Annotated in this window: 51 protein-coding genes (1 of these 51 only partly in view); 27 read left to right on the top strand and 24 right to left on the bottom strand. The window is 61.7% G+C overall.

Annotated elements, in window-relative coordinates; translation table 11 throughout:
* Positions 1–529: 529 nt before the first annotated feature.
* Complete coding sequence (htpG, locus tag EQW76_RS14860) at positions 530–2,452, top strand: molecular chaperone HtpG (protein ID WP_224128017.1); 1,923 nt, start codon at positions 530–532, stop codon at positions 2,450–2,452.
* A 69-nt stretch (positions 2,453–2,521) separates the two neighbouring features.
* Positions 2,522–3,520, top strand: a complete 999-nt coding sequence (locus EQW76_RS14855; protein ID WP_244615325.1) for a YihY/virulence factor BrkB family protein — start codon at positions 2,522–2,524, stop codon at positions 3,518–3,520.
* A 7-nt stretch (positions 3,521–3,527) separates the two neighbouring features.
* On the opposite strand, the gene EQW76_RS14850 is transcribed toward EQW76_RS14855, so the two are convergent.
* Positions 3,528–4,499, bottom strand: coding sequence for a DMT family transporter (locus EQW76_RS14850; RefSeq protein WP_142829309.1), 972 nt, complete (start codon positions 4,497–4,499; stop codon positions 3,528–3,530).
* Positions 4,500–4,836: 337 nt separating this feature from the next.
* Between EQW76_RS14850 and EQW76_RS14845 the strand changes: the two genes are divergently transcribed.
* From EQW76_RS14845 to EQW76_RS14835, 3 genes are all read left to right on the top strand, one after another.
* Positions 4,837–5,409 (top strand): protein-tyrosine phosphatase family protein, encoded by a 573-nt coding sequence (locus EQW76_RS14845; RefSeq protein WP_142829311.1) that lies wholly within the window; start codon positions 4,837–4,839, stop codon positions 5,407–5,409.
* A 107-nt stretch (positions 5,410–5,516) separates the two neighbouring features.
* Positions 5,517–5,726 (top strand): hypothetical protein, encoded by a 210-nt coding sequence (locus tag EQW76_RS29385; protein ID WP_142829313.1) that lies wholly within the window; start codon positions 5,517–5,519, stop codon positions 5,724–5,726.
* The gene (locus tag EQW76_RS14835; protein WP_142829315.1) at positions 5,723–6,484 is read left to right on the top strand and encodes a cell wall hydrolase; all 762 of its coding nucleotides are present in this window, start codon (positions 5,723–5,725) and stop codon (positions 6,482–6,484) included. Before EQW76_RS29385 ends, EQW76_RS14835 begins: the two co-directional genes overlap by 4 nt.
* 37 nt (positions 6,485–6,521) lie before the next feature.
* On the opposite strand, the gene EQW76_RS14830 is transcribed toward EQW76_RS14835, so the two are convergent.
* Together EQW76_RS14830 and EQW76_RS14825 are read right to left on the bottom strand one after the other, a co-directional pair.
* Positions 6,522–6,737: a hypothetical protein gene (locus EQW76_RS14830; RefSeq protein WP_142829317.1), complete on the bottom strand. Its 216-nt coding sequence runs from the start codon at positions 6,735–6,737 to the stop codon at positions 6,522–6,524.
* Between the two features lie 96 nt (positions 6,738–6,833).
* The gene (locus EQW76_RS14825) at positions 6,834–7,550 is read right to left on the bottom strand and encodes an SDR family oxidoreductase (RefSeq protein WP_202617153.1); all 717 of its coding nucleotides are present in this window, start codon (positions 7,548–7,550) and stop codon (positions 6,834–6,836) included.
* Between the two features lie 300 nt (positions 7,551–7,850).
* Between EQW76_RS14825 and minC the strand changes: the two genes are divergently transcribed.
* The 4 genes from minC (at position 7,851) to EQW76_RS14805 (ending at position 10,142) form a co-directional block, all read left to right on the top strand.
* Complete coding sequence (gene minC, locus EQW76_RS14820) at positions 7,851–8,573, top strand: septum site-determining protein MinC (protein ID WP_142829321.1); 723 nt, start codon at positions 7,851–7,853, stop codon at positions 8,571–8,573.
* 33 nt (positions 8,574–8,606) lie between these two features.
* On the top strand, positions 8,607–9,422 hold the full coding sequence (gene minD / locus EQW76_RS14815) for a septum site-determining protein MinD (protein WP_111221088.1): 816 nt from the start codon (positions 8,607–8,609) through the stop codon (positions 9,420–9,422).
* A complete protein-coding gene (minE, locus tag EQW76_RS14810; RefSeq protein WP_111221087.1) occupies positions 9,419–9,676 on the top strand; it encodes a cell division topological specificity factor MinE in 258 nt (85 codons plus the stop codon). The genes minD and minE overlap by 4 nt, the downstream gene beginning before the upstream one ends.
* 76 nt (positions 9,677–9,752) lie before the next feature.
* Complete coding sequence (locus EQW76_RS14805) at positions 9,753–10,142, top strand: RidA family protein (RefSeq protein WP_142829322.1); 390 nt, start codon at positions 9,753–9,755, stop codon at positions 10,140–10,142.
* A 15-nt stretch (positions 10,143–10,157) separates the two neighbouring features.
* Here EQW76_RS14805 and EQW76_RS14800 read toward each other — a convergent pair whose 3' ends face one another.
* The 6 genes from EQW76_RS14800 to EQW76_RS14775 all read right to left on the bottom strand — a co-directional run bounded on the left by EQW76_RS14800 (position 10,158) and on the right by EQW76_RS14775 (position 16,220).
* Entirely contained in the window at positions 10,158–10,739 is a 582-nt protein-coding gene (locus tag EQW76_RS14800; protein WP_142829324.1) for an NAD(P)H-dependent oxidoreductase, read from the bottom strand.
* The gene (locus tag EQW76_RS14795; protein WP_142829326.1) at positions 10,739–12,145 is read right to left on the bottom strand and encodes an FAD-binding oxidoreductase; all 1,407 of its coding nucleotides are present in this window, start codon (positions 12,143–12,145) and stop codon (positions 10,739–10,741) included. The genes EQW76_RS14800 and EQW76_RS14795 overlap by 1 nt, the downstream gene beginning before the upstream one ends.
* A gap of 1 nt (position 12,146) precedes the next feature.
* Complete coding sequence (locus EQW76_RS14790; RefSeq protein WP_142829328.1) at positions 12,147–13,460, bottom strand: cytosine deaminase; 1,314 nt, start codon at positions 13,458–13,460, stop codon at positions 12,147–12,149.
* On the bottom strand, positions 13,460–14,305 hold the full coding sequence (locus tag EQW76_RS14785; RefSeq protein WP_142829330.1) for an ABC transporter permease: 846 nt from the start codon (positions 14,303–14,305) through the stop codon (positions 13,460–13,462). Before EQW76_RS14785 ends, EQW76_RS14790 begins: the two co-directional genes overlap by 1 nt.
* On the bottom strand, positions 14,305–15,129 hold the full coding sequence (locus EQW76_RS14780; protein WP_142829332.1) for an ABC transporter ATP-binding protein: 825 nt from the start codon (positions 15,127–15,129) through the stop codon (positions 14,305–14,307). Before EQW76_RS14780 ends, EQW76_RS14785 begins: the two co-directional genes overlap by 1 nt.
* 68 nt (positions 15,130–15,197) lie before the next feature.
* A complete protein-coding gene (locus EQW76_RS14775; RefSeq protein WP_142829334.1) occupies positions 15,198–16,220 on the bottom strand; it encodes an ABC transporter substrate-binding protein in 1,023 nt (340 codons plus the stop codon).
* Positions 16,221–16,406: 186 nt separating this feature from the next.
* Between EQW76_RS14775 and EQW76_RS14770 the strand changes: the two genes are divergently transcribed.
* On the top strand, positions 16,407–17,357 hold the full coding sequence (locus EQW76_RS14770) for a LysR family transcriptional regulator (protein ID WP_142829336.1): 951 nt from the start codon (positions 16,407–16,409) through the stop codon (positions 17,355–17,357).
* Positions 17,358–17,360: 3 nt separating this feature from the next.
* On the opposite strand, the gene EQW76_RS14765 is transcribed toward EQW76_RS14770, so the two are convergent.
* Positions 17,361–18,158, bottom strand: a complete 798-nt coding sequence (locus EQW76_RS14765; protein WP_142829338.1) for a creatininase family protein — start codon at positions 18,156–18,158, stop codon at positions 17,361–17,363.
* 262 nt (positions 18,159–18,420) lie between these two features.
* On the opposite strand from EQW76_RS14765, the gene EQW76_RS14760 reads away from it, so the two are divergent.
* Entirely contained in the window at positions 18,421–19,398 is a 978-nt protein-coding gene (locus EQW76_RS14760; RefSeq protein ID WP_224128013.1) for a magnesium transporter CorA family protein, read from the top strand.
* A 41-nt stretch (positions 19,399–19,439) separates the two neighbouring features.
* On the opposite strand, the gene EQW76_RS14755 is transcribed toward EQW76_RS14760, so the two are convergent.
* Positions 19,440–20,510 carry a LacI family DNA-binding transcriptional regulator gene (locus tag EQW76_RS14755; protein WP_142829339.1) on the bottom strand — a complete coding sequence of 357 codons (1,071 nt, stop codon included), beginning with the start codon at positions 20,508–20,510 and terminating at the stop codon, positions 19,440–19,442.
* Between the two features lie 215 nt (positions 20,511–20,725).
* Between EQW76_RS14755 and EQW76_RS14750 the strand changes: the two genes are divergently transcribed.
* The 8 genes from EQW76_RS14750 (at position 20,726) to EQW76_RS14715 (ending at position 31,271) form a co-directional block, all read left to right on the top strand.
* Positions 20,726–21,565, top strand: coding sequence for an ABC transporter substrate-binding protein (locus EQW76_RS14750; RefSeq protein ID WP_224128011.1), 840 nt, complete (start codon positions 20,726–20,728; stop codon positions 21,563–21,565).
* Positions 21,566–21,631: 66 nt separating this feature from the next.
* Positions 21,632–23,164, top strand: coding sequence for an amino acid ABC transporter permease/ATP-binding protein (locus EQW76_RS30155; protein WP_142829341.1), 1,533 nt, complete (start codon positions 21,632–21,634; stop codon positions 23,162–23,164).
* A 64-nt stretch (positions 23,165–23,228) separates the two neighbouring features.
* Entirely contained in the window at positions 23,229–24,350 is a 1,122-nt protein-coding gene (locus tag EQW76_RS14740; protein ID WP_142829343.1) for an FAD-binding oxidoreductase, read from the top strand.
* 140 nt (positions 24,351–24,490) lie between these two features.
* Entirely contained in the window at positions 24,491–25,198 is a 708-nt protein-coding gene (locus EQW76_RS14735) for a 3-oxoacid CoA-transferase subunit A (RefSeq protein ID WP_143122942.1), read from the top strand.
* Positions 25,195–25,884: a CoA transferase subunit B gene (locus EQW76_RS14730; RefSeq protein WP_142829347.1), complete on the top strand. Its 690-nt coding sequence runs from the start codon at positions 25,195–25,197 to the stop codon at positions 25,882–25,884. The genes EQW76_RS14735 and EQW76_RS14730 overlap by 4 nt, the downstream gene beginning before the upstream one ends.
* A gap of 10 nt (positions 25,885–25,894) precedes the next feature.
* Positions 25,895–27,100: a 3-oxoadipyl-CoA thiolase gene (gene pcaF / locus EQW76_RS14725; RefSeq protein WP_142829349.1), complete on the top strand. Its 1,206-nt coding sequence runs from the start codon at positions 25,895–25,897 to the stop codon at positions 27,098–27,100.
* A gap of 134 nt (positions 27,101–27,234) precedes the next feature.
* On the top strand, positions 27,235–30,402 hold the full coding sequence (locus EQW76_RS14720; protein ID WP_142829351.1) for a PAS domain-containing protein: 3,168 nt from the start codon (positions 27,235–27,237) through the stop codon (positions 30,400–30,402).
* Between the two features lie 101 nt (positions 30,403–30,503).
* Positions 30,504–31,271, top strand: a complete 768-nt coding sequence (locus EQW76_RS14715; protein ID WP_142829353.1) for an EAL domain-containing protein — start codon at positions 30,504–30,506, stop codon at positions 31,269–31,271.
* Between the two features lie 17 nt (positions 31,272–31,288).
* Here EQW76_RS14715 and EQW76_RS14710 read toward each other — a convergent pair whose 3' ends face one another.
* From EQW76_RS14710 to EQW76_RS14680, 6 genes are all read right to left on the bottom strand, one after another.
* Positions 31,289–31,894: an SCO family protein gene (locus EQW76_RS14710; RefSeq protein WP_142829354.1), complete on the bottom strand. Its 606-nt coding sequence runs from the start codon at positions 31,892–31,894 to the stop codon at positions 31,289–31,291.
* Positions 31,891–32,826, bottom strand: a complete 936-nt coding sequence (locus EQW76_RS29705) for a copper uptake system-associated protein (RefSeq protein ID WP_244615328.1) — start codon at positions 32,824–32,826, stop codon at positions 31,891–31,893. Before EQW76_RS29705 ends, EQW76_RS14710 begins: the two co-directional genes overlap by 4 nt.
* Entirely contained in the window at positions 32,823–34,211 is a 1,389-nt protein-coding gene (locus EQW76_RS14695) for a PepSY domain-containing protein (RefSeq protein WP_142829356.1), read from the bottom strand. The genes EQW76_RS29705 and EQW76_RS14695 overlap by 4 nt, the downstream gene beginning before the upstream one ends.
* A gap of 227 nt (positions 34,212–34,438) precedes the next feature.
* Entirely contained in the window at positions 34,439–34,843 is a 405-nt protein-coding gene (locus EQW76_RS14690) for a hypothetical protein (protein WP_142829358.1), read from the bottom strand.
* Positions 34,844–34,991: 148 nt separating this feature from the next.
* Positions 34,992–35,414: a hypothetical protein gene (locus tag EQW76_RS14685; RefSeq protein ID WP_142829360.1), complete on the bottom strand. Its 423-nt coding sequence runs from the start codon at positions 35,412–35,414 to the stop codon at positions 34,992–34,994.
* A 53-nt stretch (positions 35,415–35,467) separates the two neighbouring features.
* Entirely contained in the window at positions 35,468–35,959 is a 492-nt protein-coding gene (locus EQW76_RS14680) for a hypothetical protein (protein ID WP_142829362.1), read from the bottom strand.
* A gap of 134 nt (positions 35,960–36,093) precedes the next feature.
* On the opposite strand from EQW76_RS14680, the gene EQW76_RS14675 reads away from it, so the two are divergent.
* Both EQW76_RS14675 and EQW76_RS14670 read left to right on the top strand, forming a co-directional pair.
* Positions 36,094–36,762: a response regulator transcription factor gene (locus EQW76_RS14675; RefSeq protein ID WP_142829364.1), complete on the top strand. Its 669-nt coding sequence runs from the start codon at positions 36,094–36,096 to the stop codon at positions 36,760–36,762.
* Positions 36,759–38,126 (top strand): HAMP domain-containing sensor histidine kinase, encoded by a 1,368-nt coding sequence (locus EQW76_RS14670; RefSeq protein ID WP_143122941.1) that lies wholly within the window; start codon positions 36,759–36,761, stop codon positions 38,124–38,126. Before EQW76_RS14675 ends, EQW76_RS14670 begins: the two co-directional genes overlap by 4 nt.
* A 29-nt stretch (positions 38,127–38,155) precedes the next feature.
* Here the strand turns inward: EQW76_RS14670 and EQW76_RS14665 are convergent, their stop codons facing one another.
* The 5 genes from EQW76_RS14665 to folE form a co-directional block, all read right to left on the bottom strand.
* Positions 38,156–38,794, bottom strand: a complete 639-nt coding sequence (locus EQW76_RS14665; RefSeq protein ID WP_142829368.1) for a glutathione S-transferase family protein — start codon at positions 38,792–38,794, stop codon at positions 38,156–38,158.
* Positions 38,795–38,875: 81 nt separating this feature from the next.
* The gene (locus tag EQW76_RS14660; protein ID WP_142829370.1) at positions 38,876–39,460 is read right to left on the bottom strand and encodes a response regulator; all 585 of its coding nucleotides are present in this window, start codon (positions 39,458–39,460) and stop codon (positions 38,876–38,878) included.
* 97 nt (positions 39,461–39,557) lie between these two features.
* Positions 39,558–39,923, bottom strand: a complete 366-nt coding sequence (locus EQW76_RS14655; RefSeq protein WP_142829372.1) for a DUF393 domain-containing protein — start codon at positions 39,921–39,923, stop codon at positions 39,558–39,560.
* A 59-nt stretch (positions 39,924–39,982) separates the two neighbouring features.
* On the bottom strand, positions 39,983–40,690 hold the full coding sequence (locus EQW76_RS14650; RefSeq protein WP_224128006.1) for an SDR family NAD(P)-dependent oxidoreductase: 708 nt from the start codon (positions 40,688–40,690) through the stop codon (positions 39,983–39,985).
* A 28-nt stretch (positions 40,691–40,718) separates the two neighbouring features.
* A complete protein-coding gene (gene folE, locus EQW76_RS14645) occupies positions 40,719–41,324 on the bottom strand; it encodes a GTP cyclohydrolase I FolE (RefSeq protein ID WP_142829374.1) in 606 nt (201 codons plus the stop codon).
* Between folE and EQW76_RS14640 the strand changes: the two genes are divergently transcribed.
* The 6 genes from EQW76_RS14640 (at position 41,314) to EQW76_RS14615 (ending at position 46,543) form a co-directional block, all read left to right on the top strand.
* Positions 41,314–42,105, top strand: coding sequence for a Urease operon accessory protein (locus EQW76_RS14640; protein WP_341799016.1), 792 nt, complete (start codon positions 41,314–41,316; stop codon positions 42,103–42,105). The genes folE and EQW76_RS14640 overlap by 11 nt on opposite strands.
* 77 nt (positions 42,106–42,182) lie before the next feature.
* Complete coding sequence (locus tag EQW76_RS14635) at positions 42,183–43,184, top strand: FAD-dependent oxidoreductase (protein ID WP_142829376.1); 1,002 nt, start codon at positions 42,183–42,185, stop codon at positions 43,182–43,184.
* Positions 43,181–43,621 carry a DUF3429 domain-containing protein gene (locus EQW76_RS14630; protein WP_161990949.1) on the top strand — a complete coding sequence of 147 codons (441 nt, stop codon included), beginning with the start codon at positions 43,181–43,183 and terminating at the stop codon, positions 43,619–43,621. The genes EQW76_RS14635 and EQW76_RS14630 overlap by 4 nt, the downstream gene beginning before the upstream one ends.
* A gap of 164 nt (positions 43,622–43,785) precedes the next feature.
* Positions 43,786–44,352 carry a sigma-70 family RNA polymerase sigma factor gene (locus EQW76_RS14625; protein WP_224128004.1) on the top strand — a complete coding sequence of 189 codons (567 nt, stop codon included), beginning with the start codon at positions 43,786–43,788 and terminating at the stop codon, positions 44,350–44,352.
* Positions 44,316–44,993 (top strand): ChrR family anti-sigma-E factor, encoded by a 678-nt coding sequence (locus tag EQW76_RS14620; RefSeq protein ID WP_224128002.1) that lies wholly within the window; start codon positions 44,316–44,318, stop codon positions 44,991–44,993. Before EQW76_RS14625 ends, EQW76_RS14620 begins: the two co-directional genes overlap by 37 nt.
* A 233-nt stretch (positions 44,994–45,226) precedes the next feature.
* Positions 45,227–46,543, top strand: coding sequence for an alpha/beta hydrolase (locus EQW76_RS14615; protein ID WP_142829462.1), 1,317 nt, complete (start codon positions 45,227–45,229; stop codon positions 46,541–46,543).
* A 39-nt stretch (positions 46,544–46,582) separates the two neighbouring features.
* On the opposite strand, the gene EQW76_RS14610 is transcribed toward EQW76_RS14615, so the two are convergent.
* The gene (locus EQW76_RS14610; RefSeq protein ID WP_279309159.1) at positions 46,583–47,467 is read right to left on the bottom strand and encodes an XdhC family protein; all 885 of its coding nucleotides are present in this window, start codon (positions 47,465–47,467) and stop codon (positions 46,583–46,585) included.
* 355 nt (positions 47,468–47,822) lie between these two features.
* Positions 47,823–48,727, bottom strand: partial view of a Zn-dependent hydrolase gene (locus EQW76_RS14605; protein WP_142829382.1) — the 3' portion only. 352 nt of this gene lie beyond the right edge of the window; 905 of the gene's 1,257 nt are visible here — the last part of the coding sequence; its start codon lies beyond the right edge, outside the window — the gene reads right to left on this strand; the stop codon is at positions 47,823–47,825.

Here is a 48,727-nt window from a genome sequence, read left to right as displayed (position 1 = left end):
ACCTCATGGGGATAAACCGTTGGGATTTCCGTTTGGAAACAATGCCGGCATCATAGTTTCATCCCCGCTTTTGCGGGTTGATCTATAATCACCCCGTTCCGCCATCGGATACACCGGTCCGCGTTGCCGGCGAGGTGGGGCCGGGTCTTGGAGGGGTTGCCGTCTACGCAGGCGACTTCTTCGAGGGTCCGCAGAAAGTGGATCCCTTCGAGCCCCTTAGGCTCGGCATGCCTGTGTGGCGTAACTCCGGCAGCTTTTCCCCTCAACGGGATCTGGGTCGGAAACAGAGGATCCGGAGTTGCGGATAAAAACTGTCGAACGGGGCACATCGCGTGTCACTTCACTAAAAAATCATCAGGCACTCGGTGTGCCCCGGCCATCAGAATTGTCATGACACGGACCGAACAGGTCGCGTGAACGGATGGTGCGGATGCTGGGCCGGAGGAGGCGGGCGTGCGGGGATATCTTCGCTTGCGGGTTGTCCTCCCCCTTGAATTCGAGAGCTGTCTTTGCCAAGTCAGAGGCCCCAATGACATCGACAACGCCTGAAGAGATTGCCATGACGACTGCTGCCGAGACCCCCGTGGAAAATCACGCCTTCGAAGCCGATGTATCCAGGCTTCTTCACCTGATGGTTCACTCGATCTACTCGGACAAGGACGTATTCCTGCGCGAGTTGATTTCGAACGCTGCCGACGCCTGCGAGAAGCTGCGGTACGAGGCCATAGCAGCGCCCGAACTGCTGGCCGGCGACCCTGCCTCGAGGATCAGGCTGACGCTCGACGAGGAGAACCTCGGCTTCGTGCTCGAGGATAACGGCATCGGCATGAGCCGCGACGACTTGATCGAGGCGCTCGGCACCATCGCCCGCTCCGGTACCCGCGCCTTCATGGAGATGGTCGAGGCGGCCAAGGGCAAGGACGGCGCCCAGCTGATCGGCCAGTTCGGCATCGGCTTCTATTCCGCCTTCATGGTTGCCGATCGCGTCGACGTCATCTCGCGGCGCGCCGGATCGGATGAAGCCTGGATGTGGTCGTCCGACGGCAAGGGCACCTATACTATTACCGCCGTTCCCCTCGAGCAGGCACCGGCGCGCGGCACGCGGATCACGCTGGCGCTGATGGAAGATGCCCAGTCCTACGCCTCGCGCTGGACTGTCGAGCGCATCGTCAAGGAACAGTCCGGCCATGTGCCGGTGCCGATCGAGATCGTCGAGAAGCCCGGCGAGGAGCCGAAGCAGATCGCCGACGGCTCAGCGCTCTGGACCAAGCAGAAGAGCGACATCAGCAAGGAGGAATACACCGATTTCTATCGCGGCCTCTCCGGCCAGTTCGACGAGCCGGCCGTCACCGTGCATTTCCGCGCCGAGGGTCGCCACGAATATACCGGGCTTGCCTTCGTGCCGAACTCGCCTCCCTTCGATCTCTTCGATCCCGACCGCAAGGGCCGCATCAAGCTTTACGTCAAGCGCGTCTTCATCACCGACGACGCCGACCTTTTGCCGCGCTACCTGCGCTTCGTGCGCGGCCTGATCGATACGTCGGACCTGCCGCTCAATGTGTCGCGCGAGATGATCCAGCAGAGCCCGATCCTTGCCGCCATCCGCAAGGGCCTGACCAGCCGCATCCTCACCAGCCTCGAGAAGCTGGCCGAAAGCGACAACGACACCTTCATCAAGGTCTGGGAAGCCTTCGGCACCGTGCTGAAGGAAGGCATCTACGAGGATTACGAGCGCCGCGCCCAGCTGATGGCTCTGGCCCGCTTCAAGAGCACGGCGTCCGGCGACGGATACCGGTCGCTTGCCGACTACGTCAAGGACATGAAGGAAGGCCAGACGGCGATCTACTATCTCGCCGGCGGCAATACGGCCCAGCTGGCAGCTTCCCCGCATATCGAAGGTTTCCGCGCCCGGGGCGTCGAAGTGCTGCTGCTCACCGATCCCGTCGACAGCTTCTGGGTGACCAATGCACCCGATTTCGATGGAAAGAGCTTCAAGTCGGTATCGCAGGGATCAGCCGATCTCGCCGACATAAAAAAAGCCGATGGCGAAGCCCAGCCGAAGGCCGAGACGACGCAGCTGGTCAGCGACTTTATCGCCTTTGCCAAGACGACGCTCGGAGATGCACTCTCAGATGTCAGGGCCTCCGACCGGCTGACCGAAAGCGCCGTATGCCTCGTTGCCCCCGAGCATGGCCCGGACCGGCAGCTCGAAAAAATCCTGCAGGGTGCCGGCCGCCTCGACGCCGCCGCCAAGCCGGTGCTGGAAATCAACCCGGACCACGCGCTGATTACCGCGCTTGCCGGCACTGCCGGACAGGACGCGGCGTTCCAGACGGATGCCGTGCAGTTGCTGCTCGACCAGGCGCGCATCCTCGACGGCGACAAGCCCGAGGACCCGCGGGCGTTTTCTGATCGCCTGTCGCGGGTGCTGGAGCGCGCCCTGAAGTCGTAACATCCGGGACGACTCGACGAATGCCGCAAGAGCCCTAGTTCGACGGGATAACAGGGGAGATCGACGGGCGTGGGCGAACAGGATGGGACGGCGGCTTTGACCGAGGGACCGGCGTTGGGCGAGGCTGGACGCGGGCGAGACGCCGAGACGCCGAGCCAGATCCCGATGAAGGGCCTGAAGGACGTCCTCTGGCGGGTCGTCTCGGAAGTGATGGAGGACCGGGTGACGCTGATTGCGGCGGGCGTCACCTACTATCTGCTGCTTGCGATGTTTCCGGCGCTGGGCGCGCTGGTCTCGATCTACGGTTTCGTGTCCGATCCGACGACCATCGCCACCCATATCGGTTTCCTGTCGCAGATCTTCCCGCGCGGCTCCTTCGATCTCATCCTGTCGCAGCTGACGGCTCTGACCCAGCAGAAGCCGGGGACGCTGAGCATTGGCTTCGTCACCGGCCTGCTGATCGCGCTGTGGAGCGCCAATAACGGCGTCAAGGCACTCTGCGACGCCATGAACGTCGCTTACGGCGAGGAAGAAAAGCGGGGAATCGTCGAGTTCAACCTTCTGTCGCTCGCCTTCACCTTCGGGCTGCTGATCTTCGCCGTCGTACTGATCTTTGCCATCGGCGTCATTCCGGCGATCCTCTCGTTCATCTGGCTCGGCGAATGGACCGATCTGCTGACGAGGCTGGCGCGCTGGCCGATCATCCTTGGCCTGGTGATGTCGGGCATCATGCTGCTTTATAACTACGGCCCGAGCCGACAGCCGGCCAAGGTCGTCTGGCTCAGCTGGGGTGCTGTCTTCAGCACGCTGCTATGGCTGCTGTCGTCCTTCGTGTTTTCCTATTACCTCGACCATTTTGCCGACTACAACGCCACCTACGGCACGCTCGGCGCGCTGATCGGCTTCATGGTGTGGATATGGATCTCGGTCATCATCATCATCGTCGGAGCCGAGATCAACGCCGAACTCGAACACCAGACGCGCGAGGATTCGACCACCGGCCCGCCGCGCCCGATGGGCGAACGCGGCGCCTATGTCGCCGATACGCTCGGCAAGACTGCAGACTAGGGCAGTCTCAGCGGTTTTCGGCGCGGACTTCCTTTGCGGCCGGATCGCCGGGGTCTTCGAGCGTCACCAGCGCGGCCTGGCTGTCGGCGGAGGCCACCGCCGTCGGCAGCGACGTCTTGCGCTTGCGTTCGCGCAGCAGCGTTAGCAGGCCCGAGAAGATGATCAGCACGATGCCGACAGCCATCGGCGCATCGATGTGATCTTCGAAAATCAGGTAGCCGAACAGGATCGCCCAGATCATCTGGCTATATTGCGGCGGCGCCACAAGGCTTGCCGGCGCCATCTTGGCGGCATTCATCAGCAGCACGTTACCGGCAGCGCCGAGAAGGCCGTAGCTGGCGAGAAACACCCACTGCCGCGGCGTCGGCAAGGCGAGATCGGTGAGCATCAGCAAGCCGCTGATCACCAGCACGCCGAACAACGCCGCGCCGTAAAGCGAGAGGCGCTTCTCGCTCGGGCCCATGGCCCTGAAGATGACGATCGAGATGGCGGCGGTGAGACCACCGGCAGCCGCGCAGAAATGGCCGATCGTCAGTTCGCGGAAGCCGGGCCGCAGCACGATGAGGACACCGACAAAGCCGATGGTAACAGCCGTCCAGCGCTGCCAGCGGACGTCCTCCTTCAGGAAGATTACCGACAGGATGGTCACGAACGACGGCAGCAGGAACAGCAGCGCGAAGGCTTCGGCCATCGGTAGCTTGGTGAAGGCAACAACCGAGCAGATGGAGCCGATCGCCCCACAGACGAAGCGCAGCATCCAGAGCGGCCGGTTCGACGTCTTGACGATATCCGACCACGTATCGTTCTTGGTCTTCAGGAAGGGCAGGGCGGCTATCCCGAACAGCGCGCCGATGAAGGTCACCTGATAGGAGGGCAGGGCGCCGTGCAGGATCTTGATCGACGCATCGCTGAACGCGAAAACGGCATAGGCGGCGAAAGCGACAAGCACGCCGCGGAGGGGAGAATAGGGTGCCGTCATGATTCCATATCTGTGATTGACATCAGCAGGACCGGACTTGGCCGGACAACGAAAAGCAATGGCTAGCGACGAACGGCAATCGGCTCGACCGCATTTCCGGATGATTTGCTTACAGAATCAATGCCAGATTTTCTTTGGTGCGTCGCCCCCTTTTCGCCCGATGCCGCAGATTGTGGCTTCGTAACAGCGTTCCAGGGCGGGATTTGAAGGGTGTCGCAGCAATTCTTCAATTTCTGATATTTGGGGGGTCGGCGACGACGCGAAAGTGTCTTAAGTTTATCGCGTTGACAGATGAAACCCGTCCGGAATGTCGCCCTCGACAACAAAGGAACTGCGCATGAAAACCTTGAATCTGCCCAAGCGGTATATCTGCGGCATCGACGAGCTGGCAGCGCGGTCCGGGCATGGCATTACCCATGTCCTGTCGCTGGTGGATCCGGAGCTTCCGGAGATGGAGCATTTCGAAGCCTATGGCAGCACCCGCCGCCTCGTCTTGAAGATGCACGATATCATCGAGCCCAAGCCCGGCATGATCCTGCCGGAAAAATCGCACATGAAATCCATTCTCGAATTCGGCCATCTGGTCGAGACCGAAAGCAACTCCTTCGGCTCGCTGCTGGTCCATTGCCATATGGGCGTATCGCGCTCGACCGCTGCGATGGTAGCGATCATGGCGCAGGCCCATCCGGAAGAGGCGGAAGATCACGTCTTCGAAACGCTCCGCCGCATCCGCCCGCAAGCCTGGCCGAACTCGCTGATGATCCGCTACGCCGACGAACAGCTCGACCGCGAGGGCAAGCTCACCGCCGCGCTGCGCCGCCACTACGCCGTGCAGCTGGCAACGACCCCCGACGTCGGCACCTGGATGAGCTCGCTCGGACGCCAACGCGAAGTCGACATGGCAGAATGACGCATCCGTGGCCGGCGAACACCTCAATGGTCGCCGGTCACACCGTACTGCATCAGACACTTGCAAGCCCAGCGGCGGAATGACGGCGAATCACCACGGCGTCAATTATGGAAGCTGCCGGCTCGTTTAAGCCAAAAAGTAGCCAACGCAGCGATCGCGAAAATCCCGGAGAACCAGAAGAAAAATTCAAAAAACGACATCTCGGAAAAAATGAATTTGGAATACGTAAAGTTTTTGTTAAGACGTTGCGTCGATACAAGTATGGGCCATACCAAACAGGAGGCACCTGCCGTTGCGGACGCATAGTGATTGGATGAAATCCTTCGTGGGGATTTTTGTTGTCGGACTGACTATGGCAGGGTGCACGACCATGCCGAAGCCCGAGACCAAGCCAGTTACCCGCACGAAGACCGCCAACGGCGCTGTCAAAGTGACCTACAATTACACCCGCGAAGACCGCGAATGCCTGAAGCGGGCGATGTACGCGGAATCGCTGGCCTCCGACCCCGATGGCTATCTGGCGGTCGGCACCGTCGTTGCCAATCGCCTGACCTCGCCGGCTTACCCGAAAACCATTTGTGGCGTCGTGGGCCAGGAAAAGCAGTTTGCCCCCGGCGTCATGAAAGTCGTCATCAAGGACCAGGCCGAGCCGACCCTCGATGCGGCCGCCGATGCCATCCTGCATGGCGAGCGGCATCCGGCGCTGGAAAGCGCGATGTTCTTCCATACGCAGGGACTGAAATATCCGTATGGCAACATGCACTACGTCGCCGTTGCCGGCGGCAACGCATTTTACGAGAAGCGTGCCAAGGACGGTACGCTCGAGACGCCGCCGCCGCTGCCGGCCTATGAAGTCGCTATGAACTACGTCGGCAACCAGCAGGCTTCCGAGCAGATCACATCGCCGCAATTCGATCACCTGCTGCCAGCCACAGGCCCGGTCCCGGCCTTTACCGCCGCAACTGCCTTTGCCCCGACAGCAATGAAGCCGATCGATACCGCATTCACGGTGCCGCAGAAGGTCGTTGTCCCGATAGAGCGTCCGGATTACGCGATCTCCGGGCCACTTAACTAAAAGCGACACGTCAGCGGGTTTGCGACTTGCGAGCCCGCTACCAGTTTCCTGGATCGGCTGTATGGTCGATCTCGGCAAATTCCTCCGCCACCTTGCGGTCGAGAACGATTTCCCCGGACACCTGCGCGCCTTCCATCAGGGTATATATCAGGGGTGCCGCCGCCTTGCTGAGTTCCTGATACATCAGCAAAGCCGCTTCATCGGCACTGTCGGCTTCGATCTCGCGGATCACGGCGATCTTGAATTTCTGCATGGATTTTTCCTTTCAGGGCGCCGACGCCATCCCGACCGGACGGCGCCGTTCTGTCGTCCTTGCCATGTAAGCCCGTGCCGCGAAAAGGCCAGCGTCTCAGACGTGCTGCCCGCCGCTGATGTGGATTTCAGCACCGTTAATGTACGAGGATGCAGCGGTGCAGAGGAAGTGGATCGTCTCTGCAACCTCCATCGGCGACCCCAGTCGCCCCATCGGCACATCGCGTCTGACGATGTCGTCTGTCCCCGGGGACAGCATCGACGTGGCGATTTCTCCGGGGGCGATAGCGTTGGCGCGAATACCCATCGGTGCAAATTCATGGGCCAGCTCGCGGGTCAACGACGCCAGCCCGGCTTTCGATGCAGCATAGGCAACGCCCGCAAACGGGTGGACGCGAGAGCCGGCGATGGAGGTGACGTTGACGATCGATCCCTTGGCCTTTTCCAGTTCCGGACGAAGTTCGCGCGCCAGTAGGGCTATCGAGATGAGATTGACGTTCATCACCTTCGTCCACGTCTGGGCATCGGTCGCGCTGACGCCGAGTCGGGTCTGATCCGGCCCCTTCGGCGATATGCCGGCATTGTTAACCAGCGCATGCAACGCACCCTCCGGCAACCTCTCGCGCACCGTGGCGGCAAGCCGTTCGATCTGGTCAAGCTCCGACAGATCGGCCTGGATATGGCTTTCCCGCGCGGCCGGCCAGGGGCAGTCCTCGGACGACTGTCGCGATACCGTCAGGATCTGCCAGCCTTTTTCCGTGAAGAATTTGACCGTCGCGTGCCCGATCCCACGGCTTGCGCCGGTCAACAACATGATATTTCTGGTCATTTCTTTCCACCCACCGCAATTTCAGGAAGCCGTGACGGGGGCGCCACGATCATTCGCCATTGCACGACTTGCAGACGTTTGATGCGAAAAAGCAATGCATTTTGCAAGCATCGCCACGGTTCTCGACGGTCGCGCCTGAGCGGCTCCCGCTGCTGCTGCCGGGGCGCCCGCAACACACTTGCACCATTGCCGAAAATTTCGTGCCCCGGCGCCGGGCACGGGGATGAAATTAACACTCTGTTAACCAAATCGCCCTTAAACATCGTCAATGAATTCTTAACGCAGATGACCAAATTGCTAACAGATGCTCGCTCGATTCGCATTAAAGGCCGCTCGTTTCTGGCGGTCATGCTATCCCCCGATCTGCCGTTTGACGACTGGCTGATCAGGCTGGACGATCTGGCCGCGCGCTCTGCAGGCTTTTTCCTCGGACGTCCCGTCGTCCTCGACGTGACGGACCTGCCGATAGACCGGGCACAGCTGAAGGCTCTGATTGCCGAACTTTCGAGCCGCAACGTCAGCATCATGGGCATCGAGGGCGGACGTCCCTCGATCCTCGGGCCGGGCATGCCGCCGGCGCTGAAGGGCGGCCGTCCCGTTGCCGACTTCGAGGTTGCCTCGAAGGAGCCGGACGCCGATGCACCCGCCAAGCCGGTAGTGACCGAGCCGCGGCCTGCGACACAATCGCTGGTCATCCGCGAGCCGGTTCGCTCCGGCCAGTCGGTGATCTTTCCGGAAGGCGACGTCACCGTCATCGGCTCGGTCGCCTCTGGCGCCGAGATCGTCGCCGGCGGGTCGGTGCACATCTACGGAACACTCAGAGGCCGCGTCATGGCGGGCTCTGTCGGACACGCCTCTGCGCGCATCTTCTGCCGGAAACTCGAGGCCGAGCTGGTCGCGATCGATGGCGTCTACAAGATGGCGGAGGACCTCGCTCCAGAGCTTCACGGGCAAGCCGTGCAACTCTGGCTCGAGGACGACAGGATCATGGCAGAGAAACTCAATTAAGCCGGATGCCGGCAGGGACATAAGGAGAGCGAGATGGGGAAAGTCGTCGTCGTAACATCGGGCAAGGGCGGAGTTGGCAAGACCACGTCGACTGCAGCTCTGGGGGCAGCCTTGGCGCAGCGCAACGAGAAGGTCGTGGTCGTCGATTTCGACGTCGGCCTCAGAAATCTCGACCTCATCATGGGCGCCGAGCGCCGGGTCGTCTACGATCTCATCAACGTTATCCAGGGCGATGCCAAGCTGACGCAGGCGCTGATCCGCGACAAGCGGCTTGAAAACCTGTTCCTCCTGCCGGCTTCCCAGACCCGCGACAAGGATAACCTGACGGAAGAGGGCGTCGAGCGCGTCATCACCGATCTGAAGCGCCATTTCGACTGGATCATCTGCGACAGCCCGGCCGGCATCGAGCGCGGCGCGACGCTTGCCATGCGCCATGCCGACGTTGCCGTGGTCGTCACCAATCCGGAAGTTTCGTCGGTGCGCGACAGCGACCGCATCATCGGCCTGCTGGATTCCAAGACTGCCAAGGCCGAACGCGGCGAACGGATGGAAAAGCACCTGCTGCTGACCCGCTACGACGCCAACCGCGCCGAGCGCGGCGACATGCTGAAGGTCGAGGACGTGCTGGAAATCCTTTCCATCCCTCTGCTCGGCATCATTCCGGAAAGCATGGACGTGCTGCGCGCCTCGAATGTCGGCGCGCCCGTGACCATCGCCGAAAGCCGCAGTGCCGCTGCCATGGCCTATTTCGACGCCGCCCGCCGTCTTGCCGGCGAAGCCTTGCCAATCGCAATGCCGAGCGACAAGCGCAATATTTTCGACAAGCTTTTCGGTCGGAGAGCAGCATGAACATTTTCAAGCTTTTCAACAGGCAGAGAACCGCTCCTGCCGCCCGCGAACGGCTGCAGCTGCTTCTTGCCCACGAACGGTCGTCATCCGGCTCGGACCTGATCACCCTGCTCAGGGAAGAGATCCTTGCGGTTATCTCCAAGCATGTGCAGCTCGACAACGACAAGGTGCAGGTGAAAATCGAGCGTTCGGAATTCGTCTCGACGCTTGAAATCGACGTCGAATTGCCGCTCAATGCAGCGATTGCTGCGTGATGCAACAGGGGCGTGACCGGCAGCGGTCATGCCCCCCAGCCGTTGTTTTCCGCGCGTAAGATCAGACGGGATCCCGATGGCCGAGACATTCAACCCACCCTCCGTTCGCCGCCCTTTCGGCCATTACAATCACGGCCTGCTGGTGCCACCCGGCGCCTCCTTGCTGGTGACATCCGGCCAGCTGGGCATCGCCGCCGACGATACCATCCCCGACGGCGTCACGGCCCAGGCCGAGCTCTGCTTCCAGGCAATCGCCGCTATCTTATCGGAAGCGGGGATGGATTTTTCTGACGTTATCCGCATCTCAGGCTTCGTCACCCGCCGCGAGGACTTCGCCCCCTACATGGCTGTCCGCGATCGCTACACGCTCGACCCCAAGCCGGTCTCGACGCTGATCATCGTCAGCGGCTTTACGCGCCCGGAATTCCTGGTGGAAGTCGAAGTGACGGCAGCCAAGGTCAACTGACAGGCGCCGCCCTGGCTAGAAGCGCTCCATCGCCGTCTTCACCCTTGCCATGAATGCCGCCCGGGTTTGCTCCGTGCAGTTGTTCATGTCGTAATGGGCCAGAAACGTCACCGGCTTCACCGGATTGATCTGCGCACGCAGCACCCGCTTGACGATTTTCTTCGGCGGGTTGCCGGCGACCAGCGCGCGGAGCGGCGTTGCGCCGTAGGTCAGAACCGCTGCCAGCTTGCGAATGTGCCGAAGCCGCGACTTTACCTGCCCGTCGACGAGCTCGAATGAGACGCCGGGGAGCCAGACGCGGTCGAAATAGCCCTTCAGCATCGCCGGAAAGCCAAAATTCCAGACCGGCGTGACGATAACCAGGCCCTCGGCCTGCCGTAACCGCTGGACATAGGGCTCAACCAGTTCGGTATTCTGCGGGTAGTCGTGGTAGATCAGCCGGTCGTGTCGCGAGAGAACCGGGTCGAATTTCTCCGCATAGAGATCGCAACCGTCGACCGTGTGCCCGGCTGCCTCCAGGCTTGCGACCGTCTGCCGGTAAAGGGCCGCCCCATAGCTCGATTCCACCGGATGCGAATGCAGAACCAGGACCCTCATCACCCCTCCATGACACCAGCAAGCCCCGGAAAGAGATAATTCTTTCCGGCAGTAAAATCGAAATCTGGATTGTCCCAGGCGATCATCTTGCCGGGATTGAGCAAGCCCTTCGGGTCCGTCTCGTGCTTGAAGGCCAGCTGTATCTTGTCGGTGCGCTTCATGCCGCCTTCCTCGAGCGTGTAGCGATGCGGATTGAAGACCGGGCAACCGTGATCCTGGTGGATCTGGATGATCTCCTCCAGCCGCGCCTCCGTCGTGTAGCGCACCAGCGGCAGGCCGGAGCACTGGACCTGGCCGTCGAACCGCATGAATTCGAGATGACCGGGCACCTCGTCGCCGAAGATCGCGGTCATCTCGGCGACCTTCGCGACGTGGTCGGGGCCGGGATACTGGATCTGGAGGTAGGTCAGACCGGGGTCGACCTTCAAAGCGCGCAGCGTAGTGTGGTTCCAGGCCAGCTCATAGGCGTGCGGGATGCCCTTCATGCTTTCGACCGTGTCGGAGCGGAAGATCACCTCGGCCTTCTGCGACGCTGCGAAGGCGAGGAAGGCATCCATCGAATGAGGCGCGATCATAAGCACCACGACGGACTGGCCCTCGCGGATGTAGGGCTTGTGGCGGGTGAAGTAGTCGTAAGGGATAGGCGCTGCGATCGGGGCGATTTCCTTGACAAGGATGCCGTTGCATTTCGCCAGCGCATCCGAAAAGCGCACCGACGCCATGAAGTCGTCGTAGCCGACCAGCACGTCGATCCAGTCGTAGGCCGGCGCCAGCGGCATTTCGATCTCGGTGATGATGCCGTTGGTGCCGTAGGCATGACTGACCTTCTGCAGGTCCCAGCCGGTGAGGTCGAGGACGCGGGGTTCGGCCTCCATCGTCACGACCCGCAGCCGCAGTATGTTGCCGATATCGCGAAGACCGCCCCAGGTAATCGAGCCGACGCCGCCGGAGCCGCCGGCGATGAAGCCGCCAATGGTAGCCGTCTGCTTGGTCGAGGGATGGAAGCGTAGCTCCTGGCCGGAATGGGCCTTGGTCTGCTTGTCGAGATCGGCAATGACGATGCCGGGCTCGCAGATGACACGGCCGGGGTGGATTTCCTTGATCTTGTCCATGCCGGCGAGATTGAGGACGATACCGCCGGAAAGCGGCATGGCCTGTCCGTAGTTGCCGGTGCCGGCACCGCGCGGCGTGACCGGCACGCCATGGGCGAAGGCCACTTTCAGGGTCCGGATGACCTCCGCCTCGGTCTTCGGCGTCACCACCAGATCGGCGGTTACATTGTCGAGTTGCGCCTTGAGGATCGGCGAATACCAGAAGAAATCTCGGCTTTTCTGGCGCACCAGCGCCGGATTGTCCTCGACCGCGATGCCCTCGAGTTCCTGTTTGATCAGTTGATAATCCGGCATGTCAGGCTCCAACGACGCTATCGAGTTCACGGTAATCGGGCAGGTTACGATCGATCATCTTGCCACGCCTGAGCACGACGCGATCGGATTGCGGCCTCGACAGAAATTCGCTCCAGCGACGGGCACTGAAGAGGACGAGATCGGCCGGCGCGCCGACGGCGATAAGCGCCATATCCGGCCGTCCGACAATGGCGGCAGCCGATGTCGTGACGACGCGGGCGGCCGTGTCCAGGGGGTGGTCGAGATGGAGGATCCGCACCGCCTCGCGGAACACCTCGACAGGATCGAGATCGCCGTATGCATAGAAGGGATCGCGGGTGTTGTCGGAGGCAACGGCTGTAGCGACGCCCGCCGCCGCCAATTCCTTGAACAGCGTTACGCCGCGCCAGCGGGGCGTGCGGTCCGGGTAGCGGTCCTGCAGGTACATGTTGCACATCGGCAGCGAGATGACCGACAGTCCGGCCTCTGCCACCAGCCCGACCGTGCGGCGTGCGGTCTCCTCGTCCTGGCGGGCCAGCGAGCAGCAATGGCCGGCCGTCACCTTGCCGGTAAAACGGTTGCGCAGGACGGCTTCGGCAACGGCCTTCAGGGTCTCGGCGGCGGGATCGTCGGTCTCGTCGATATGCAGGTCGACATCGAGCTCGTTTTCGGCTGCGGCCCGAAACAGTGTGTCGAGTTGCCAGGTGAGATCGGCGCTCATCTGCGGGACGCCGCCGAGCAGGCCGCGCTTTTCCCGCACAACGGAAACGAGGTCGGCGAAATAGGCAGCATCGGCCATCGCATCCATCGGGAAGAGGGCGACGGCCTGCAGCGCGATCTTGTCCTTCCAGGCATCGCGTACCTCGTCGAAGACATCGAAGGAGATCCGGTGCTGCGGGCTCAGCGAATCCAGATGGGTGCGGATCAGGCTGGTGCCGTGGGCATAGGCCGAGCGCAGGGAGAACTCCATCCGCTTCCGGACATCGTCCGAGGACCAGTGGGCCTCCCGATCGGTGCGTACTGCATCAAGCGCACCGGCAAAGGTGCCGTCCGGATTGGCGTGGCGGGCGGAGATATGGCCCTTGTCGAGATGGGTGTGGATATCGGCAAAGCACGGCCAGACCATGCCGTCCTTCAGGTCGGATCGGGCAAGCTCGATGGGTGCCGTCCCCGGCGGCAGGATCGCTTCGATCAGGCCGTCGTTGATGACGATATCGGCCTTCACGAGGCCCTCGTCGGACGCCGCGGCAAAATCCTCGACGGCAACTGCCGGCAATGTCGCATGACTGAGCACGAAGCGTCCGGCATTGGGAGGAGACAAAAAGGATGTCGACATCAGTTTTCTCGCTTCAGGCTGCTCTCATGCCATCGGTGCAGGCTCACCCAGGAAATGAAAGAGGTAATCGCAAAGATCGCCACGCCGAGCATCGACAGCATCAGCAGGGCGGCGAACAGGCGGGGGATATTCATGCGGTATTGCGCCTCGAGCAGCCGGAACGCGAGGCCCGAGCCGGCCCCGGCCGAGCCGGCGGCAAATTCGGCGACCACCGCCGCGATCAGCGCCAGCCCGCCACCGATGCGCAGGCCGGTCATGAAATAGGGCTGGGCTGCTGGAAGCTTCAGATACAGCAGCGTCTGCCAGCGTGAGGCGCCATAGAGTTCGTAGAGATTGATCAGGTTGTGGTCGACGCTTTTCAGCCCCTGCACCATGTTGGACAGGATCGGGAAGAAGGCGACGAGGAAGGCGCAGATCAACAATGCTGCCTGCGTCGAGGGCGCGTAGATCAGGATCAGCGGCGAGATCGCCACGACAGGCGTCACCTGCAGGATGACTGCGAGTGGATAGAAGGCGAGCTCGATCCAGCGCGACTGGACGAGGAAGATCGCGAAACCACCGCCGCCGATCAGCGCCAGCAGCAGCGAGATCAGTGTGATCTTCGTCGTCACCCAGAGGGCGGGCGCAAGCGTACCCCAGTCGGAAACGAAGGCATTGGCAACAGCGACAGGACCCGGAAGGATATAGGGCGGAATGCCGGACAGCCGGACATAGGTATGCCAGATCAGCACCAGTACGGCGATGACGGCAATCGGCACTGCAATGCGCAAGGCGAGATCGCGTCGGCCGGTATTGGTGGTCTGCTGGCCTTCCGGCAACGGGTGTGTTTTGGGCTCGTTGCTCATCACGCCTCCTCTGCCGTGTTGATGGCTGCGATCAGCGACCGGGAGACGGTCTCACAGGCCCGCCGATACTCTTCCGACGTGCGATAATGGGCGTCGCGCTCGAGACTGGTGACCAGCGGAATATCGGCATGGACGCGTCCGGGCCGCGACTTCATGACGACGATGCGATTGGAAAGGTAGGCGGATTCGAACACCGAATGGGTGACGAAGATCACCGTGATGCCCGTCGTCTTCCAGAGCCGCAGCACATCGTCGTTGAGCTTCTGGCGGCTGATCTCGTCGAGGGCTGCAAAGGGCTCGTCCATCAGCAGGAGCTTCGGCTTGGTCACCAGCGCCCGGGCAATCGAGACACGCATCTTCATGCCGCCGGACAATTCGCGCGGATAGGCATCGACGAAGTCGGCAAGGCCGACTGTCTCGAGCGCTTCCATGATCGGGCCGCGGGCCGCAGCTTTCGACACGCCGCGCAGCCGGAGGGGCAGGTAGACATTGCCGAACGCCGTCTTCCAGGGCATCAGCGTCGGCTCCTGAAACACGAAGCCGATATCGCCTTCCGGCAGGCCCCGGGCATTGATGCGTGAGCTCGGCCAGTCGATGCTGCCGCTCGTGGTGCCGCCAAGGCCTGCAATGATCCGCAGCGCTGTCGACTTGCCGCAACCGGACGGGCCAAGCAGGCTGACAAACTCGCCGCTTTCCACCGTCAGCGACATGTCGGACAACGCGACGGTGCCGCTGGAAAACACCTTGGACACCGACTGCATCACGACCAGCGGACGCTTGCGCGCTTCCGTCGATCGGGACGCCTGGGTTTCGGCTAGGGACATGGACTGGCTCTTCCTGAAGGCAGTTGCGGTTCGCAGCCTCGCGGTCGCGAACCTCGCGCGCGCGGCGTTTATTTCTTGAGCGCCATGCCGACGCCCTTGCAGACGAATTTCGTCGTAAAGGCCTTGGTGTAGTCGGTATCGGCCTTGACGACCTTGATGCCGACCATCTCCTCAAAGAACTTCTTGTAATGGGCATCCGTCATGCAGCCGATGCCCTTGTCGAGGGCCTCGCCGGATTCGGCGATCCCGTATTCCTTCATCTTGGCGATCGAATAGGCGATCTGTCCGTCCGTCATGTCAGGATTGTCGGCCTTGATCAGGGCGTTCGCCTTGCTGTTGTCGCCGTACAGATAGTTGTACCAGCCCTCGATCGAGGCGTCGACGAAGCGCTGGACGACATCCGGCTTGCTGTCGACCATCTTCTGCGAGGTGGTGATCATCGTCGAATAGGGCGAATATCCGTTGTCGGCGAGCAGGAAGACTTTCGGTGCGACGCCGGTCTGCTTCTCGATTTCGTAGGGCTCAGACGTCAGGTATCCCTGCTGGGCCGATTGCTTGTCGGCAAGGAACGGACCGGCATTGAAGGTATATGGCTTGTACTGCTCGTCGGCAAAACCTTTGAAGTTCGACTTCATCCACTCGAAATAGGTGAGGTAGCCGTCCTTGCTCATGAAAATAGTGTGTAGCTTGGCCAGATCCTCGAACTTCTCGACACCGGCATCGGCATCGGCATGGGCGAGCAGCACCTGCGGATCCTTCTGGAAGATGGCGGCAACGTCGAGGATCGGAATTCCCTGTTCGACCGCCGAAAGCTCCTGCTGCGGGCCACCCATGTAGAAGTCGATCTTTCCGGCAATGAGCAAAGCGCTGTTGGCAGCGTTCGGGCCGCCCTGGACGATTTTGACGTCAAGGCCGTGCTTGGCGTAGGTGCCGTCGGCGACGGCCTGGTAAAAACCGCCATGCTCGGCCTGGGCCAGCCAGTTGGTACCGTAGGTCACCTGATCCAGCGCGTAGGCGGGCGCGGTCAGTGCGCCGACGAGGCCGAAGCCAAGGGCTGCGGAAAAGGCAATGGTGTTCATGAGCTTCGACATGGCAGGCGTTCCCCATTTTTGTGGCCACCAGTCGCCTTGGAAGACGCCGGATTTTCTGCATTTGAGCGGTTGCCTTGCGCTTTGAAAAGCATCAAAATTCGTGCGCAACGATGCCTTTTTGGCATCTCAAGACGCGCCTGTACCGAAATTGTGCGCGCTGCTTAAAATTAACGCAAAGAGGCGCCCGTGCTGCATTCCAGGAAGCTTCTCTACATGAACGAAATCGCCCGCTGCGGCTCGATCCGCAAGGCGGCGGCGCGGCTGAACGTGGCTTCGTCGGCGATCAACCGGCAGATCCTGGCGCTGGAGGAAGAAATGGGCGCGCCGCTTTTCGAGCGCCTGCCGCGCGGCCTGCGCCTGACGGCCGCCGGTGAACTCTGCATCGAGCATATCCGCGAGGTCTTGAAGACCTACGAGCGGCTGGAGGGGCGGATCCGCAGCCTGAAGACGCAGCAGGCCGGCAAGATCCGGCTGGTGACCACGGTCGGTCTCGCCTCCGGGCCGCTGCCTGAAATCATCGCCCGGTTCCAACTCAAGCACCCGCGCGTATACCTGCAACTGCGCAACGACGCAGGCACGACGACGGTCAACCCGGTGCTGACCGGCGAGGTCGACATCGGCCTCGGCTTCAACATTCCGGCAACGCCGGGCATCCGGACGCTGGCCAATTTCGACATCCCGATCGGGGTCGTCTTTCCGCCCGGCCACAGGCTGCTAGCGCCGGGGCCGATCAACCTTGCCGACGTCGTGCAGGAGCGCCTGATCCTGGCACAGCCGGGAACGAGCCTGCGTGATGCCATCGACCTCATGCTGGCGCGTCTCGACGTGCATGTCGAACCGGTCCTCGAAACCAACGCGTCCGAGATGCTGAAGAAGCTGGTGAAATGCGGGGCGGGGCTGACGATGCTCAATCCGCTCGACGTCATCACCGAATGCCGCTCTGGCGAACTGGTGTTCCGGCCCATCGCCGAGCCGCATACCCGCCATCAGCCGATGAAGCTGTTTGCCCGGGCCCGCGCGCCGCTCGACGCCACGACCAGCCTGTTCGTCGAATATCTGCTCGCCGAACTCGCCGGGCTCGTCACCGAGTTGCAGGCCAAGGGCCACATCGCCCCAGACCGCCCGGCAGCCGCCTGAAAATTACCGAGAGTAGAGGTTAGAAAGCGGGTAGGCCTTGAGATCGTATAGCATCTCGACGAAACCCTTGACCTGATGTCGGCAGATTGCCGCTCCCTTCTCGGCGGTGCCGAGCGATGCGTCGCCGACGACACCGTTGGGGTTGAGATCGTGGGCGATCCAGGCCAACGAGTGCGGCGGCAGCGGTTGGATATATTGGGATTGTTCGCGCATCCATTCGGCTTTCGAGACGAAATTCTGCGCCTTGTCCATCCGCACCAGGTCGGGGCGGAAATGTAGCATCAGCGATGTCTCGACTTCACCGCCGTGAATACCGTAACGGGACTCGTGATCGCTGATCAGACCCTCGGGATTGCCGAACCGGCCCCATTGCGTCGACATGACCGCCATCTGGTAGCGGACGCGCAGTTCGCGGGCGACGATGCTCATGATGTCGACATTGCCCCCATGGGAATTGACGATCACCATCTTGCGCAGGCCAGCTTCCGCCACCTTGGCACCGATCGCCGTCCACACCGGGATCAGCAGTTCGGCACCCAGCGACAACGTGCCGGGACCGTAGACATGCTCGTTGGCCTTGCCGATTTCCTGAGTTGGAAGCACCAGAATATCGAGATCGTCCTGCCGCTGGGCGCGCAATTCGGCCAGCATGCCATTGGCTATCGCCACATCCGTCGCCACGGGCAGGTGCGGGCCGTGCTGCTCGGTGGACGCGATCGGCAGGATAGCGATGGTCGTGTCTGGCGACAGCCCGGCAAAATCGTAGGTATTCAGCTCGTTCCAGTAAAATGGCGTCGGCATCGACCCGTCCCTCGTTGTCTGTGGGGTATGGGTTACGGAAATCGACCGGGCACGAAAAGCATCAATTTGTGGCCGTGCTGCTGCCTTTTTGAGGACGATGACACCTAGCGCCGCCGCATGCCCGCATGCAGCTGGAAAAAGTAAAGCCCGATGCCGGGAACGAGAACTATTGTTCCGCGTAATCATGGTGATATCAGTTTGGCCACCTAAGGCTCCGCCGAAACAACTTGCCTAAGCCTTTTTGACCCCCGGGAGTGCAGCCTTGCTCACCATCCACCGCGATACCACCCCCTCCGTGCGCCAGGCCAACACCGGCGTTGACCTCCCAGACAAGGTCATCTGGATGGACCTCATGGATCCGACGGCGGAGGAAATTGCATTCGTCGAGGCCGGAGCCCATATCAAGGTCCCGTCGCGGGATGCCCTGAGCGAGATCGAGGCATCAAGCAGGCTCTCGAGGCAGGGCGACCACCTCTATCTCAGCACTCCGGTCATCGGCCACGCGACGCTGGACGATGCTGAACTGTCGCCGGCCGGCTTCGTGCTCGGCAAAGACATTCTCGTCACCATCCGCTACGCATCGCTGCCGACGTTCGACGCAGTTGTGGAGCGGATGAACAAGGATGGCACTATCGCCAGCAGCGTGGGGGTATTCACCTCGCTGCTGGAAGCCATAGTAGACCGTGGCGCCGACGCACTCGAGCATCTCGGGGCCGCCATCGACGAAGTCTCAAGATCGATTTTTCGTGGCCAGATTTCGGGTCTCAAAGACCCTAGCAAGGCGACCGCAACGCTGCACCGGACGCTGTCAAGGATCGGCGGCCTTGGCGACCGCCTGTCGAAGGCGCGGGACGTGCTTCTCGGCGTCGGGCGTATTGCATCATTTAGCGGCGACGTTGCCCACGAATGGCTGGCGCCGGAATTCCGCGACAGGCTGGCCGCGGTCTGCAAGGACGTCGTGTCGCTCAGCGACTACGAGACGCACCTCTCCGACAAGATCCAGTTTCTGCTCGACGCCGTGCTCGGCTATATCAACATCGAGCAGAATGAAATCTTCAAGGTGCTGACCATAGCCTCAGTCGTCGGCGTGCCTCCAACCCTGCTCGCGGGTATCTGGGGCATGAATTTCAAGTCGATGCCGGAGCTCTCGTGGACATGGGGCTATCCGATATCGCTGGCACTGATCGCCCTCAGCGCCATCCTGCCACTCGTCTGGTTCCGCCGGAAGGGCTGGTTCTGACGCGGCCAGGGTGTGGACACCGTGACCGCTCTTCGCAGACCTCAACCCGCCTTCGCCGGACCGACCGAGCCGCGTTCGATGATCGACGTCGGCAGGACGATCCGTTGCGGCGCATGCGTCTCTCCCTTCAGCCGGCGGATCAGCAACTCTGCAACCGCCTTGCCCATTTCATAGACGGGTTGATCCACCGCCGTGATCGGCGGCGTCGTGACACTCGTCCAATCGGCATCGTGGAAGGTGACCAGCGACACGTCCTGCGGCACGCTGAGGCCGAGATCGCGAATGGCCTTGTAGATCTCCAGGCCGATGATGCTGTCGGAGGCGATGATCGCGGTGGGGCGATCCGGCTTCGCCATGATATTTGCCACGATCGATGCCGTGCGGGCTTTCTTGGCGCCGAACATGAGATAGCGTTCCGGATCCGGGATATTGGCTTCCGCACAGACTGCGAGCAGGCCGGCAATGCGCTCGCGCACGGTTGACGTCGGTATGTGGTTGAAGTTCCAGTCCGGGCCTGCCTCCGCCTCGGCCGCCGTGAAATAGGCGATCCTGCGGTGGCCTGCGGCCACCAGCAGCCGCGCCACCCGGCTGGCGGCATCCCTGTCATCGACGGTCACGGTGTCGACGTTGAAATCCTGCAGGGGGCGGTCGAGCAATGCCAGGGGACGGCCGGAGCGGTCGATGTCCCTGAGATGGGCGATCTCCCGGCTATCCGATGGCGAGACGATCAGTCCATCGACCCGCTTGCCGATCAGCACCCGGACTGCGGCCTTCTCGGCCTCGAGTTCTTCACCGGAATTGGCGAGGATGACGTTGAAACCGGACGCCCGTGCAACATCGCTGATGCCGCGCACCGCAAGGCTGAAGAAAGGATTTTCGATATCGCCGACGACCACGCCCAGCAGGCCGGACTTTCCGGTCGTCATGCTCCGGGCCAGTTCGTTCGGCCGGTAATCGAGCGCCTTGGCCGCAGTCATGACGTCCGCATGGACCTTGTCGCTGACGACGCCATAGCCGCCGAGCACGCGGGCCGCCGTCGCCTTCGAGACATTGGCCGCCCGGGCCACATCCGCAACCGTCACGGCGCGGGTTTTCACGGATATTTTTTTCATCCCGGCAACGACTACAAGAGATGTTGACGAACCGTCAATCCGAATATACCAATTATCAATGAGACCGGTCTCACTAACGTAGAAACCGGTCTCATCCGCATAAAAGTGAGTTTTCGGGTAACAAGAACCATGCAGCTGAACGTCGGCGCGAGCCTTCCGACGGTGCCAAATGGCGTGCCCGTTCGACCCAAAAAACAAGTTCAGAGGAGAACGACATGCGCATGATGGGAATAATCAGATTTGTGAAGCCGGCAGCTCTATCGGCCGCGCTGGTTTTTGCAGCGGCTTTGGCAGCCGTCGGCACGAGCCCCGGGGCCTTTGCCGCAGACGACAACAAATACGGCCTGATCGACGCCAAGCAGATCAGCGTCGGGACGATGGGCGATGCCAAGCCTTACGTCTTCACCACAGCAGACGGCCAGTTCACCGGTTTCGATATCGAGCTTTTCCTCGATGTCGCCAAGCGCATGGGCTTCACCAAGGAGCAGGTTATCTTCACCGGCCAGGACTTTTCGGCGCTGATACCCTCGGTCGCCAACGGTCGATTCGACGTCGCGGTTGCCGCCATCGGCACCACCGCCAAGCGCAAGGAAACCGTCGATTTCTCCGATGGCTACCTTGCCGGCTACCTCTCCGTGCTGACCGCCGACAAGGCGATTACCGGCGCGGAAGGCCTGAAGGGCAAGCGGCTCGGCGTAGTCCAGGGGACGCTGCAGGAAATCTATGCCGCGAAGACTTTCACCAGCACAGATCTGGTGAAGTTTCCCGACAACAACTCTGCGGTTTCCGCCCTGAACAACGGTACTGTCGACGCGCATTTCCTCGATTACGAAGCCGCCAAGCAGTATTCAGAGCGTTATCCAGCGCTAAAGATCGCGGTCAATATCCCGTCCTTCGATGCACCTGCCGGCTTCGTCATCAAAAAGGGCAACGATGCCTTCCGTGAAGCACTGAACACCGGCCTCCACGCCGCGATGCAGGACGGCACCTGGAAGAAACTTTACGAAAAATGGTTCCCGGGTTCGCCGATGCCAGCCGACTATCTCCCGAAATAACGACGCCTGGCCGGCTGCCGGCAATAACCAGGCAGCCGGCACACCATCGATAGCAAGGGGATAGGAATGGACTGGCTTGAGAATTTGCGTCGCAGCTTCCTCGACTGGAATGCGATGCTCGAGGTCCTGCCGGCGATGATCACCGTCGGACTGAAGAATACGCTGATCCTCGCTTCCACGTCGACAGTACTGGGTGTGGTCATCGGCATGATACTGGCCGTCATGGGTATCTCGCAGTCGCGCTGGCTGCGAATTCCGGCACGGCTCTATACCGACATCTTCCGCGGCCTGCCGGCGATCGTCACGATCCTGCTGATTGGTCAGGGCTTTGCGCGCATCGGCCGCGAACTTTTCGGTCCGTCTCCTTTTCCACTCGGCATTCTTGCTCTCAGCCTGATTGCCGGTGCCTATATCGGGGAGATCTTCCGCGCCGGCATCCAGAGCGTGGAGCGCGGGCAATTGGAAGCCTGTCGGGCGCTCAGCATGAGCTACGGGCAGGGCATGCGGCTAATCATCATTCCGCAGGGAATACGGCGGGTGCTGCCGGCGCTGGTCAACCAGTTCATCGGCAACGTCAAGGATTCGAGCCTCGTCTACTTCCTCGGGCTGCTGGCTTCCGAACGCGAGATCTTCCGCGTCGGCCAGGATCAGGCCGTCGTCACCGGCAACCTGTCGCCGCTGCTTCTGGCCGGCGTCTTCTATCTCGTCATCACCGTGCCGCTGACCCATGTGGTCAACGCCATCGACACCAATCTCAGGCTCGGCAAGCACAAGGGCGGCGAGCCGACCAGCGGGCTCGCCGAAGTCAGCGAACTGGCGAGCGTGGTGGATACGGGCTCCGGCAGTCCTATACCACCAAACGGCCCGAAATTCCGGGGCGGCAGCCTTGAAGTCAGCAATTTGTCGATGGCCTACGGTAATCTCGAGGTCCTCAAAGGCGTCGACCTCACGGTCAAGCCGGGCACGGTGACCTGCATCATCGGTCCGTCCGGCTCGGGCAAATCGACGTTGCTGCGGTGCCTGAACCGCCTGGTCGAGCCGAAGGGAGGCGATGTGCTTCTGGATGGCGCCAGCATCCTGACGATGAAGCCGGAGAAGCTGCGCCGTCGGGTCGGCATGGTGTTCCAGCATTTCAACCTCTTCCCCGACCACACCGCCCTCGAAAACGTTATGCTGTCGCTGACCAAGATAAAGGGCATGGGCAAGCGCGAGGCGGAGGCGATTGCCGAGGCCCGGCTGGCGGATGTCGGACTTGCGGCCCGCAAGCACCACCGTCCGGGCGGCCTTTCCGGCGGCCAGCAGCAGCGCGTGGCGATTGCCCGGGCGCTGGCCATGGATCCGGAGGTGATCCTGTTCGACGAGGTCACCAGCGCACTCGACCCGGAACTGGTGAAGGGCGTCCTCAACCTGATGGCCGATCTCGGCAAGCGCGGCATGACCATGGTCGTCGTCACCCACGAAATGGGTTTTGCCCGCAAGGTCGCCGACCAGGTCATCTTCATGGACGAGGGAAGGGTGATCGAGGCGGGCACGCCATCTCAGATCTTCGACACCCCAAGCAGTCCTCGTCTCAGACACTTTCTCGCCGAGGTGCTTTAGCGCAAGAACCCCGGTGCCGTTCAACCACCACACCGCCAGCATCAACTACAAAGGTTATCCCAGAATGTCAGTCTCATCCGCCAAGAAGGTCATCGTTGTCGGCGCCGGTATTTTCGGCGTGGCATCCGCCGTCAATCTCGCCCGCCTGGGCGTCCAGACGACGCTGGTCAATGACGGTCCGCCTGCCAACGGCGCATCCGGCCGTTCGCTGTCATGGCTCAACTCGTCCCGGAAGCGCTCCGAGGCCTATCACCGGCTGCGCATGGTTGGCATCGACCGTCACCGGACGCTTGCGGCCAAATATCCCCAGGCTTCATGGCTGCGCTTCGACGGCGGGCTGACCTGGGATGCCGACGACGCATCCAACGAAATCCGCGAGGCCTTCGCGTTCGAGCGACAGATCGGCTACGATGCCAAGCTGCTATCGGCCGACGACATAGCCGATGCGACGCCCGGCGTCGATGCGCGTCCGGTCACGCCGCAGGGGGCCATCCTCAATCCCGGCGAAGGCTGGGTCGATCTGCCGAGCCTGATCGAAGTTCTGCTGGCGGAGTTCGCAGCCCTCGGCGGCACCGTCGTCACCGATGCCGGGAAAGTCACGCCCCGCAAAACCGGTGGCCGCGTCGATGGCGTCACGACCTCGAGCGGCCGTGAATTCGATGCCGATACCGTGTTGCTCGCCACCGGACCGGCCGTCCCGCGCATGGCAGCCGAGCTTGGACAGACCATCGCCGATGGCACGCCGGTTTCGCTGCTGGTGAAGACCAAGCCTGTCGACCTGCCGCTGAAAGCAGTCCTCAACACCCCGCGCGTCGCCGTCCGCCAGACACCGACCGGCGCCCTGGTGCTGGATTCCGGTTGGTCGGAAGAGGAAGTGATCGTCAAGGCCGATGGCAGCTACGAGGTCAAGGATTCGACGGTTCAGGGCCTTCTCGACGAGGCATCCCTTGTTCTCGAGGGCAATCCGAAGCTCGAACTCGATAGCTACGGCGTCGGCCCGAAGCCTATCCCGGGCGACGGAGAGCCGGTTTTCGGGGCGCTGACGAAGGTACCGGGCTGTTATGTCGCCTTCAGCCACAGCGGCGCGACGCTTGGGCTGATCGCCGGTGAATTGATTGCGGACGAGATTGCCACTGGCAATCTGCATCCGTTGCTGGCCGAATTCCGTCCGGAGCGGTTTTCCTGATCATCTCCCGGATATTTTTCGTGCGTTATACGAACAAATCTCGATTAACGCACTAATATCTTGCTGCCCAGCCCTTGCGCCGGTATTCCAGACGATGACCGCAGATAGATTTCGGTCATACGGTCGTCGGAGGATCACGCATGGACAAAACAATCGGCAGCACCGCAGAAGCCGTCGCTGACATCGGCGATGGCGCAACGGTTATGATCGGCGGGTTCGGTGGCTCTGGCGCCCCGATAGAGCTGATCCACGCCCTGATCGACAAGGGCCCGAAAAACCTCACCGTCATCAACAACAATGCCGGCAACGGTCGCATCGGCATCGCCGCGATGATCGATGCCGGCATGGTGCGCAAGATGATCTGCTCTTTCCCGAGATCTTCCGACCCGCGTGCGTTTACCGACAGATATCTGGCTGGAGAGATCGAACTGGAACTGGTTCCGCAGGGAACGCTGGCCGAGCGCATCCGCGCCGGCGGCGCCGGCATTCCGGCATTCTACACGCCGACCGCCTTCGGCACAGAACTCGCGGAGGGTAAGCCTATCGCCGAATTCGAGGGCAGGTCCTATGTGCAGGAGCGCTGGCTGAAAGCCGATTTTGCCATCGTCAAGGCCCATGTCGGAGACGCCCACGGCAACCTCACCTACAACAAGGCTGGCCGCAACTTCAATCCGCTGATGTGCATGGCGGCAGCAAGCACCATCGTCCAGGTCTCGAAAATCGTCGCCGCCGGCGAGATCGATCCGGAGCAGGCCGTCACACCCGGCATCTTCGTCAACCACATTGTCGAGGTCGCCGACCCCCGCCAGGAAGAACACCTCATTCGAGCCGGAGTGGCCTACGCATGACAATCGATACCCGCGAAGACATCAAGCTCTCCAATGCCCAGATCGCCTGGCGCGCGGCGCAGGACATTGCCAACGACGCCTATGTGAACCTCGGCATCGGCTTTCCCGAGATGGTGGCGCGCTACCAGCCGCCCGGCCGGCAGGCTATCTTCCACACCGAGAACGGTATCCTCAACTTCGGCGAACCGCCGGCTGCGGGCGAAGAAGACTGGGACCTGATCAACGCCGGCAAGAAAGCCGTGACCCTGAAGCCGGGGGCCGCCTTCTTCCATCACGCCGACAGCTTTGCGATGGTGCGCGGCGGACATCTGGATGTCGCCATTCTCGGCGCCTACCAGGTTGCGCAGAACGGCGACCTGGCGAACTGGCGGGTCGGCAGCAAGGGCGTGCCGGCAGTCGGCGGGGCGATGGATCTCGTGCACGGCGCCAAGCAGGTTTGCGTCATCACGGAGCATGTCACCAAGGCGGGCGAACCCAAGCTCGTCGAGAAATGCACGTTTCCCCTGACAGGGGTCGGCTGCATCACGCGCGTCTATACAAGCCACGCAGTCGTCGACATCGTTGACGGCCGCTTCGTGTTGCGTGAAAAGCTTGCCGCCATGTCGCTCGAGGAGTTGCAGGCCATGACCGGGGCGACGCTGCATATCGACGGCAAGGTCGGCGATCTCGTCGTCCCCGAACTCTGAGGAGAGCCCCATGGCTGATGCATTCATCTGCGATTATATCCGGACGCCCATCGGCCGCTTCGGCGGTTCGCTGTCCTCTGTGCGCGCTGACGATCTCGGCGCCATTCCGCTGAAGGCCCTGATGGAGCGCAATGCCTCTGTCGACTGGGATGCCGTCGACGATGTGATCTTCGGCTGCGCCAACCAGGCAGGTGAAGACAATCGCAACGTCGCGCGCATGTCGTCGCTGCTGGCCGGCCTGCCCCATTCGGTCTCGGGCACAACCATCAACCGCCTCTGCGGCTCCGGCATGGATGCCGTCATCGCGGCCGCCCGCGCCATCAAGGCGGGAGAGGCGGAATTGATGATTGCCGGCGGTGTCGAGAGCATGTCGCGCGCACCCTTCGTCATGCCCAAGGCCGAAACGGCGTTTTCGCGCAGCGCCGAAATCCACGACACGACCATCGGCTGGCGCTTCGTCAACCCGCTGATGAAGAAGCAGTACGGCGTCGACAGCATGCCGGAGACTGGCGAAAACGTCGCGGAGGACTACAAGGTCAGCCGTCACGACCAGGATGCCTTTGCCGTTCGCAGCCAGGACAAGGCCGCCGCCGCCCAGGCAAGCGGCCGGCTGGCACGGGAGATCACCGCCGTCACCATCCCGCAGCGCAAGGGTGACCCGATCGTGGTCGACAAAGACGAACATCCGCGCGCAACGACGATGGAGGTGCTGGGCAAGCTCGGTACCCCGTTCAAGAAAGAGGGCGGCACCGTCACCGCCGGTAATGCGTCCGGCGTCAACGACGGCGCGGCATCGCTCATCATTGCCTCGGAAGCGGCAGCCCGGAAATACGGCCTGACGCCCATTGCACGCATCCTCGGCGGCGCTGCTGCCGGCGTGCCGCCACGGGTGATGGGCATCGGCCCGGTACCCGCATCGCGCAAGCTGATGGCGCGCCTCGGCATGACGCAGGACCAGTTCGACATCATCGAGCTGAACGAGGCATTCGCGAGCCAGGGGCTCGCTGTCCTGCGCGAACTCGGCATCGCCGACGACGACGCCCGCGTGAACCGCAACGGCGGCGCAATTGCGCTCGGCCACCCCCTCGGTATGTCCGGCGCACGCATCACCGGCACGGCAGCCCTCGAGTTGAAGGAAACCGGTGGTCGCTACTCGTTGTCGACCATGTGCGTCGGCGTCGGGCAGGGGATCGCAATCGCCCTCGAGCGGGTCTGATCTACGCCCGGTTTGAGAGCGCAAAACGCTGGCAGAGCAGGCCAATATGACGGCCGGCGGATCTTTTCATGCAAAGTGAATCCGCCGATCCTGACATTTGTTGACACGGAAGAAATGACCTGTCAGGAGGAGTCATGGCCCCACGTCAATCTCGTAACGTCTCGCTGACCCCCGAGCTAGAAGCTTTCATTCATGAAAGCCTGGCTACGGGTGACTATGCCAACGCCAGTGAAGTGGTTCGCGCCGCCTTGTGCAGGCTGCGCGACGGGGCAGCAGTGCCTGCGACTTCATCTGTCAAGGACTGGCCCAAAGGCGGCGGCGAATGCGGCGCGCTGATCCGGAGCATGGACTGGAACAAGAGCCTTCTCGGCCCCATCGAAGGATGGAGCACGGAGATGCGGACAACCGTTGCCAACATCGTCAATTCGCCCGTGGCGAAAGTCCTCATGTGGGGCCGCCACCACGTCATGCTCTATAACGACGCCTACCGGGAGATTGCCGGCGAGCGCCACCCTTCTGCCTTCGGAACACCCGTTGCCGTAGCATTTCCCGAGGTATGGGATTGGAACCGTTCCATTCTCGAAGCGGGTCTGCGCGGCGAAATCGTGACGCATCGCGATCAGCCTATCGTGTTCAACCGGCCTGACGGCCCGCAGACCATGTTTCTCGATCTCTTCTACACACCGGTGTATGACGCGGACGGCCATGTGGGCGGGGTCATGTGCACCATAGTTGACAACAGCGCGCGGCTCCTGGCCGAAACGCGACTGGCGGAGAGGGAAGCCGAGCTGCGCAGCGTCACCGACGCCGTGCCCATGCTGATTTCCTACGTCGATCAGGATCATATCTATCGATTTGCCAACGGCACCTACCGCGATTGGTTCGGGGTCGATCCCCAAAGCATGGTCGGCCGGCACGTAAGCGATGTCATCGGCGAAAAGGCCTATGGAGATCGCCGCCAATCAATCGTTCGCGGCCTCGCCGGCGAGACTTTCGCCTCTGAAGCGCAACTTGCCTATAACGGTGGCGCCCTGCGCCGCATCGAGATCCGCTATGTCCCGCATTTCGGAGCAGATGGCGCCGTCCTCGGCGTCCACATTCTCGGCATTGACGTCGAGGAACGCGCGCAGCGTGAAACCGATCTCGCTGTCAGCAACAAGCGCTTCCGCTACGCGATGGACGCTGTGCACGGCGTGCTTTGGACCAACAGCGCCGATGGCCGGATGATCGGGGAGCAGCATGGCTGGTCGAAGCTGACCGGCCAGACCGCAGAAGAATATCAGGGCTACGGCTGGTCGAATGCCGTCCATCCCGACGACGCGGCTGCGACGGTAGAAGCCTGGAAAGAGGCCGTGGCGACCAAGAGCATGTTCATTCACGAGCACCGGGTGCGCCGCCACGACGGTTCCTGGCGTCAGTTCGCCATCCGTGGCCTGCCGATCCTCGACGCATCCGGCGACATCGTCGAATGGGTCGGCGTCCATACCGATATCACCCATCAGCGCGCGGCCGAAGCAGCGCTTCGCGAACAGGCCGAGGTGCTGTCGCGGCAGGTCCGCCATCGCGAACGCGCCGAGGAGCAGCTGCGACAGGTCAACGAGAATCTGGAAGCGCGGGTCGTTGCCGAGATCGGCGAACGACGCGCCGCCGAGGCGAAGCTCGCCCAGGCGCAAAAGATGGAGACCGTCGGCAAGCTGACCGGCGGCGTGGCCCACGATTTCAACAACCTGCTGCAGGTCGTCTCCGGTAACCTTCAACTGCTTGCAAGGGACATTGCCGGCAACCCGAGGGCCGAAACCCGAGTGGCCAACGCCATGGCGGGCGTATCCCGTGGCTCGAAGCTTGCAAGCCAGCTTCTGGCCTTCGGACGCCGGCAGGCGCTCGAGCCGAAGGTCGTCAATATCAGCCGCTTCGTGCGCGGCATGGACGACATGCTGCGAAGGGCTATCGGCGAGGCAATCGAGGTGGAGACCGTCGTTACCGGTGGGCTCTGGAACACCTTCATCGATCCCGCGCAGGTCGAAAACGCGCTTCTCAATCTCGCCATCAACGCCCGCGATGCGATGGCAGGTCGCGGCAAGCTGACAATCGAGCTCGCCAACGCCCATCTCGACGACAGCTATGCGCTGGAGCATGACGAAGTCACGCCCGGTCAGTATGTCATGCTTGCGGTCAGCGACACGGGTACCGGCATGTCGCCAGATATCATCGACAAGGTGTTCGAGCCGTTCTTCTCCACTAAGGCAGAAGGCAAGGGTTCGGGCCTCGGCCTGTCGATGGTCTACGGCTTTGTCAAGCAGTCGGGCGGCCACGTCAAGATATACTCCGAGGTCGGCGAGGGCACGACGATCAAGCTTTACCTGCCACGCGCGATGCAGTCCGAAGACATGGAAGTCGCCGTCGATACCGGTCCGATCACCGGTGGCACGGAGACGGTGCTGGTTGTCGAGGATGACGATGCCGTGCGCGACACCGTCGTCAACCTGCTCACCGACCTTGGCTATCGCGTGCTGAAAGCGATCGATGCGGCAAGCGCCCTGAGCGTGATCGAGAGTGGCATACCGATCGACATCCTGTTCACAGACGTCGTCATGCCCGGCACCCTGAAAAGTCCTGAACTTGCCCGCAAGGCTCGGGAACGCCTGCCAGATATCGCCATCCTGTTCACGTCCGGTTATACCGAAAACTCGATCGTCCATGGCGGAAAGCTCGACGCCGGAATCGAGCTGCTTTCCAAGCCCTACACACGCGAGGCAATGGCCCGCAAGTTCCGCCACGTACTTGCCAACCGAAGCCAGCGGTTGAAGCCCGCAGAAAGCATACCCGCCTCGAACCCGTCTCTGGAAGCGCCGGCATCGAGCGCATCGGTCACGACGCGGCTGACGGTCCTTCTGGTGGAAGATGACAACCTCATCCGCGTCAGCACCGGCGAAGCGTTGAAGAACGCCGGCTGCATCGTTGTCGAGGCAGGCAGCGCCGAGGAGGCCATGGCTGCCCTGGAGACAGTCCCATTCGACGTGCTGGTTACCGACGTCAACCTGCCAGGGGCGTCAGGCGCCGAATTGGCAAAGCGCGCGCGTTCTGTGCGACCGTCGGCGGCGATCGTCTTTGCAACGGGCGATCCCTCAAGCGTGAAGAGCGAAATCGGTGCCGTTGTTGTCGGCAAGCCCTATCATGCCGAGGCACTAATCGCGGCCGTCGAAAGATCCTGGGCCGCAGTGTCGAACGGCGCTAGCGCCGAAACCGAGACCTCCCCTCAGCAAAGCGGACGTTTCAGCAACTCGACATCGACGACGAACTGATCGGGAACACTGCGGTGTAGCAAACCCGACCTCCCGTCGAATTTTCAGTTACCGAACATATTGCTGAAATAGACGTTGAGAGCCGACTGGAGGAAAAATCAATGACGAAACAATGCCAAGGCTGCAACGATGGCCAAAAGTTTCCCTTTGATTTCTCGATGGCATTGCAGCCGATCGTCAATATCACGGATGGAACCGTCTACGCCCACGAAGCATTGGTGCGCGGCGTCAACGGCGAGGGAGCAGCCACTGTCCTTTCCTCGGTGGACGCCGAAACCCGCTATGCGTTCGACCAGCAGTGCAGGGTGAAGGCTATCGAGCTGGCAGCGAAAGTGTTCCCGCAGCAGAACCGGCCGCGCCTGTCCATCAACTTCATGCCGAACGCCGTCTACGAGCCACGCGCCTGCATCCGGTTGACATTGGCAACTGCTTTGAAAACCGGGTTCCCGGCAGACCACATCATTTTCGAGTTCACCGAAGTCGAGGAACTCGACACCAAGCACATCCTCGGCATCCTCGAGACCTACCGCGAAATCGGCTTCAAGACGGCGGTCGACGATTTCGGCGCAGGTCACGCCGGCCTGGGCCTACTATCGAAATTCCAGCCCGATATCGTCAAGCTGGACATGGAACTGGTTCGGAATATCGACAGCCATAAAGCCAAGCAGACTATCGTTCGCCACACCGTTGCGATGCTGAAGGATATGGGCATAACTCCCCTCTGCGAAGGCATCGAAACCCGTGCCGAACAGACGGTGCTGGAGGATCTAGGTGTCGAGCTGATGCAGGGATACCTGTTTTCCAAGCCGGTCTTCGAGGCTGTAGCAGGTGAAATTCACGGTCTCGGCGGAAGATCAATCGAGACCTGAATTTCACCCTGAAGAGGTCAGGCGGACCCGAGCCCTTTCGTCAGGAGCACTGCCCTTATCTTGGAAATCGCTGCCTCCCGATCCGTTCCATAGGGGATCAAGCCCTTCAGCCGTCCATCGGCGCCAATCATCAGCATAGTGATGGTGTGGCTCATATGGTAGCTGCCATCCTCGCTCGGCACTTTTTCAGCGCGGATCATCCATCCGTCCATGACCTTGCGCATTTCCTCAGGCCTGCCGGTCACACCGACAATGCGATCGCCGAAAGCGGAGACATAATCGTGCATGATGGCTGGCGTGTCGCGCTCCGGATCGACAGAGAAGAAGTAGGCGGCAAGCTCCTTGCCCTCGGGACCCAGCGTCTGGAGCCAGTCCGTGACCTCGAGGAGCATCGTCGGGCATATTTCGGGGCAATTGGTGTATCCGAAATAGACAAGGGCCGGACGGCCGTGGAAAACGCTCTTGTCGACTGGACGCCCGCGATCGTCGATCAACGAAAACGACGCGTCGAAGGGCCCGCTGCGTGGTTCGGACGCGTAAAGCCAGACCAGCGAGCCAACGAGGCAGGATACGAACACGCCTGCGGCCATCGACGCGCTTAGCAAAAGGGTGCGTGGCCTCATTTTGAATGCCCCGCGTGATCGGTATGCCCACTGGCAGCCTTATCCAGCATCACTGTTCCAACGAAGCTCGCAAACAGCGCAACCGTCGTTGGATCGAGTGAATGCTCAGCCGTCGCCAGCTGGCCGGTCAGCGCCTTGGCGTCCGCCGCATCGACGCCCAACGTTTGAAGCACTGCCGGGTCCTTCAGACTGTCGCCGCTGCAGAGCAGCGCTTCGAACCCATGCGGACCTTTCCTCAGCAACACCCTGCCGCCACGCCCATCCTGCTGCCAGGCGGCAATGGCCCAGTCGTTCCGGACAATGATGGGGTCCGTCGTCAACGGCTTCTCTGGCGTCTCGAACTGCTTGCGCATCGTCTGCCGGATCTCCTGCTTCGGATCCATCGACATGCCCGGCATATCCATTCCGCCCATATCCGTCTTTCCCATGTCCATGCCAGGCATGGCGTGATCGTCCCCAGCCTGTTCGGCACCAGCAGCCGGGGCGCTCATGTCACCGCCCGCACTGCCGACGGCAAAGGCGACCTCGACAGCGCCCGCCTTGGCGAAAGTCAGCGTCGCGGTGATTGCTTCGCCGCGCTTGAAGGGTTCACGGACATCCATGAACATCAGGTGGTAGGCGCCCGGCTTGAACAGGATGGTCTTCCCGGCCGGGATCTCGATGCCATCGCGCAGCTCGCGCATGATCATGATTCCATTGTCGATACTCATCTGGTGCAGCTGGACGCTGCTGGCACGGGGGGCGGTCACCGAAACCAGGGTGTCGCTTTGCGGGCCGGTATTGGTGATCGCGAGATAGCCGCCTCCGACCGTTGCGCCCGGCAGCATGGCGCGTGCCTGGGCGTTGTCGATCCTGATTGTCCCGGCCGCAAAGCCCGGAGTCGAAAACATCGCCGCCAAGGCGAAGAGAGCGGCTGCGATTGTTCTGTTCATGACGAAACTCCCGACTGGAAGACCCGGCTTATGGCGGGAATGAAGCGGATGACGACCTGGTCGATGACAACCATGGCAACGATGGCAAGGCCGGTCAGGGGGAAGAGGACGCCGAAGACGATGGCGATCAGCCAGAGGCCGAGATACACTGATTTGTCCTGTGGCATCGGTGGCACGCCGAGACGCCCTGCCGGTCGCCGCTTCCACCCCATGGCGACGCCGGTGACGCAGGAAAGGACGATCGCAATGCAGGTCGCCAGCATCACGAGCTGGTTGAACAATCCCCATTGCTGGCCCTGGTGGAGGTTGATGCCCCACTCGATCGCGCGGCCCAGCGCCGGGTACTGGTCGTAGGAGAGATCGACGAGCGGCTTTCCCGAATACTGGTCGATGTGGACTGTACGTTCCTTGCCGAGATCGCCGAAATAGTGGCTTGCCGTATAGACGCCGGTGTCGGTCGAAGGAATGGCGAGGTCGGCACCCCGAACCATCCCCAGCTCGTGCATGATCTCCACAGCCCTGTCGAGGCCGATGGGTTTCACAGCCTGGGCTGCGGCGATGTCGGAGAGCGGAACAGGTGCGTTTTCAACGACCCATCCGGCCCGCGCGACGACATCCTGCGTCACCTTGGTCGAGACCGGAACGTTGTCCCAGAGCGCTGCCGGCGCGCCAAGGTCATGGGCGGTCAGCCAGGCGTTGACATTGGCGCCCCAGTAGCCGGACCAGGGCAGGCCGCTGAAGGCGAGGAAGAAAATGACGATGCCGGCGATGGCCCCGGTGACAGCATGAAGGTCGCGCCAGAAAACCCGCCGCGACGGTGTCCCACGGACTGTCAGGACACCGCCCGTCTGTTGTCGGGGCCACCAGAGGTAAATGCCGGTGACGACCAGCACCAGCGCAAAACCGGCGACGATCTCGATGATCCGGTTGGTCCATTCTCCGAAATATTCGAGGCTGTGGATCCGCTTGACGACCCAACCGAACTCCTCCTTGGAATTGACCGTGCCGAGCACAGCACCGTTGTGCGGATTGACGTAGACGATGGTAGACACGCCGTCCTTTGCAACGGTGACCTCGGCGGAGCGGGTCGCAGATGCAGCCTCCCGGTAGCTGGTCACTTTGGCGCCCGGAATACTCCCGACCGCGACATCGACGATCTGCTGCGGCGACTGCATCGGCCCCAAATCGCTGACGATATGGCGATGCGCGTAGAACGTATCGGCGATCTCATCCTTGAAAAGGTAGAGCGATCCGGTGATCGCCAGATTGAGCATGAACGGGATGACCAGCAGGCCGGCGAAAAAATGCCAGCGCCAGATGGCCCGGTAGAGCGAAACATGGGTAGTAGACGGAGCCGACGGGTCGGCCGCTGCAAAAGCAGACATGGAATTCCCCCTGGGGATCGCGACGACGCAGATGATCTCGTGCGGGGGAGGAAATGACCGTTGAGGTCATCGCCTTGTGCAGCCCCGCTGCGGCGTCCGGAACGAGCAGTCCGATACGCGACAGGCAACCTGCAAATGGCATTCTCCCGCAGCCTTGCGGGCTCTCCGCCCACGATCATACGGCCGCCGTTGACAGAACGCGTCACGGCTCAGGCCGCAACGCAGGCTCAGGCAACGATCGACAGAAGTGGTGGGGCGCGGGGGCCGCTGTTCGGAGGATAGAGCCGGCGGTGAAAGGCGACCGAGAGAGGCGCCGCCAGGCGGGCGAAGACGAAGGGGAGGTGGCCGTAGTCGAAAACGGGTGCTGCCGGCAGAAGTGCGGCCGGAGCGGTCTGGCAAAGGTAGCATCCGGGAATATGGACTTCGCCATGCGCCTTGCCGTCTGCGTCGCGATAGGTGATGCAGAAGATCGGCAAGGTGCCATCGGGCAGGCGGTACTGGGCGAGTTCTGCCGGGGTCAGTTGATCGGGGCTTGAAATGGCTGGCTGCGCACCGAAGCCGACAAACACGACAGCCAGCGCGCACAGCAGGCGCACCGTCCATTGCCTTATGTCGGAAGAAACCGTCCTCATATCGCCCACCACATCGACCGTAACGGTGGTACGTCATTACGCTGGCGAGCTCAATGCGGCAAATTGCACAGATCGGCTCGTGGACGGCAGCACCTCAGCATACCGACAGCCGCGCACATTTCTGCGCGCGGCTGCATTTACGGCTGGCTTACTGGACCGGAGGACGGACTGGCTGGGCGGCAGGACCGTTGAGGCGATCCATCAACTGCATCAGCGTGTCCGAGCAGACCTTCATCGGTTCGTCATCAGCGCATTTCACGTCGATCCGGGTATCACCGTGGTCGATATGGAAGTGCGCAGCCTTGGACGGCGGTGGTGGCGGGGGTGGGCGGTGGCCGCGAGGTCCCATGTCGCCATCCGGTCCGCCGGGAGGAGGACCCATGCGATCCGGGCCGCCATCAGGGCCACCAGGACCACCGCGCATTGGAGGCACAGGCGGCGGCGGGGGTGGTGCGCCGGGATCGACGACAGGTGCGGGGCCGCCGGGCGGAGGCGGGGCCGGTGGCTGCTGGGCGAAGGCGGTTCCTGCCAGGGCAGCGAACGCGATTGCAGACAGAATATATTTTCTCATCGTATCGACTTTCTGTGAGGTTGAGGATGGGTCAATCGGGATTGCTGGAGTGATCATGGACCCGGTCTGTGGATCAGATCGCCGAATGGCCCGTGCGGTGGAGGACCGGGCGCGCGCAGCGCTTCGGTCTTCCCGTCCTTGTCGACCAGGAAGCTCGCATGGACGAAGCCCTGGTCGAAGCGGCCCTGGACGGTGACCGCTTCATTCTGCTTGACCAAATCGCCACCGTCGCCGGCTGGTCCGGTTTCCACCAGGGCCTTGCCGCTGGTATCCTGCAGGATGAACTTGTTGCCGTAGATCTCTGTGACAGTGCCCTTGATGGTGACCAGGCTCGAAGCCGGCATCGTCGAAATGGAAATCGGCGTCATCGGGGCCATTTCCGCCGTCGGACGAACCATCCGCATCGCGCCGGCCCCGCCTGCAGCACCGACTGCAAGCGCAATCGCGATCGCCGGAAAGACGATCCAGTGGCGGCGGCGCTCATGCGGAGGAACGTGGGCGCCGCCCTTGCCGGGGCGCTCGCTGCTGTCGTGATCAATCGTCATCTTGGTGCTCCTTTGTGAGTGACAACCGCAATCTAGGCCCTATGTGCCATCACACGGCTGAACCTCGCGGTTCAGATTCAGTTCAGGCAATTTCGCTAGGACTGGGCGATCATTTTGCAGCCGAAAGTCACCTCATGCGCGTACTGCTCGTTGAAGACGACGACGACCTCAGCGGCCGCATCGCTGCGGCCCTCAGGTCAGAAAATTTCGTGGTGGATATTGCCCGCAACGGCGAAGATGCCTTGCATGCCGGCCTGACCGAGATGTTCGACGTCGCAGTCCTCGACCTCGGGCTGCCAAAGATCGATGGCGTGACGGTTCTCAAGGGATGGCGGGAGAGCGAACGCAATCTTCCCGTCCTCGTGCTTACCGCCCGTGACGGATGGCCGGACAAGGTTTCGAGCTTCAAGGCGGGGGCGGACGACTTTCTAGGCAAGCCCTTCAAGATCGAGGAGCTCGTGCTGAGGCTTCGCGCCCTCGTCAGGCGTTCTACAGGTCACGCCGCCTCGCGCGTCAGCTGTGGCGGCCTCGTCTTCGATGCCCAGCTCGGCACGTTCGAACTAGATGGCCTGCCTCTGAAGCTCACGGCGCTGGAATGGCGGGTGCTTTCCTGCCTGATGCTGCGCAAGGAGACGGTTGTCGACCGGCGGGAACTGAACGAACGGGTCTATGACGGGGATGCCGAGGTGGATTCGAACTCCATCGAGGTCATCATCGGCAGGCTGCGCAAGAAGCTCGGGCCAGACCTCATCGAGACGGTGCGTGGGCGGGGCTATATGCTGACTGCCGCGTCGATGCCATGAAGCTATTTTTCCCCGCGCGACCGAAATCGATAGCCGGCAGACTGCTGATATTTTCGGGCATCTTCGTGACGCTGGCGCTTGTGGTCGCGTCCGCAATCCTGTGGCTGGCACTGAATGCCGTTATACGCGAGCAGATCGATCAACGCCTCGACACACAGATCGGCGCGCTCGCCTCCGCAGTGACACACGGGCCGGACGGACGGCTTGAGTTGTCGACCACCCTCGATGCGCCGCCATTCGATCGCCCGGGTTCCGGCTGGTACTGGCAGGTGGAGGGCACGGGCCAACGCCTTGCATCGCATTCGCTTCTGAATGGCACGATAGATGCGCCGCCCCCGCGCCAGGACTTTCTCCACATGCTGACGGCCATGCCGACACCCGGGGAGGGCAGGCAGAACGGCCGCAAGCTCTATCTTCGCCAGAGCTCGCGCGATGTCGACGGCGAGATGGTGCTGATCACTGTGACAGCGCCAGAGGGTGCGTTGGTCGATCCCGCCGTGCGCGCGCTTTTCTGGCTGGTGCCCTGCATGCTGATTTTGGGCGTGGTGCTGCTGGCCGGAACGCTCTGGCAGATCCGCTTTGGCCTGCGCCCGCTGAAGTCCATGGCAGCCGGCATCGACGCGATCAACCGCGGGGAGCAGTCGCGGCTTGCGAACGAGACCACCGTCGAACTGGCACCGCTCGCCTCGAAAACCAATGCGCTGATCCAGTCCAACGACGAAAGGCTGGCGGCCACCCGTATCCAGTTTGCAAACCTCGCGCATGGCCTCAAGACACCGGTCGCAAGCCTTTTGCTGGCGCTCGACGGCCGCAATGATCCCGATGGGACGCTGCGCGACCTCGCCCTGCGCATAGACAACCGCATCAAGCATCACCTGAGCTCCGCCCGGCGGGTCATGGCGTCATCTGGGACGGTAGCGCGAACAGAGGTTGCGAAGTCCCTAGCCGACATCCACGGCGCCATCAGCCTGATCCACGCCGAACGCGGCATCGCGTTCAAGGCGGACGTAACGAACGGGCTAGCTGTCGCCTGCGAGGAAAGCGATGTCGAGGAAATGCTGGGGAACCTGATGGACAACGCCTTCAAATGGGCATCGTCGCGCGTTACCGCTTTTGCCGTCAGAGACGGCGCCTTTGTTCGTATCACCTTCGAGGATGACGGACCCGGTATCCCCCAGGAGCGCATAGAGGCAGTGTTGTTGCCCGGTGTCCGGGAGGACGAGCGCGTTCCGGGAGACGGCTTCGGGCTGACCATTGTAACTGAAATGGCCGGGCTCTACGGCGGCTCGCTGGTGCTGGAACCGGCGTCGCCGGCCGGCTTGCGGGCTGTTCTCCGCCTCCCCGCCGCCGTTTACCAGGCGTAGGGGAGACGTTGATCTAAAAGCGAAGAATATCAGCCAAGATTGGGCTGAGTGGCTTTATAGCTCGGCAGGGCCTGGATTGCCGTCCACCAGTCGCTGAAGCCCGGAACGTCGAAAAGGGCGCTCTTGTCGGGGGTCAGGGAGATGTAGAAGGCTATCGGCGCGAGGTACAGGTCTGCGAGACTGAGCTCGTTGCCCGCGATGAACGTGTCGCCGGCTCGTGTCGTCATGATGAATTCGAGCACCTTGCGGCCATTCGCGATTCCCTCTTTGCGGCTGTCTTCATTCTTGCCGCCGACGAAATCCGGAAACAAGTGGTAGGCCGCGACGCCACCGAGAAGCGCTCCGTAGCCGTAGGAATCGATGATGCCGACCGCCATGTCCATGCGGGCGCGATCCTTGGCGTTCGCCGGAACAAGCGATTTGCCCGGCAGGACGTCATCGAGATAGCGCGTGATCGCCGCAGTCTCCAGGATCGTAATGCCGTCATGCTCGAGCACGGGAACCTTGCCGAACGGGTGGCGCTTCAGATGCTCCGGCGACTTTGGCTCTCCCTTCAGGACGTTGAGCGGGATCTGCTCGAAATCGGTGACGCCCTTTTCCGCGAGAAGCATCTTTACGGTGCGAACGTAGGTGGAGCCGTCGAAGCCCCAAAGCTTGATATTGGCCATATCTTGTCTTCCTCGTGTGATCTGTCTGCACGATGCAGGCAGCAAGCGAAACTTACTGACGTATTGTGGGCGAGATGGACTTCAGTCCGTGGGACCGGGTCCGCCACGCGCCAGCATTCGCTGCAGTGTGCGGCGATGCATGTTGAGCAACCTTGCTGACTCCGACATGTTCCCGCCGGTCGCCTCGAAAATGCTGACGATGTGTTCCCAGCGAACGAGATCCGGTGGCTTCAGCGCCGTATTCGGCTCGCTTGCCGACTTGTCGACAAAGCCCAGCACCTCGAGGATCTCGTCGGCATCCGCAGGCTTGCTGAGATATTCGGTCGCCCCGAGCTTCACGGCTACCACTGCGGAATGGATATTTCCGTAGCCTGTCAAAACCAGCGTCTTGGTGTTCTTCGACAGCGTGTTCACCGCTTCGATCACAGTAAGACCGCTTTTTTCACCGATCCTGAGATCTGTGATGACGATGTCGAGATGTCTTTTACCCACGAGGCCCAATGCATGGTCTACGGTCTCGCACACTTCCACGTCGAAGCCCCGATCCGAGAATGCTTTTCCGAGCCTGTGGCCGAAAACGCTGTCGTCATCGACGATGAGGAGGGAGAGGGGCGCGGCGTCACTATTGCCCGACACGCCTTCGAAATTTGCAGCTAGATAACTCATCGCATTCTCCCCCACAGGAATGGGCATTGGGCAGAAGATGCCTGCCGGATGATCACGTCACGCATTCAGAAGGGCCGACGGAAGTCGACGTCTACCCTCAGGATTTCGCTGCGACCTGGCAATGGGCGAGCCGCGCGAACCGCCATTTTGCAAAGATCGGATATATCGCCCTCAAAGCCGCATTGATGGGCGGGAAGCTTGCAATCTTCGCAGCGGTCCGCCACCGCGGTATGTGCCGCCAGATCAGCAGGAAGGCATCAACGCCGACATGCATTCGGCCATTGTCATCCTTGCCGTGCAGCTCCATCAGCGCGTCGGCGAGCGACACATTCTCGTTTTCCAGAGCAGTTCCGTCCTTCATGACGTCCACCCATTCGAAAACGCCAGCAGGAGCAACCTTACGGTAGTGGTTGATTTCCCGCGAGCACATGCCGCACGCGCCATCGTAAAAAATCTTGATCATGCATGGTATACGGCCGGTTCGACTTTCAGATCATGGCCGGCGGGCTAAGGCGGCGGGCTTCACCACGGAATGGTCGTACCGTCGTAGGCAAAGAATTTGCCGGTGTCGTGTGGCTGAAGGCCATCCAGCGTTCGCAGGATCTGGTGTGCGGCGTCGTCCGGTTCGGTGCGGGGATGACCGGACGAAAAGGGATCGGACAGGCCGGTCATGACGGTGCCGGGATGGATGGTGACGACGGTCGCCAGAGGGGAGCTGCGCGCCACCTCGATGGCGGCGGTATGAACGATCTGGTTGAGGGCAGCCTTTGCCGAACGATAGGAAATCCACCCGCCAAGACCGTTGTCGCCGATCGAGCCCACCCTCGCCGACAGGAACGCCATGATGACCCTCTTCCGCTTGGCAAGGAGCGGCACGAAATGCTTGAGGACGATCGCCGGACCGGCGGCATTGACGGCAAACTGCGCCATCATCGCATCCTGCGATATATGCCTGATGGATTTTTCCGGACCCACACCGTCGATGGTCAAAGCCCCGGTCGCACACAGGATGATATCGAACGCCTGAGGTGCAAGGGCTTCGGCGGCGCGCTTGACAGAAGCCTCATCCGTGATGTCGAAACCGTCGTTCCGGCGTGACAGCAGCACCAGCTTTTCACAATTTCCATCATCGGCCAGTTGTCCAGCAAGGGCTCCACCAATGCCGCCGCTGGCGCCGATCACCAGGGCTCTATAGCCGACATCGAGCGATGTCATCAACGCGTCCGACATGTACCCCTCCATCTCACCCCTCCAGCGCTTATCCTCTTGCGAGCGTGATGAAGCGCGCCTGGTCCGCCGCCGACATTTCAAACGTTCCCGTAAAGCGCGTCGTCAAAGTCTTCGCACCCTGTTTTGCAACGCCGCGCATGGCCATGCACATATGCTCCGCCTCGATCATGACAGCCACGCCCTTCGGCCGCAGGCTCTCGTCGAGCGCCGTGGCGATCTGCGCCGTCATGGTTTCCTGTGTCTGCAGGCGTCGGGCATAGACATCGACGAGGCGCGCCATCTTGGAAAGGCCGAGCACGCCCTTGTCGGGCACATAGGCGATGTGGGCCACGCCATGGAAAGGTACCATGTGGTGTTCGCAATGGGAGTGGAACGTGATGTCCTTGACGATCACCATGTCATTGTACCCGGCCACTTCGGAGAATGTCCGTGACAGGACGTCTTCCGGTTCCATGTCATAGCCGGCGAACAGTTCGCGATAGGCCTTGGCGACGCGCTTCGGGGTGTCCAGCAGGCCTTCGCGCGTCGGGTCTTCGCCAGCCCAGCGGATCAGCGTTCTGACTGCGGCCTCTGCCTCCTGTTGCGAGGGGCGCTCGAAAGCGGCGAGGTCGGCATTGGCGAGCATGGCATCCATTGCTATTCTCCAAATTCATAAACGACATTGCGTACGGGAACTTCCAGGCTTCAGATCAATCGACAGATTTCGAACCGTTCAAAGCTGGGCTTTGATCCGGTCGGGCAATGGCACCGTATTGGCTGAAAATTCGACGGGTGGATTTGTGTCACGCAGGATCGCAATTGTTGGAAACGGCTCGTTCGCCAGCGCCCATGCTGGCGTGATCGACTCGTGCGACCTGGTAATACGCTTCAACGACTGCCGTTCGGTCGGCGAGGGCGGCATGCGCACAGACGTGGTTGCAGTCTGCAACACCGGGCGGCCCGCGCTGGCCATGATCCGCAGCGCCTCGTGGCGCGAGCTCCCGGCGGTCGCCTCAGCCTCCGCCATCTGGTGCGTGCGCGACTATCACAAATTCGCGGAGCTGAAACCGAAGCTGGATCCCGGTCTGGAAGACTTCTGCGACGACTACACGGCGGAATTCGCACGGTTCGCGGCCATGACCGGGAAGAGCTTCGAGATCATACCGCGCCATCACCACGACCGGATCGACGTCGAGTTACAGCGCATCATGTCGGGCAGCTACATCGTGCCGAGTTCCGGACTGATGGCACTCGCCTATGTGATGGAAGAAGCCGCAGGCCCGGACGATAGGGTCATCCTGGCAGGTTTTGACCACAAGGGATGGAACGGACATCCTTTCGATGCGGAGCGCATCCTGGTCGAACGCTTCATCGCGGAGGGCCGTATCAGGCGGCTTGCGGCAAACGATTTCCGATACGCGGAATGCGACGCCTGACAGACCGAGACCGACCTGCCCATCCGACCTGACAGAGCCACCAAGCAAGACTGCAGGTCCAGCAAACCGGAAACCATATGGCAATACGACCACGAGTTGGCATCATCGGCGCGGGAATGGCGGGACTGACGTTGGCCAAAGCCATTTCCGAGGTCGCATCCGTGCGTGTGTTCGAGAAGAGCCACGGCGTCGGCGGCCGGATGGCAACCAGATGGATCGATGCCGTCTCCTACGACCACGGCGCACAGTACTTCACGATCAGGAATGACCGTTTCCACGATGCACTGGAAACAGCGCGCGCGAACGGCGTGGTCGAACCCTGGAACGGCCATGTGGTTTCTCTGACAGAGGACGGCCTGCTGGAAAGACCGAAGTCGGACACCGTCAGATATGTCGGCACCCCTTCGATGAACGCGTTGCCGAAATCGATGTCCGTCGGCCTCGATATCCAGCCGGAGAGCACTGTCGGCGCGATCACCGGCGAACCCGGCCGATGGTTCGTCAACATCCGCGACCGGACGGAAGGCCCCTTCGACTGGGTGATTGCCACAGCACCGGCCCCGCAGTCCGCCCTCATGCTTCCGGCGAGGTTCGCTCATCACGACAAGCTCGGCCATGTCCGGATGAACGGATGTTTCACGCTGATGGTCAATATCGATATGAAGCAGAGAGCACGGATCCCTTTCGCCGCAGCCCATGTCGACGATCCCGTCATCAACTGGATCTCGCTCAACAACAGCAAGCCGGGCCGCCCGGCTTCGCCCTGCCTGGTGGTCAATTCCAACGCGGTCTGGGCTGACCTCAACATGGATATGCCCCTCGAAAAGGTCAGGCAGGCGTTGATCGAGGCGATACGGCACTACGTGCAGATCGATGCAGGAGAGGCCGATACCGCCATCGTTCATCGCTGGCGATATGCAAATGTCGAACGTCCGGCTGGCGAGCCTTATCTGCTCGACAAGGATTCGCAGCTTGCCGCTTGCGGCGACTGGTGCATCGCGGGGAGGGTGGAAGCCGCATTTCTGAGCGCAGCCGGCCTCGGCGATGCCTTGGGCGCAGTCATGGGAGCGGCGGAGTGAACGGCGTTTTACGCAAGGTATCGACAGCGCTTGCCTTTGCGGGCGCCTTGCCGTTCTGGTTCTTCGCGCTCGCCCCGGAGACCATCGCCGGATTGAACTCCGCCTCCGTCTTCGTCACCTACGGCGCCATCATCAGTTCGTTCATGGCGGGAGCCCTCTGGGGACGTGCCCAGAATGGCAAGGCGGACATCGCCCTGCTTCTCTCCAGCAACGTGCTGGCGCTCGCCTCCTTCGCGACCGCCGTCTTTTCGCTATCGCCTGTCGCGCTGGTGACCCAGCTTGCTGTCTTTGGACTGCTGCTTTTTGCCGATTACCGCGTCTATGCCGGCAACCCGGAGCAGCGATGGTACTGGAAGCTGCGCCTCTGGGTGACGCTGGTCGTGTCGTTCGCCTACGACATCATGCTGCTGCACTACGTTCTCGGTCCCTGCTGGTAATCATGGCCGTCGGTCGGCACAACGACGCCTATGATCCGTCTTTTGATAAATGGCGTATATCGGCTATGACAATATCGGAGCCCGCCCAATCTGTCTCGCTTCCCGTGTCGGCCGCCAGTATGGGGATGGGGCGGACGGCACCGCCGTTTAGGAAGGTCCTGCCTTTGGCAGAAACACAAGCCGCACTCGACCGCAAGCGCATCAACGAACTGATGGCAGCGGTCGCCGAGCATCGGGACGTGGATTCGTACGAGATGCTGTACAAGTATTTCGTACCGAAGGTCCGCTCCTATATGTTCAAGATCGGCGGCGATCGCATCATGGCTGAAGAAATGGCGCAGGAAGCCATGTTGTCCGTGTGGCGAAAAGCCAACCAGTTCGATCCGGAAAGGGGCGCTGCCTCGACCTGGATTTACACGATCGCCCGAAACGTTCGCATCGATGCGTTGCGTCGTGGGCCCCGACCGGATTTCGACCCGAACGACCCGGCCTTCGTTCCCGACGATACGCCTGCCGCCGATGTCGCGTTCGACAAGGAGCAGGATGCCGACAGGCTCAGGCGGGCGATGGCCTCGCTGAAGCCGGACGAGATTAAGGCGCTGAAGATGTCTTTCTTCGAGGACATGGCGCATCCGGCAATTGCCGCTTCGCTGGGCATCCCCATCGGGACTGTTAAATCAAGGATAAGGAATGCATGTCTGAAGCTGCGCAACATACTCAAGGACGATTGATCGTCGTGCATCACCTCGGTGACGAACTGCTGATGTCCTATGCTGCGGGAACGCTGTCGGAGGGATGGAACATCGGGGTCGCGACGCATCTGTCGTTTTGCCCTGGCTGTCGCGAGCGCCTGGCCGAGTTCGAGACGATAGGCGGATATTTTCTCGAGTGCGAGGAGGTCACGCCCGCCGAACCGGTCGCATGGGAAGACATGAAGAAGCGCATGGAAATTCCCGAGCAACCGTCGGTGCCCGCGCCGAAACGCTTGGACCCGCTGCTTCCGCAGCCGCTGCTCTCCTACGTGGATGCCGCTGGCGGACTGAAGTGGCGCTCGCTCGGCAGCGGCGCATCGCAGATGAAGATACCGACATCCGACCCGAGCACCATCGTCAGGCTCCTGAAGATACCGGCCGGCAAGCCCGTTCCCGAACATGGACATCGGGGCCGGGAACTGACGCTGGTGCTGGCCGGTAGCTTTGGTGATTCGGTTTCCGTCTTCAACCGCGGCGACGTGGAGCTCGCCGACGACGAACTGACGCATCAGCCGGCGGCAACGCCGGGGGAAGACTGCATCTGCCTTGCCATCACGGAAGCCCCCCTGCGGTTTACCAGTCGCATCCTGCGTTTCATCCAACCTTTCATCGGCATCTAGAGGCCGGAGGAGCCGTTTGCTGCGGCTTCGTATGTTCGACGCTTCGCTTCTGGATATCCACAGAGCGGCGTCGGTCCCACACAGCTGCTCAGTCTCATTTGCTTCCTTTTGCGGAAAAGTCTGGAACCCGGACGGCCGGAAATGTATGAGGGGCTAAATTAGAGCGGCGGGACATATCATTGGTGGCAAGTGTGGGACAGCCAGGTCGTAAAGCAGCCCGCGCATGCGTGGCTATGATGCGTGCTCTGGCAATCGTGGCGACCCTGTTGCTACTTTCCGGCTGCGGTGGGCGCCTGATCGGCGTCATGACGCCGAGCGGCACAGTCGTCAGGGGCACCTCGCAGGTCCGCCTGCTGGCAGCAACCACGAGAGCGCCGTCTGACGACAAGGCCATCCTGTTCAGCGGCGAGCGCGGCAGCGACCTGAAGATCGATGCGATCACCGTCTCCATTCCGCCCGAAGCCAACCGCACGGTTGGCCAGGTGCAATGGCCGGCGCGCCTGCCTGCCAATCCGCTCAAGGAGTTCTCGACCGTCAATGTCGTGCCTCTCGTCTCGAAGGCGGAAGACGAACGCTGGTTGAAGCAGAATCTTACGAAAAGCCATCGCGCGCTTGTCTTCGTGCATGGATTCAACAATCGCTACGAGGATGCCGTCTATCGCTTCGCACAGATCGTCCACGATTCCGGCGCCGATGTCGTTCCTGTTGTCTTCACATGGCCATCACGCGCCAGCATTTTCGACTATAACTACGACAAGGAAAGCACCAACTATTCACGCGACGCGCTGGAGGATCTGCTGCGGCGGATCAGCGCCGATCCGTCGATCAGCGAAGTCACCGTGATGGCCCATTCGATGGGGACCTGGCTGGCAGTGGAAGCGCTTCGTCAGATGGCGATCCGCGATGGCAGGACACTGCCGAAGATCAAGAACGTCATTCTTGCCTCTCCCGATCTCGACGTCGATGTTTTCAGCCGGCAGTTTCTTGCACTGGGAAAGAACCCGCCACATTTCACGCTGTTCGTATCCCAGGATGACCGGGCGCTCAGCGTGTCAAGACGCATTTCAGGCAATGTCGATCGTCTCGGCCAGGTGGATGCCAATGCCGAGCCTTACCGCACCCAGTTCGAAAAAGCCGGTATCAGCGTTATCGACCTAACCAAGCTAAAATCCGGCGACAGCCTGAACCACGGCAAATTTGCCGAGAGCGCCGACGTGGTCAAGTTGATCGGCCAGCGGCTGATATCCGGGCAGACCATCACCGATTCCGATGTCGGTCTCGGCGAAGCCGTCGGCGCCGTGGCGCTCGGTGTTTCCAACACCGTTGGCAATGCGGCAAGCGTCGCCGTCAGCGCGCCGATTGCCGTGTTCGATCCGCGCACGCGGCGCAACTATGGTGAGCAGGTTCAGCGCCTCGGCCGATCGGTCGGCAACACGCTGGGATCCGTTGGCGATACCGCAGGCGCTGCAGGCTTTCCCCAGGATACCAACCAGTCGGGCAAGCAATGTCCAGGCAACCAGTCAGACCGCCGCCCGGGCTGCCCAAACTGAGGTTCGGTCCGTAGTCCAATATTGGAAAAAATTGCCCTGTCAGCGCGAGATCGCGTAGGCAGCAGCGACATCACCCAGTACGGAGAGTGCCAGCGTATTGGCGTCCCGGGCCTTGGCGATCACGCCGATCGGCGCCTTGATCCGGTCGATGGCAGCTTGCTCGTATCCAAGCTCTTTCAGCGCCGCCGAGCGCCGCTCGTGGGTTTTACTACTGCCGAGAGCACCGATGTAAAACGGGTTTCCGTCCAGCGCTGCACGAAGGACCGGCAGTTCGAGATCGAGATCATGGTGCAGGAGGACAACCGCTATATCGGGGTCGGGCAAAGCTCCGTCCAGCAAATTTGCACCATCTTGCCGGCGAACGACCTCATAGCCGGTGGAGGCTGCGAGTTTGGCCGTGCGCTCGGCCTCAATGGACCTGCCGCTCAGCAACAGACGAGGACGCGGACGATAGCCTCTCGACAAATGCTCTCCGTCCCAGGCGTCCTTTGCCGGAAATGCTGCAACCTCGAGTGACTGCGCGCCAGCATCGTATTTCAGCCCCATCCGACGCCGTAATTTCAGGCCTTCCAGCACGGTGCGCAGACTGAGATTGTCCCTGAGCACATGGATGGCCAGCGTGATGCCGCCGCCGCAAGGCAGGACGATATCGAAGAAACGCGACCCTTCCCCCAATCGCAGGAACCGGTCATTGCCACCAGCGATGGCCTGCAGAGCCTCTGCCGCAACGGCAGCCTCCGTACATCCGCCCGAAACGTAGCCGCAATAAAGGCCGTCCCGGCGAACTGCCATTTGTGCCCCGAGCGCCCGCGCTGCACCGCCACGGATCTCGACTAGCGTGACAAGCGCCGTCTCGAAGCCTTCGTCAAAAGAGTCGGCCGCGAATTGCAGGATCTCCTGGGCGTCGTCGGTCATCAATGCCATTTGCGGCACCGATATTTCGGGTCTGGGGAGCACAAGCGACATTGATTGATCTCTGGCCTCGGACGCGAGCCCGGAATTGACGCAGTTTCTGCAGCGGTTGAAAATTAAACTACAGCTTCGACGATAGGTTCCGAACTCCCCCGTTGCAAACTGACCCTGTCATGACGCCTTGGCCGACCCGGACGCCTGCGGGTACGAGACGCAAGCGCTGATGACGCCTCAGTTTTGAGGCCGCGTCAACACGTCGTTTGCAGATTGCGTGCCGGCGGAGGTGGGATCTGCGGAATAGCAGACGCAACTCGAGTTCGAACGAACTACGCCCGACCGGAATTGCCGGTTCATCGCAGACGATGGATCAAATGCGCGCGGCCGTCGAATTGGCCAGCGACAGGGTTGCTTCAAACATCACGCGGGCGCCCGTCACGATGTGCTCTGGGGCAACATATTCCGCCTCGTTGTGGCTCAAGCCATCGCGGCAGGGGACGAAAATCATGGCCGATGGCGCCACGCGGGCGAGAAACAGGGCATCATGAAAGGCGCCGGATACCATGCGCTTGGCTGTCAGGGACAGGCTTGTCGCTGCTGCCTCGACGGCACCGGTGACAATCGGCGAGAACGTCGCCGACGGCATGTCGAAGGTCTGCAGGATACTGTAGCTACATCTCTCGGCAATGGCTCGACTGTCGCAAACACGCCGGACCTCGGCCTCGATGCGATCCAGCCTGTCCGGATCGGGATGGCGGATATCGACGCTGAAGGCGACCGAGTCCGGAATGGCGTTTATGGAGCCCGGATGGATGGCTATCCGACCGACGGTCAGGCGCGCATCCGCGTCGTTCTGCATCACGGTTGCCTGCAACTCGTGGAGGGCGGAAGCGGCTGCCACCATCGGATCGCGCCTGTAGGCCAGTGCCGTGGTGCCGGCGTGTCCGGCCTGCCCGGAGAACGTAACCTGCAGCCAGCGCGTGCCCTGCACACCGATGACGACGCCAATAGGAATGTTTTCCTTCTCGAGGGAAGGACCCTGTTCGATGTGCAATTCGAGATAACGCGACACCGGCGTGCCGAGCGGGCGCATGGTGGCTTCCGGCAGCGCCGAGAGCGTAGCGGCGAGTTCGTCGGCAAAGGAACCACCGTCGGCGCCGGAGAGAAAATTCCACCCGGCGGGATCGGCGACGCCCGCGAAGGCCATCGAGCCCATCGCCCCAGGAGAAAATCGGCTGCCCTCTTCGTTGGTCCAGGCGACGACTTCGACTGGAA

The organism is Rhizobium sp. rho-13.1, assembly GCF_007000305.1.
Taxonomy (GTDB): Bacteria; Pseudomonadota; Alphaproteobacteria; order Rhizobiales; family Rhizobiaceae; genus Rhizobium; species Rhizobium rhododendri.
Note: the sequence above shows the minus strand (reverse complement) of the source record. Positions and strands in the feature narration are given on the sequence as shown.

Excerpts from the sequence above, each read along its gene's own strand:
- htpG (WP_224128017.1), top strand. The coding sequence starts at position 530 with ATGACATCGACAACGCCTGAAGAGATTGCCATGACGACTGCTGCCGAG.
- EQW76_RS14850 (WP_142829309.1), bottom strand. The coding sequence starts at position 4,499 with ATGACGGCACCCTATTCTCCCCTCCGCGGCGTGCTTGTCGCTTTCGCC.
- EQW76_RS14845 (WP_142829311.1), top strand. The coding sequence starts at position 4,837 with ATGAAAACCTTGAATCTGCCCAAGCGGTATATCTGCGGCATCGACGAG.
- EQW76_RS29385 (WP_142829313.1), top strand. The coding sequence starts at position 5,517 with ATGGAAGCTGCCGGCTCGTTTAAGCCAAAAAGTAGCCAACGCAGCGAT.
- EQW76_RS14835 (WP_142829315.1), top strand. The coding sequence starts at position 5,723 with ATGAAATCCTTCGTGGGGATTTTTGTTGTCGGACTGACTATGGCAGGG.
- EQW76_RS14830 (WP_142829317.1), bottom strand. The coding sequence starts at position 6,737 with ATGCAGAAATTCAAGATCGCCGTGATCCGCGAGATCGAAGCCGACAGT.
- EQW76_RS14825 (WP_202617153.1), bottom strand. The coding sequence starts at position 7,550 with ATGTTGTTGACCGGCGCAAGCCGTGGGATCGGGCACGCGACGGTCAAA.
- minC (WP_142829321.1), top strand. The coding sequence starts at position 7,851 with ATGACCAAATTGCTAACAGATGCTCGCTCGATTCGCATTAAAGGCCGC.
- minD (WP_111221088.1), top strand. The coding sequence starts at position 8,607 with ATGGGGAAAGTCGTCGTCGTAACATCGGGCAAGGGCGGAGTTGGCAAG.
- minE (WP_111221087.1), top strand. The coding sequence starts at position 9,419 with ATGAACATTTTCAAGCTTTTCAACAGGCAGAGAACCGCTCCTGCCGCC.
- EQW76_RS14805 (WP_142829322.1), top strand. The coding sequence starts at position 9,753 with ATGGCCGAGACATTCAACCCACCCTCCGTTCGCCGCCCTTTCGGCCAT.
- EQW76_RS14800 (WP_142829324.1), bottom strand. The coding sequence starts at position 10,739 with ATGAGGGTCCTGGTTCTGCATTCGCATCCGGTGGAATCGAGCTATGGG.
- EQW76_RS14795 (WP_142829326.1), bottom strand. The coding sequence starts at position 12,145 with ATGCCGGATTATCAACTGATCAAACAGGAACTCGAGGGCATCGCGGTC.
- EQW76_RS14790 (WP_142829328.1), bottom strand. The coding sequence starts at position 13,460 with ATGTCGACATCCTTTTTGTCTCCTCCCAATGCCGGACGCTTCGTGCTC.
- EQW76_RS14785 (WP_142829330.1), bottom strand. The coding sequence starts at position 14,305 with ATGAGCAACGAGCCCAAAACACACCCGTTGCCGGAAGGCCAGCAGACC.
- EQW76_RS14780 (WP_142829332.1), bottom strand. The coding sequence starts at position 15,129 with ATGTCCCTAGCCGAAACCCAGGCGTCCCGATCGACGGAAGCGCGCAAG.
- EQW76_RS14775 (WP_142829334.1), bottom strand. The coding sequence starts at position 16,220 with ATGTCGAAGCTCATGAACACCATTGCCTTTTCCGCAGCCCTTGGCTTC.
- EQW76_RS14765 (WP_142829338.1), bottom strand. The coding sequence starts at position 18,158 with ATGCCGACGCCATTTTACTGGAACGAGCTGAATACCTACGATTTTGCC.
- EQW76_RS14755 (WP_142829339.1), bottom strand. The coding sequence starts at position 20,510 with ATGAAAAAAATATCCGTGAAAACCCGCGCCGTGACGGTTGCGGATGTG.
- EQW76_RS14750 (WP_224128011.1), top strand. The coding sequence starts at position 20,726 with ATGCGCATGATGGGAATAATCAGATTTGTGAAGCCGGCAGCTCTATCG.
- EQW76_RS30155 (WP_142829341.1), top strand. The coding sequence starts at position 21,632 with ATGGACTGGCTTGAGAATTTGCGTCGCAGCTTCCTCGACTGGAATGCG.
- EQW76_RS14740 (WP_142829343.1), top strand. The coding sequence starts at position 23,229 with ATGTCAGTCTCATCCGCCAAGAAGGTCATCGTTGTCGGCGCCGGTATT.
- EQW76_RS14735 (WP_143122942.1), top strand. The coding sequence starts at position 24,491 with ATGGACAAAACAATCGGCAGCACCGCAGAAGCCGTCGCTGACATCGGC.
- EQW76_RS14730 (WP_142829347.1), top strand. The coding sequence starts at position 25,195 with ATGACAATCGATACCCGCGAAGACATCAAGCTCTCCAATGCCCAGATC.
- pcaF (WP_142829349.1), top strand. The coding sequence starts at position 25,895 with ATGGCTGATGCATTCATCTGCGATTATATCCGGACGCCCATCGGCCGC.
- EQW76_RS14720 (WP_142829351.1), top strand. The coding sequence starts at position 27,235 with ATGGCCCCACGTCAATCTCGTAACGTCTCGCTGACCCCCGAGCTAGAA.
- EQW76_RS14715 (WP_142829353.1), top strand. The coding sequence starts at position 30,504 with ATGACGAAACAATGCCAAGGCTGCAACGATGGCCAAAAGTTTCCCTTT.
- EQW76_RS14710 (WP_142829354.1), bottom strand. The coding sequence starts at position 31,894 with ATGAGGCCACGCACCCTTTTGCTAAGCGCGTCGATGGCCGCAGGCGTG.
- EQW76_RS29705 (WP_244615328.1), bottom strand. The coding sequence starts at position 32,826 with ATGAACAGAACAATCGCAGCCGCTCTCTTCGCCTTGGCGGCGATGTTT.
- EQW76_RS14695 (WP_142829356.1), bottom strand. The coding sequence starts at position 34,211 with ATGTCTGCTTTTGCAGCGGCCGACCCGTCGGCTCCGTCTACTACCCAT.
- EQW76_RS14690 (WP_142829358.1), bottom strand. The coding sequence starts at position 34,843 with ATGAGGACGGTTTCTTCCGACATAAGGCAATGGACGGTGCGCCTGCTG.
- EQW76_RS14685 (WP_142829360.1), bottom strand. The coding sequence starts at position 35,414 with ATGAGAAAATATATTCTGTCTGCAATCGCGTTCGCTGCCCTGGCAGGA.
- EQW76_RS14680 (WP_142829362.1), bottom strand. The coding sequence starts at position 35,959 with ATGACGATTGATCACGACAGCAGCGAGCGCCCCGGCAAGGGCGGCGCC.
- EQW76_RS14675 (WP_142829364.1), top strand. The coding sequence starts at position 36,094 with ATGCGCGTACTGCTCGTTGAAGACGACGACGACCTCAGCGGCCGCATC.
- EQW76_RS14670 (WP_143122941.1), top strand. The coding sequence starts at position 36,759 with ATGAAGCTATTTTTCCCCGCGCGACCGAAATCGATAGCCGGCAGACTG.
- EQW76_RS14665 (WP_142829368.1), bottom strand. The coding sequence starts at position 38,794 with ATGGCCAATATCAAGCTTTGGGGCTTCGACGGCTCCACCTACGTTCGC.
- EQW76_RS14660 (WP_142829370.1), bottom strand. The coding sequence starts at position 39,460 with ATGAGTTATCTAGCTGCAAATTTCGAAGGCGTGTCGGGCAATAGTGAC.
- EQW76_RS14655 (WP_142829372.1), bottom strand. The coding sequence starts at position 39,923 with ATGATCAAGATTTTTTACGATGGCGCGTGCGGCATGTGCTCGCGGGAA.
- EQW76_RS14650 (WP_224128006.1), bottom strand. The coding sequence starts at position 40,690 with ATGTCGGACGCGTTGATGACATCGCTCGATGTCGGCTATAGAGCCCTG.
- EQW76_RS14640 (WP_341799016.1), top strand. The coding sequence starts at position 41,314 with ATGGCATCCATTGCTATTCTCCAAATTCATAAACGACATTGCGTACGG.
- folE (WP_142829374.1), bottom strand. The coding sequence starts at position 41,324 with ATGGATGCCATGCTCGCCAATGCCGACCTCGCCGCTTTCGAGCGCCCC.
- EQW76_RS14635 (WP_142829376.1), top strand. The coding sequence starts at position 42,183 with ATGGCAATACGACCACGAGTTGGCATCATCGGCGCGGGAATGGCGGGA.
- EQW76_RS14620 (WP_224128002.1), top strand. The coding sequence starts at position 44,316 with ATGTCTGAAGCTGCGCAACATACTCAAGGACGATTGATCGTCGTGCAT.
- EQW76_RS14615 (WP_142829462.1), top strand. The coding sequence starts at position 45,227 with ATGATGCGTGCTCTGGCAATCGTGGCGACCCTGTTGCTACTTTCCGGC.
- EQW76_RS14610 (WP_279309159.1), bottom strand. The coding sequence starts at position 47,467 with ATGGCATTGATGACCGACGACGCCCAGGAGATCCTGCAATTCGCGGCC.